A 56,569-nucleotide genomic window follows, 5' to 3' on the forward strand; every position below is an offset into this window, starting at 1 on the left:
ACCGGGCCCTGGTTGTAGGAAAAGACAGCCCCTTCCACCACAGGATCCGCCGTGGTTCTGCCCGCCTTGATGCCGTCGAGGTACAGTCCTGTTTCGGCATCCAGGAGGCTGGAGTTGAGCCAGTCAATCAGGGCCTGGGAGCGCTCGCGTTCACCGCTGCGGGCGAAGTGCAGCGCGGCCGGGCCGGTGGCCGGTGTGTTCTTGAAGGTCCGGCGCCGGTTCCAGTACAGCCCGCCGCCAAACTCCATGGTGTGGGCCGAGCGCAGGGCCTCCGTCAGTGCAGCCAGCATCCGGGGATGGCGCCGTGCCGTGGGCCGGCGGGGAGCTCCGCCGTCGTCGGACCGCCGCACCGGCCGGGAGGGAAGGAGGGCATCGAAGCGGGCCACAGCCAGGGCCAGCCAGGCCATGTCGTCGAAATACCAGTTGGTGGCACGCAACCCGTTCCGCAGCCGAATGGTGCGGATGAGCTGGTGGGCCTGCCCGACGGCGTCGGGAGCTCCGCGCAGCGCTGCGTCAACCAGCGCATCCACGTAGTGGGCCTGCCACCAGTAATGCCAGGGCCCGGGCCGCAGGCGCCGCGGGGCCGGGCTTTCGACGGCGGCCAGTCTGGTTCCCGGAAGCCCCAGCAGCGGGCGGGTGAAGGCGGCAGCAACAGACGCCCCCGCATCATCGGCGCGGGCTTGGATCTCGTGCAGCGGTTGCTCGGACAGCATGCGAACCACCCTAGACCCGTGAGGTCTGCTGTCACAGTTAAAGCGGCAGCGGCTGGCCGCGGGAATCTGCGCGAAGATGCGATGTGTGCCTGATCACAGTAGGCTCAAGTGGCGCCGCCGCAGGGGCAGGTGCAAACTTTGACGCAGGAGTACGGATGGACATTTCAGGGGCATCGGCAGTTGTTACCGGGGGCGCTTCCGGGCTGGGACGGGCTACGGCCCGCAGGTTGTACGACGCCGGAGCGTCAGTGATCCTGGTGGATCTGCCCTCCTCGGGCGGCCTGGCGTACGCTGCTGAGCTGGGCGACAACGCCCACTTTGTTCCCGGTGATGTTACTGATCCCGAACAGATGGCAGCAGCAGTGGAAGCCGCTATGAATGCCGGACCGCTGCGTGTGGCTGTCAACTGTGCAGGCATCGCGACCCCTGGCAAGGTGCTGGGCCGCAACGGTGTACTGCCGCTGGAGGACTTTGCCCGCGTGATCCAGGTGAACCTCATCGGAACGTTCAACGTCAGCAGGCTCGCCGCTCAGGCCATGGCGGAGACTGAACCGGTGGAGACCGGCGGCACCTCCGAGCGCGGCGTCATCATCAACACCGCGTCCGTCGCAGCTTTCGACGGACAGATTGGCCAGCCGGCCTATTCCGCTTCCAAGGGCGGGGTTGCAGCCATGACGCTGCCGCTCGCCCGTGAGCTTGCCCGCCACCTGATCCGCGTGGTCACGATTGCTCCCGGGATCTTTGAGACCCCCATGATGGCGGGACTGCCGCAGGAAGCCCAGGACTCCCTGGGGCAGCAGGTGCCCCATCCGTCCCGTTTGGGCCGGCCGGACGAGTACGCCGCACTGGCTGCGCACATTATCGAAAACCAGATGCTCAACGGCGAAACCATCCGCCTGGACGGCGCCATTCGGATGGGACCGCGCTGATTTTGTTGGCTGCAGATGAAGGAAGACAGCCCGGTGCTGCGGGGCTCCCGGATGCCGATTTTTATGCGTTCGAGGACCTGCTGAGCCAGCGCGAACAGGAAAAGCTTGCCGAGCTGCGCACCTTTCTGGCGGCCGAGGTGGCTCCGTATGCCGGGCAGTGGTGGCAGGACGCGTACTTCCCTGCCGAGCTGTTGCCCAAGCTGGCGGCGCTGGAACTGTCCACCCCGGTACAGCAGGGCTACAGCCCGCTGTTTGCGGGGTTGGTCATCGCGGAGATGACCCGGACGGATACGTCAATCGCCACGTTCTTCATGGTTCACCATGATTTGTTCGTGGAGGCACTGCACGCCTTCGGTTCCGCAGAGCAAAAGGACCGGCTGCTGGCCGATGCGATGGCACTTCGCATCACCGGAGCCTTTGCCCTGACCGAACCGGAGCACGGCTCCGACGTTGCCGGCGGGATGGAAACCACGGCGGTCCGGGACGGGGACGCCTGGCTCCTCAACGGCAGCAAACGCTGGATCGGCAACGGAACTTTCTGTAACTACATGCTGTTGTGGGCACGGGAACCCGGAACCGGCAAGGTGCGGGGCTTCCTGCTGGATGCTTCGCTCCCGGGTGTCCACCGCACCCGGATCGAGAACAAGACGGCGCTGCGGACCGTGCAGAACGCGGACATTACCCTGACGAATGTCCGGGTCAGCGAAGATGACCGGCTTGCGGGAATCGACAGCTTTGAGGACATCAAACACCTCCTGCGCGGCTCACGGATCATGGTGGGCTGGCAGGCGGTGGGGGCGCAGCTCGCTGCCGTAGACGTTTCCCGGGCGTATGCCGTGGAACGCCAACAGTTTGGCCGCCCGCTGGCATCGTTCCAGCTGGTGACCGAACAACTGGTGCGCATGCTGGGAAACACCGTGGCCAGCACCGGGATGCTGGCCCGGGTGTCCGAGTTGGAACGGGGCGGGTATCCCTCAGCGGCGGGCCGGAGCGGTCCGGGGGCCGGTCAGGGGGGAGCGGACCAGCGCGGATCCGACGGCGGCATGGCGCAGGCCGCTCTGGCCAAGTCCTATGCCAGTGCCAAGATGCGCGAGACCGTGGCGCTGGGGCGCAGCATCCTGGGCGGCAACGGCATTGTGACCGACCACCGGATGGCAAAGATCTTCGCCGATGCCGAAGCCATCTACACCTATGAGGGAACCTACGAGATCAACTCCCTCATTGTGGGCCGGGACATTACCGGTATTTCGGCACTGCGCTAAGGCGGGCTGGCTCTTCCATGGGGCTGGCTCTGCCATGGCCGGGCAGGGATCGGGCCGTCGATGAACCAGCCCGATCCGCCGGGGACGCGGTCTGCGCGGCAGCCGTCCCCGGCGGAGACCCGCCTCCCCGGGAGACCCGCCTCCCCGGGAGACCCGCATCCCCTGGAACCCCGGGCGTCAGCGGCGGAACTGAGCCAGCGGGTTGTCCAGCCGGCCGGAGAACTGCAGCCCGCCGGAGGGGTCGCTGAGATCCAGCATCTGCTGGTTGTTGCGCAGCTGGAGCCGGTTCAGGCAAGAGAGCGGAAAGTCCTCGGCGAAGAGGTCATGGGCCGCAAACTGGTCCGCCAGCTCCGGATGCGCATCCTGGTACTCCAGCACCACGGCGGCCACGGTTGCCCAGAAGTCGGCCTCGGAGAGCCGGCCGTCCTCCTCCAGCAGCGCAGCCAGGAACCGGAAGAAGCAGTCAAACACATCAGTGAAGATGGACAGGACCTTTTCATCCTGCGGGATCTGCACCCGCACCCGTGCACACTCCTCGGGCAGGGTCACCCGGTCACCCATCACCACAATTTCCTCGGCGATGTCCTTCATGATCATGCGTTGAACTGCCCCGTCCTTCAGCACCATGATCAGGTTTTCGCCGTGCGGCATGTACGCCAGGTCGTAGGCATGGAAGCAGTGCAGAAGCGGCACAAGGTATGCCCTGAGATATTGCTCCAGCCATGCCGAAGCACTGAGCCCGGACTGCTCAACCAGGGCAGAGACCAGGGGCCGTCCGGCGCCATCGGTATGCAGGAGGGACGCCATGGTGGCCAGCTGCTCGTCCGCACCGAGCCGGGGAAGGGGACTTTCCCTCCACAGCGCCGAGAGCATTTTGCGGTACGGGGATCCCTTGGGTGCCCCAACCTCAAAATAGCGGTTGGTATAACCGATCGCTGCGCTCTCCCGCAGGATGCCGAACCCGGCTGCCTGCAGCGTGGCGTCACTGCGGATCAGGCCGTCCAGCCAGTCGTTGATGGCGGGCGTGGCCAGCATGTATTCAGGGGAAAGTCCGCGCATGAAGCCCATGTTCACCACTGAAAGAGCAGTTTTTACATAGCAGCGGTCAGTGTTCGCGCGGTTGAAGAACGTGCGGATGGACTGCTGCGCCTGATAGACGTCATTCCCGCTGCCCAGATGGATCAGATGCCCCTGAGCAATCTCGGCAGCAAAGGTGACAGTCAGCTTCTTGGCCCACTGCCAGGGGTGCACCGGCATATACAGGTACGCGGCGGGGTCGGCTCCCTGCTGCGCCAGCCGGGCATCAAAGCCGGCGACGACGGCGGCGCCCAGTTCGCTCGTCAAATGTTCCCGGTAGCCCAGGCCGGGCAGGGAGGTGAACACGGCACGGTCGCGGCGGACGGCTATCCACTCCAGCTGCACGGGCGCACCAGCCTCCGGTGCGTAGGACAGATAGTCGTCCGAGCCGAAGCCCAGCCGCCCGTTGTTGGCTACAAAGCAGGGATGGCCCTCGGTCATTGACTGCTCCACGGTTTGGAAATCCGCAGCGGGATCCACCCCCGAGGTGACTCCTCTGGCGAGCAGTTCCGACGACGGTGCACCGGGGTGGTTCTTGAAGGCGTGCGATGCCAGGGTGCTGCTGATTTCTTCCAGATACACCGGGAGCATCTGCTCGTTGATTCCCAGAGTTGCGGAGAACTCCGTGATGAATACCAGTGCATCCAGCACGGTTTCACGGCCGAGGGCAACCCGGCGGATGCTCCCGGCCGGAATGGACCAATGGCCCAGGGCGAGTATCCGCGCGTCGAAACGGTACTCAGCACCGCCGTCGTCGGACAGCAGACGGTAGGTTCCGAAGCCCGGCTCGCCGGCGGGTGCCCCGGAGGCGGGCGTACCGACCGGCTCCGGGCGCAGGATCCGCTCGTGGGAGAACTCGGACAGGGCCTTGCGGATGAGGTGCCGGTTGGCGGCTGCCCAGCGTTCCGGTGTCAGGTGTTCGGTGGCTGCGGACCGGGCGCTGCCGGTGCCGGAAAGGGTGGAAGTCACAGGGGTGCTCCTGATGCTGTGGAGGGGAGAGGTAGGTTGTCTTGGCCGGCACGAAGGTCGGCGTGGGCGGCAGGGGGGCACCGGGGCGTTCAGCGTGCGGAGGTAATCCTCCCGGGTGCAGAAACTTAACAGGGCCTCCTTGTCCGGAAGCGAAATTCTGCGGGTAGCCACAAATCCCATCCGGGCGTTCAGCGCTGCGATTTTCGCGTTGCGGACGTCGGGTTCCACGACAATTCGCTGCGTGCCCTCATCGGCGAAGAGGAACTCGAGGACGGAGCGGAACACCTCGGTGGTGAAACCGCTGCGCGGGTGTACCGCCGGACCCACCAGAAGGTGCATTCCTGTGTCTGCGGGGTGTACCGCGTAGTGGGCGGCCAGCGGAGAATACGCCGGCTCATAGGACTCCATCAGGAACGCGGGCGCTCCGTCTTCCAGACCCAGCCACGCGTGGTGGTGGGGATCCTCGCTGATCCGGGTGTACTCGGCCAGCACTGCCTCCTGCGTCGCGTCCAGCATGCCCCAAAACCGGGCGTAGTCCCGGCGCATCCAGTCATGCAGCAGGGGCGCATCGCGGGCGGGGTCCACGGGAACGATCCGGAAACTCATGCCGTGGCCCCCTTGGCGGCGAAGGCATGGCCGGAAACGCCGGCGGCTTCGGGGACCGGAGCCTCGGGGGTGCCGTGACGCGGAACGCCGAACTCCTGGAAAGCGATGCTGCGCTCCACGGGATAGTGCTCCCGGCCCAGCATCTGCGCAATGATCACTGAATTGCGGTAGGCGGCCATGCCCAGGTCCGGACTGACGAACCCATGCGTGTGCAGCTCGGCATTTTGCACGAAGATCTCTCCGGGTACGGTGCTGATTCCGTAGTTTCGGTCAACATCAAACCGACCGGCGGCGTCCCGCCGGATACGGCCGCTGATGCCAGCCAGGAACTCCGGCTCCCGGTAGGTGTAGCCGGTGCCCAGCACGACGGCGTCGGTCTGTTGGAGGTGCTTCCGGTCCTGTTCTCCGTGGTGCAGCGTGAGGGTGTGGGTGTCAGTGTCCGGATGGTACTGAGCGTCGAGGAGTTCCATTCCGGTCAGTAACCGGGTCCGGGGTTCGCCGGTAAGGCTGAGGGTGTACAGGGCATCATATATCTCGTTGATGAGCTCAGAGTCGATCCCCTTGTAGAGGTTCTTCTGGGTTGCCACAAGCCGGTCGCGGGTGGCTTCCGGCAGGGCATGGAAATAGTCCACATAGTCCGGAGACGTCATTTCCAGGGTCAGCTTGGTGTACTCCAGCGGAAAGAAGCGGCCTGAGCGGGTGACCCAGTTCAACTCATAGCCGTGGGAGGGCATGTCCTGGAGCAGGTCCAAATAGATCTCCGCGGCGCTCTGGCCGCTGCCGACCACCGTGATGCTCGAGCGGGAGAGCAGTTCCGCTTTGCGGGCCACATAGTCGGCGTTGTGCAGCACCAGTCCACCTGCTCCGGTAATGCTGTGTGCCGCTTCGGGGACGTGCGGCTGCGTGCCGGTTCCCAGGATGAGGCGGCGTCCGCGGCGGACCCTGTGCCCCAGCGGGCCCACGGTGTGAACCGAGTAGGCGCCGTCGTCGTATTCCACATCGGTGACGCGCTCGCTGAAGTGCACGTTGGGCAGCGAGTCCGCCACCCACTGGCAGTAGGCGTTGAACTCAGCACGCAGCGGGTAGAAGTTTTCCCGGATGTAAAAGCGGTAGATGCGGCCGGTCTGTTTGAGGAAGTTGAGGAAGGAAAACGGTGATGTTGGATCCGCCAGCGTGACCAAATCCGCCATGAACGGCACCTGTAGGTGGGCGGTGTCCAGCATCATCCCCGGATGCCAGTCGAAGCCGGGGCGGGCGTCAACGAAAGTCAGGTCCAGGTCAGCGATCGGATCAGAAAGCGCAGCCAGCCCGAGGTTGAAGGGTCCGACTCCGATGCCGACGGCGTCATGGATGTGCGGCATGTCCGCTGCGGGGCTCATGCCGGCACCCCCGCCGTGTCGGCCAGATAGTCTCTTCCCGCCCTGCGGATGAGGCCGAGGATTTCCCTGATGTCCTCCAGCGTGGTCTCGGCATTGAGCAGCGTGAACTTGAGGTAGTGCCGGCCCGCCAGCTTAGTTCCGGCCACCACGGCCTCCCCTGATGCGAAGAGCGTCTTGCGGATGTGCCGGTTGACGGCATCAGCCCTTGCATCGTCCGTTCCTGCCGGGAGATAGCGGAACACCAGGGTGCTGAGCTGTGCAGGCGCTGCCAGGTCAAAATCCGGGTCGGCGGAAAGAATGCCGGAAGTATCCGCTGCAAGGTCAACGGCCTTGTCCAGGAGCAGGCCGATGCCGTCGGCGCCCATCAGCCGAAGGGTGAGCCACAGCTTCAGCGCATCAAAGCGCCGTGTGGTTTGCAGGCTTTTATCGACCTGGTTGGGAGTCATTTCCCGGGCGGCGCTTTCCGGATTGAGATAGTCAGCGTAGTAGGTCACGTGGCCGAGCATTGCCGCATCCCGGACCAGCAGGGCGCTGGAGGAGACGGGCTGAAAGAAGGTTTTGTGATAGTCAACGGTGACTGAATCGGCGGCGCCGATGCCGTCCAGCAGGTGACGGTGGCGAAGCGATGTGATGAGCCCGCCGCCGTAGGCGGCGTCCACGTGAAGCCAGGTGTCGTAGTCGCGGGCAAGTGCTGAGGCGGCCGGCAGCGGATCTATGCTGCCGAAGTCAGTGGTGCCGGCGGTGGCCACGATCGCCATGGGTGTTTCTCCGCGCGCAACGCTGTTGTCCAGGGCTGCCCGCAGTGCTTGGGGGTCCATCCGTTGGCGGGAGTCGCAGGCCACCGGCACCACGGCGTCGTATCCCAGCCCCAGCAGCGAGGCCGACTTGGCAATGCTGAAGTGGCTCGCCTCGGAGGTGAAAATGCGCAGGCCGTCCAGCAGTGCAGGCAACCGGCTGCCCTCGCGGCGCGGGTCCAGACGGAGCTTGGCCACCGCCTGGTTCCGCGCAATCAGCAACCCCTGCAGGTTGGATGCGGTTCCTCCGCTGGTAAATACTCCGTCCGCGCGGCCGCCCAGCTCCAGCCGGTCCGCCGTCCAGCGAATGAGCCGCTGCTCGATCAGCGTTGCCCCGGCGCTCTGGTCCCACGTGTCCAGGGACGAATTCACCGCGGACAAAATTGCCTCACCAACCAGCGCAGGGATAACCACCGGGCAATTCAGGTGGGCTGCGTATTTGGTGTCGTGAAAATACACGGCGTCCTTCAAATACACGAGGGCCAGTTCTTCCAGTGCTGCCGCAGTGGACGGCAGCGGCGACTCCAGGTCGATTGCCTCGACGGCTGGTGCCAACTGGGCCGGGGTGGAACCGGTGAAAGGCCGGGTGGTGCCGGCAACTGTCGCAGCCACCAGGTTCACTCCTTGGAGGACGTCTTCCGCGTAGCGATTGGTGGTCTGCGCGTTGAACAGCAGGCCGGCGCTGGCCCTTTCCTGTTCGAATCGGAACGCAGGGTCGGTGCGTTCTTCAATGTGGTGCAGCAAGCTCACTGCGACTCCCTCGATTGTTTCGAATTGGTAACTCAGGTAACCCTTACTTAGGATGACCTTTACGTCAAACAAATGTGACGTAATTGTTTCCGGCGCGTCATTCCGGGGGAGTTGCCGGCGTCCGTTCCTGCCGAGGAGGCAGAGTGCTGGCCGGGTGGTGCTGAACAGAAAGCGTCAGTAGGCTTACTAATGAGGATCTGCCGGCGGTTCGGTTCAACCGGACGCAGGCAGCGACAAGCTGAAGGAGAGGCACGATTGATGGACGAGCAGAGCATTCCCGACCCCGAGCTGGGCGATGATCCCGTACTGGCCGATGATATTGCCGATGTTGTGACTCCGGACGAGGTGGCCGAGGTGCCGCTGAGCGACATGGTCGATGCAGACGACCTGTCCGCCACGGACGAGTTTGTGGACCCGGAGGCCCTGAGCTACCCGGGCGCTGCGGAGGATAACCCCGACCGCTGGCAGGAGGACCCGCTGCTGAGCGGAGAGGCCTCCGTAGACGACCCGGGAATGCTGTCTGACCAGACGCTGCGGGACGAAACCGCCGAAGAGCGGTACGAGGAAGGCGTCTCCCAGATCCCGCCCGAGGTTCCGACCATCGGAGAAGCGGCAGCCGACGTCGACTTTGATGATCCGGTGGCCACTGATGAGCAGGACGGCAGTGACGATCCGGCTCACCTCGGCGGAGATCCGCTGGCTGACTTCGATTCCGAGGAACGCGAACTCTAGCTGCAGAAATGCATTACTGGCAGCGGCCGGGCATGAGGGCCGCTGCCAGTGGTGTGCCAGGAATCAAGCCGTGTGAACGGGGCCGGTCAGTCTCTGCCGCTGAACCCGCCCCGCGAAGAGAAGACCGCCGAAGGGTCTAGCCTTTTCTCATGCCTTCTTTCCGAGCCCAGCTGAACATCACGGGGCTGAAGCCCGGAACGCAGCCAGAATCCGTGATGGACACTGCTGTTGCAGCCCTGGCCGCCAGCCACCACGTCGAAGCTCATCAGCTCGACATCGTTGCGGGGGTTCCGCGCATCACCCTGCGCTTCATGGTCCCCGACAACGAATTCTCGCTGGAGAACGCCCAGGCACTGCACGCAGCAAACAACATGCGCCATGCCGTGGAGACCGTTGCCGACGCAGAACGGCTGCGGGTTCTGCGGCGGCAGCGGGGCCGCTGGATTCCTCTCTGAGGGGTTTGTCCGGCGGCTAGAAGTGCAACACCAGCCGGCCGCGCACTCCGCCGGCTTCCAGCCTGCGGTGGGCTTCCTCCGCCTTTTCCGCCGGGATTCGATCGGCAACCCGAAGAGTCAGCGTTCCGTCCTCGGCGAGGCGGCGCAGAGCTTCGAGCTTCTGGCCGGAATGGTATTCATCCCGAACCGCAATCGGATGAACAGTGATGCCCCGCCCCGGGTCTTCCTGCCACCACCGGTACGTGGCAAAACCTCCGTTGTCCTTGACCGCCGGCGCAGCTTTTTCGTTCATCACGGCCGCATCGGCGAGGGCGTCCACGCCCTCGGGGAAGAGCTCCCGGATCCGCTCCGCAACGTCGTCGCCGCGCTCCACGATGTAGTCCGGTCCCAGCCCGGAGACCAGTGAGCGGTCCTTTTCCGCGGCATCGGCTACAACCACCAACCCGGCATGTTTGGCCAGCTGCACCAGGTAGTTTCCCAGCGTTCCCGCTGCTCCGGTCACGGCAAGTGACTGGCCGGGCTGGAGGCCAAGCTTTTCCAGCGTCTGGACGGCGGTCAGGCCGTTCATGGGCAGAGTTGAGGCTTCGGCTAAGTCCATGCCCGCCGGGATATGGCCGAGAGAGTCCGCCGGAGCCACCAAGTATTCCTGATACGCTCCCCCATGCTCGCCGAGGGGCAGCGCAATGGCCATGACTCTGTCTCCCACCTGCCACCCGCCGGAACCGTCCGTCTCGTCAATGATCCCGGCCGCGTCCATGCCCGGCACTGCCGGGAGCTTGCCGGCTCCCTTGCTCTGTCCGCCTGCCCGCAGGACGGTGTCGGTCGGGCTGACAGCAGCAGCCTGGACCCTGATGCGCACCTCGCCCGGTCCTGCATGGGGATCGGCAACGTCCAGGACGGTCAGTGCTTCGGGTCCGCCGAACTTTTCCACTCCGATGATCTTCATACTCGGCGGCAACCACCGCAGCTGCCGCGGTATTCCACTCACGAATCCGAGGAAGTGACGCCGGACCGTGGAACTACAGGACGACTGGCAGTGGTTCCGGACGAAGCCGCCCTTCCGCCTGCCGTTCCCTGCGCCGCCGTTCATGATCGACCTGGTGCCGGCGGGAGCCAGCCGAGACCAGGACCAGGAAAGCGGCCACGGCTGCTCCCACGCCAATGCTCATGGAGTCCGGAGATCCCGTCAGCCGCTCAAAAGCGATACACGACAATCCCCAGACGATGGCGAGAGCCAGCGACAAATGGCCTCGATCGGTCATGCAAATCACGGTGATGCCCACCATGACCGTGATGATGCTGACCAAAGCCCAAACGGTAGCGCCCCAGCCGGCGAGATCTGCTTCCGCTCGCGTCAGGGTGAAGGCAAGCGCCGCAACGAGGGAGAGAACGCCCGCGGCCAGCGATACCCTCAGGGGCGCGTCAGCCAGGATTCCTTCCACAACGGACGACGGCGGGTGGATGTTCATGCTGTGCACCGCCACCAGGCCCACTGCTATTTGCGCTGCGGCAACGGGCAGGAGGAGACCGGCGTTCACCGCGGAGACTGCCAGCAGCCAAGCGAAGGCGACGATCTGGGATGCCAGGATGAGCCAGCCGAAGCGTTCCTGCCGAGGATTCTCGCGCTGCCGGGGAAGCCACTGGTAGAGCGCATATCCCAGCCACGATGCTGTAACCGGCAACCACATCCACCACGCTGCGGCGGCCGGCGCGAGGTGCGACGCCGCGGAGCCAAGCACGGAGTCCGGACTGCGTTCAACCAGGAAGCCGTCGGACCGTGCAAGGACGAGAACGGTCGCTGCGGCGGCAGCTGCTGCCAGGGATACGGCGACCCGGCGAATGAGGCCAAGGGGGAGCCTGTTTTCTTCTCGGAGCATTTCTTCTCGGAGCAGCCGGGATTCCGGCTCCATACTGACACCGGACTTTGCCTCGCCGGGCGCAGGGCCAGCCAGTTCGAGGCGTTGGGCATCAGATGGTTTCGACGGCGGAATCATCAGGGTCCTTCCCCTGCCGGAGTATCCGAAGTTGGCCTCCCCGGACGTTTTTCCCACCCTATCCATTGACAAAGCAAAAAGGCTACGTTAAGTCCGGCTGAGCCTTGGGAGCGAACGCCAGCGAGAGACGGCTGCGGTACTGAACGGGCTGCCTCGTCAAAGGGTCAACAAACTCCACGGATCGGGCAAGCAACTGAAGGGGCCGGTCGTAGTCATCCGGCGCCTGCGGCAGCAGCTCGGGGTAGAAGGAATCATTGAGGATGCCGATTCCCTGAGATGCCATATGCACCCGCAGCTGGTGTGTCTTGCCCGTGTGCGGCTGGAGGCGGTAGCGGCCAACGCCGTCGTGCGCCTCCAGGAGTTCGATGCGCGTTTCGGCATTGGGTTCCCCCTCCACTTCCTGCGCCAGCAGGTAGGTGCGCGACTTGATCATGCGGCTTCGCACAACTCGGGGCAGTTCAAGGTCGTCGCGGACCGGAGCGACGGCCTCATATTCCTTGCTGATCCGACGCTTTTCAAACAGGGTCTGATACTTTCCACGGGTTTCCGGATTGGTTGAAAACAGGAGCACCCCTGCAGTCATCCGGTCCAGGCGGTGCATGGGAATGAGGTCCGGAATGTCCAGCTGCACGCGAAGGCGAACCAGCGCTGACTCGGCCACGTACATGCCTCCGGGCGTGGTGGGCAGAAAGTGGGGTTTGTCGACCACCAGCAGGTTCTCGTCCTGGTGCAGGACGTTGATTTCCACCGGGAGCCGCTGTTCGGGCGGCAGTTCCCGGTAATACCAAATGAAGGTGTGCTCGTGCAGTGGAGTCTCTTGGGTCAGCGGAATACCGCCCAAACCCACAACCTCGCCGCGGGCAAACCGGTCGGCAATGCCATCCGGGTCGACATGGCCAAACCGGGACAAAACGTAGTCCATGGCCGTCTTCCAGGGACCGTCATCCGGCAGCCGCAGGCGGGTGGCATTCACGCCGTTGCGTACGGGAAGGGGAGATTGCATCACCCTTCCAGAGTACCGAGGCGTGGAATCGTTCCATGACGCTGGGCGCCGGGGGACCGGGACAAGCAGCTGGGGTCATCGGCTGGGAGGGCCGGAAAGCCGGGGGCGGGCACAGTCAGGAGGGGCCGGCAACCGGGTCGGAATGCTGGGTTACGTGCGGTTCTTGGCCCGCAGTCTCGGTCAACGCCAGGAGGAACCGTGTCACGACGTCCGCTTCTCCGGGCGAAAGCGACGAGGCGACGTCCATCATGCGTTCGTGGAGTCGGCTCAGGGTCGTCTGCATATCAAGGTGCGATTTATCCGTTGGAACCAGCTTCAGCGCCCGCCGGTCAGTGGGGTGTATTTGCCGCTCGACGTGCCCGCTGCGGACGAGGCGGTCGATGAGTGCCGTGGTTGACGCCGTTGAGATCGAAAGCAGGCGGCTCAGCTCCGTGGGGCCAAGGGCGTTTCTATGGTGGGAAGCATGCATCACGTAATGCAGCGCCTGCATATCTTTTTCGTTGATGTCCAGCTGGTGCCGGATCCGCGGCCGCATCTCCTGTTCAGCGATGCGGTATCCCCGCAGTGCTTCAAGCACGGCCCTTGCGGGCTCGCTGTTCGGGTCGCCGGGGTACCAGTAGCCATTTGCACCCAACTCTGTGGTGGAAGACATGCGCACAGCCTAACGGCGGCAAACGCAGGTTTCGGCTGCGACTGGCTTTATGTGGCAGGCGCGGAGGAGGAGGCCGCTGCCGCCGGCTGGCAGTGCGGGCAGTAGTACAGGTCCCGCAGCTCCAGTGCGTTGTCGCCGACAAGTTCGTGGGCCACCTTTGTTCCGCAGCGGAGGCAGCCGCGGGTTTCCCTGTTATAGACCCAGAGAGGATCTCCGCCCATGTTTCCGGTGGTGATCCTGCGGCTTCGCGTTTTGTTGGCTTCGAGCAGCCGCTTGGACAGATCGATGATCCTCGGCAGATTCCGCACCTCCCCGACGGGAGTCAACGGATGTACTCCGGCGAGGAAACAAATCTCGCAGCGGTAGACGTTGCCGATGCCGGCGAGGTTGCGCTGATCCAGTAACGCCAGTCCGATAGGCCGCTCCGGGACGGACTCAATCCGCCGCAGTGCCTCTGCTGCGTCCCAGTCCGGTCCCAGGAGATCGGGACCAAGGTAGCCGACGGCGTCGTTCTCCTCCGAGCGCGGTAGGACACGAAGGAAACCAAGATCGAAGCCGACCACCTGTTTTTGAGCCGTCTCCAGGACACAGCGCGCCTTGAACGCCGGACGGCGCCATCGCTGGCCACGCTCGTAAACGTGCCAGAGGCCCTCCATTTTGAGGTGGGAATGCAGGATCCAGCCACTGTCAGCATCGTCCAGCCGGATCAGCAGGTGCTTGCCGCGCGCGACGACGTCGGTAACTGTGCGGCCCGTGAAATCGGTGGTGGCGAACTTGGGTACGCGGATGTCACATTTGGTCAGGGTTTGGCCGGCCAGCGCGGTGTTGAGTTCGCGGGCTGCCCGCCAGACTGTATCGCCTTCAGGCATGCTGTCCTCCGTGTCCGTTGACGTTAGACACGGTAACGCAGCCCTTTCGGCGTGGTGTAGAAACCTGCTTTGGTCAGGGCACGGGCAGCTTCCGTGTCGAGGACGTCCTGGCCGTTGACCTTCTCGATGGCCATCTTTTCCGCAGCACCCCGGCGAATAATGTCGACCAGAGCTGCGGCGGAAAGCTCCAGTGCCGCCGGATCCTCCGTGAAGGTCAACAGGGTTTTCCCTCCCCGCTCTGCATACAGGGTTAGGTTCCCGTCGACCAGCACCACGAGCGCTCCGGCCTTTCGTCCGGGCCGGTGGCCGCCGTCGAGGGTTGGCCACGGAAGGGCCGCACCAAACGGGTTTGCCGGATCGGTTGCCGCCAGCGCCACCGCTGACGGTTCAGGTTTGCGCAGCTGGGAGTCTTCCGAGAAGGACCGCAGCCGATCCACGGTGGCAGGAACGGCAAACTGCGCAGCTCCGAGTTGTTCAATAAAGTACCCGCGGCGGCAGCGGCCCATTTCTTCAAGCCGGGCGAGCACGCGGTACAACAGGGCGAAACCGCCCGGTGTGCCCTCGCTGGCAACCGATCCCCGGGTGACAACGCCGTAGCGGTCCAGCAGCAGTTCGGCTGTGGCATGGGCGGAGATGGTGGTGTCTTGTTCCACCGCGGGCAGCATGCTCCAGCGCCCGGCGACGAGCGGAGGAGAGTTGCGCAGCGCGGAGGGCTGGTTGCCGGCAGCCAGGCGCATGGAGCTTCCGGTGAGGGAGGCTCCCGGAGCACGGCCCAGCCTGCCCAGCCGGGCAGTGCGTGCACGGGGTGTCGCGGCGCGTTGTTTGTGTGCCGTTTTTCCTCCGGAGAGCAGGGACCGGACCGGGGTGAAAGTGTCGTTGCTGATCCTTCCCGCCCACACCAGATCCCACAGGGCGCTGATCACGTTGGCGTCAGAGGACTCTGCCCCGTTAGCGGCCAGGCCGTCGACCAGCTGCCGGAAGAAGTACGCTCCGCCGCCGGACAGCAGATCCAACAGTTGCTGCTGTTGGTCCGAGGGGACAAAATCCGGTGCGGGATTCAGCGTCAGTGGAGCGTTTTCGGCCAAATGCAGGGAAATCCAGCCGTCGTTCCCGGGCAGGGATCCGGTCCCGGACCAGAGGACCTCACCGGTGGCGGTAAGTTCGTCCAGCATGGAGGGGACGTAATTCCGGATCCGTGATCCGAGAATGAGGGGTTCCCAGGCAGATGCGGGAATGGGGACGCCGGAGAGCTGGTCGATCACGGTGGCAACCCCGTCGAGCCCGCGCAGGGAAGAGCCCACATTCTGCCAGGCAGGAAGGAAGCGGGCATAGGTCGCCGGATCCACCGGTTCCACTTCTGAACGCAGTGCGGCGAGGGAGCGCCGGCGCAGGCGGCGCAGCACCTCGACGTCGCACCATTCAGTGCCGGCTGGAGTACCGGGAACCGTGATGACACTGCCGGGGGTTTGGTCCACTCCGGCCGCAGCGTCCAAAATCAAGGTTTCGGCCGGGCGGAACTCGCCTTCGATAACGCGCCCTTCACCGGCAAGGCGCTGCAGAGTGGCGGTGACGACGGCGACGCCCAGTCCCAGCCGCGCTGCAGCTTCAGCTGCGGTAAAGGGGCCGTGGGTACGCGCGTAGCGGCCAATCAGGTCACCCAGGGGATCAGCCACCGGTTCGATGAAGGCCAGCGGGACGCCCATCGGCAACGGCACGCCCAGGGCATCGCGCAGACGGGCGGCATCCTCGATGGCGGCATAGCGCTGCTGCCCGGCCACGCCGACTTTCAGTGCCCGGTTGGACCGGACCAGCTGCTCCAGCAGGTCGAGGGCATTGTGCACCCCGCCGCCGATGTCATTCGATGTGATCTCGGTCTGGTCCGCTTCATTGGGCTGCAGTCGGGCAGCAACTTCGGGAACGGTCAAAGGCCCCAGCAGCCGAAGCAAATCGGCGACACCTTCGACACCCCGGACCCGGCGATCCTCGGCCAGCCGCTGCAGTTCCCGTTCAGTCTGGGCGATGATCCGCGCGTCCAGCAGTTCGCGCAGTTCGGCCCTGCCGAGCAACTCATTGAGCAGGGTCGGATCCAGCGACAGTGCGGCAGCACGCCGCTCCGCCAGCGGAGAGTCACCCTCGTACAGGAAAGCACCGACGTAGCCGAAGAGCAGCGACCGGGCAAAGGGTGACGGCGAGGGCGTGGTGGTTTCCACCAGCCTGATCTCCCGGCGCTCGATTCCGGCGGCAATGTCTTTCAAAGCAGGCAGGTCGTAAACGTCCTGAAGGCATTCACGCACGGTTTCCAGCACGATGGGAAACGTCGGGTATTTCTTGGCGACGTCCAGCAACTGTGCGGACCGCTGCCGCTGCTGCCACAGCGGTGTCCGTTTTCCGGGATTCTGCCGCGGCAGCAGCAGGGCGCGCGCCGCACATTCACGGAAACGAGAGGCGAACAATGCCGATCCGCCCACTTCTGCGGTCACGATCGAGTCGAGCTCATCCGGGTCGAAGATGAACAGCTCTGCCCCCGGCGGTTCATCCTCCATCAGGGGCACCCGCAGCACGATGCCGTCGTCGGAGGCCATCGCCGAGCCGTCCAGGCCGTAGCGCTGATGAAGCCTGGCGCCGACGGCGAGGGCCCAGGGCGCATGGACGGGCATGCCGTACGGGCTGTGCAGGACCACCCGCCAGTCGCCGAGCTCATCGTGAAAACGCTCCACCACCAGCGACCTGTCATTGGGCACCACATCGGTGGCCTGCTGCTGTTCCCGCAGGTAGGTCATCAGGTTGCCCGCAGCCCAGTCATCGAGCCCGACGGCGGCCAGCCGTTTGGCGGCGGTCTCGTCATCGGCGCCGGACATTTCACGGACAAAGCCGCCCAGTGCCCGGCCCAGCTCCACCGGCCGGCCGAGGGAATCTCCCCGCCAGAACGGCAGCTTTCCGGGCTGCCCGAACGCAGGGGAAACGAGCACCCGGTCATGGGTGATGTCTTCAATCCGCCAGCTGGTGGCTCCCAGGGCAAAAACATCTCCCACCCGGGATTCGTAGACCATCTCCTCATCGAGTTCCCCGACGCGGCGGCTGTTCTTGCCTTCGGAATCGCCCACCAAATACACGCCGAACAGTCCGCGGTCCGGAATGGTGCCGCCTGAGGTCACGGCCAATCGCTGCGCGCCGGGTCTCCCCGTGATGGTGCCTTCGGTGCGGTCCCAGACGATGCGCGGCCGCAGTTCCGCAAACTCGTCGGATGGATAGCGTCCCGCCAGCAGGTCCAAGGTGGCGTCAAAGGCTGAGCGCGGCAGGCCGGCGAAAGGCGCGGACCGGCGGACGACGTCGAACCATTCCTCCACGTCAATGGAGCCGAGTGCGGACGCGGCCACCGTTTGCTGGGCAAGGATGTCCAGAGGGTTGGCAGGGATGTACAGGGGTTCGATCTGTCCGGCCAGCATCCGCTCGGCGACAACCGCCGTGTTCAGCAGGTCTCCGCGGTGTTTGGGGAACATGACGCCTTGGGACGTCTCGCCCACCTGGTGTCCTGCCCGTCCCACCCGCTGCAGGCCACTGGCCACTGACGGCGGCGATTCAACCTGGATGACCAGGTCCACGGCACCCATGTCGATGCCCAGTTCCAGGGAGCTGGTGGCCACGACGCAGCGTAGCCGTCCGGATTTCAGGTCATCCTCAATCAGCGCCCGCTGGTCCTTGGACACTGAGCCGTGGTGGGCGCGGGCGAGAACCGGGTTGTCATCATCAACGGCAACCTGGTCCGGCTGGCGGTAGCGGATGGATACGCCAGCCTGAGCCATGAGTTGGGCGGGCGGACGTGCTGTGGGGAGGTCCGAAGACCCGGTGGGCCCAGCGGCCGGTTCAAACCCAGCGGCCGCTTCAGACCCAGCCACAGTTTCGAACGCGGCGGGAGCATCAGCGTTGGAGCCGGCACCCTCTGTGCCCGTTGCTGCTGCAGACAGCGACAGGGCCGATGCTTCCAGCCGGTAGGCGTGAATTTCGTTGAGCCGTGCGGTCAGCCGTTCCGCCAACCGGCGGGAATTGGCGAACACTATGGTGGAGCGGTTCGTCTCGATGAGGTCGACGATTCTCTCTTCGACGTGCGGCCAGATGCTTGCCTGCGGCGCGTACCCGCCCTCGATGGTGTCTTCCACGGCCGGCGCGCCGCCCAGATCGGACATGTCCTCCACGGGAACCGTCACGGTGATGTCCCAGGACTTCTTGGCTGCCGGAGCCACCACCTGCACGGGAGCGTTACCTCCCAGGAACCGCGCAACCGTCTCATGCGGCTCCACTGTTGCGGACAATCCGATCCGCTGGACCGGTTTGGGGAGCATGGCATCCAACCGGGCCAAAGTGACTGCCAAATGTGCACCGCGCTTGGTGCCGGCAACCGCGTGCACCTCGTCGACAATGACGGTGTCCACCTCGGCCAGGGTTTCGCGTGCGCGGGACGTCAGCATAAGGAACAGCGATTCCGGCGTGGTGATGAGGATGTCCGGCGGCCTGGTGAGCAGGGTTCGGCGTTCGTTTTGGGGTGTGTCTCCCGACCGGACTCCGACGGTGATGGATGGTGCCGGGAGTCCCAGCCGCTTGGCTGTCTGGGTAATGCCGATCAATGGGGAGCGCAGGTTTCGCTCCACATCCACACCGAGGGCCTTCAGCGGCGATATGTACAGAACCTTGGTTTTGCGTTTCGGTACAGCATTCCGTTTACGTGCGGACGCTTTGGCGCCGTGCTCAGCCAATGGGGCGGCAAGGACTGGTTCGGTGGCGGGGACATGAGCTGCGGCTGTGCCCGCTGAAGATTCACCGCCCGCAGCCGAGGCAATAAAACTGTCCAGCGCCCACAGGAAGGCGGCCAAGGTTTTGCCCGAACCTGTGGGTGCCACTACCAGGGCGTTGGCACCCTTGGAGATGGCGTCCCAAGCTCCGGTTTGTGCGGCTGTCGGCGCATCAAAAGCACCCTCGAACCACTCTCTGGTGGCGGGGGTGAACTTCTGCAGAACCGAAGCTCCGGATGTCATGTGAACCATTGTTCCGCACGGGCCTGACACTTTCGTCTTCCGCGGTGCAGTTTGGCTGCAGGCCGAATTCGCTCAGCTTGCGGAGCGGCGGGAGGGAACATCCGGCACCGATGAACGGAAGTACACGTTGCGCAGAGGCACCCGGTCAGGATCCACGTATGCCGGCGGAACGAACCAGGGAACGCCGGCTCTTACCCTGATCTTCCAATTCTCTTTGTGTACCTCATGATGGTGGTGGGAACACAAGAGGACGCCGTTGTCCGTTGATGTTGGACCACCGCGGTTCCAATAGCGGATGTGGTGGGCTTCGGTCCACGGGCCGGGAATGCTGCAGCCGGGAAAAGCGCATCCTCCGTCCCGGGCATGGAGAGCTCTGCGCATATGCGGCGGGAATAGCCTTTGCGCCCGTCCAACATCCAGGATCCGGCCTTCACCCGAGAGCACAACGGGCAGCATCTCCGCGTCGCAAGCGAGTTCTCTGACGGTGGCCGCAGCCACCGGGCCGGTGAAGGCAAAGGACCCTGGATTGAGTGTTTCCGGATCCTTTGCCTGCGGCGGAGTCTTCTTCCCCTCCGGGATGTTCATGGAATCCAAACCCTTGACGACTGATCCGTATTTGAAGTCCTTCAACAGGGACGGCGCATCAATAGTCACCATGACCTGAGGGCGCAGCCCGCCGCTGGAAGGAACGCCGCCCGTGGCCAAAGCGGCCTTGGCCACAGCGATCAGACCGCTAAGAAGCCGCTGGGGACGGGTCCGCCGATCCAACCGAGATGAAGTCCCGGCATCAGGCGCACTACCGTCGGCATGCTCAGCCAACCGCGGGCCGGCATACTCAGCCAACTCCGGGCCGGCTTGTTCGGACCCGCGGCCGCCCGTGGCTATCGCCGCCGCTGGCGCCGCATCCGACGCCCTGGGTCCGGCAACTGCATTCATCACGGTCAGGAGCGTTTCGTGCTGTTCAGCGGTGCAGTAGATGCTGAGATGGTTCAGCCCGTTCTTTTTTCGACCGGGGAACACCCCTTGGAAGCGGCGCAACTCATCATCGGAGGGTTCGGTTCCGTCCTGGTCTCCCAGCAATACCCACCGGCGCGCAGTTCGGGCGAGAAAGTCAGCGTCGTGCCGGCTCCCCAGGGATGCCAGGTCCGACTCCATGGCTTCGGCGGTTTCGGTGCCGCTTCGCTGCCTCACCTGATCCACTGCCTCGGCAATGATGAGGGCGGACACGGACGAGATTTGACCGGCCGCAGCGGCTCCGGCAAGAACAGGCAGAGCGGCCGGAACGGGGTGCCCGCTGTTGCCGGAAGCCGGCAGTAGAACGGAAGCCAGTTTCAGACGCCGCTGTGCTTCGCCCCGGCTGATCCGTAACCGGCAGCGCATGTAGTCAGCAGTGGTGCGGAACTCGCCACGGACTTTGCCGGCCGCCTGCTGAGCAGGTGAAACCGCCTCGGACCAGGTGTTGTTCCAGGCTCCAGCTCCTTCGGCATATGCAGCAACTGGTGGGTCCTCTTCTGTGAATGGTGCAGCAGGTGCACCAGCCGGACCCGTCGAGCCGAAGATTTCGGCAACCCGGTGGTTCTCCAAGGCCCCGGCACAGACGATCTGCAGGTAGTCCACGGACCGCGCCAGGGCTTCCACTTCGGCCGCGAATTGTGCCGTCTGGCCGATACTCATGAGGCCTCCCGCCTGGACAGACCCGCGGCAGAGAGCACTCAACGCCTGTGCGGCATCCGTCAGTGACAGCAGGAACCCGGGTGGGCGGACGCAGTGAACAGAATCGTCGGCGTCAGCCCCTGATGCTTCCCCGGAGCCAGCCGCTGCTTCCGGCCGAAGGATCGTTTCCATAAGACCAATTTTCCGGTGCCCGGGCTGCCCGGTGAGAAAAGAAGCCATGGATGTGGACAAACAATCCGGCGGCGTCGCCTGTGGAGGACGAGTGTCCGCCGTCGCCGCCTACCGCTTTTGCAGAGCTCCGATGCTCAGCAGCTCCACGTTGGGGTTCTCGCAGGCAAGAATCTCATGGGGGATCTCCAGCGATTGGAGGTCTTCCGGAGGGTAGACGAGCAGTTTCGTTGCCTGATGGGGTTCGCAGTCCTCGCCATAGTTCTCGGCACGGGTTTCCTTCAGGTCAGCGACAACCGACTGCCCTGGTTCCAGAACAAACACCCCGCCGGGGTTGCCGTTTTCACCCGAGCGAACGGCTGCCGCTCCAATCTGCTCATTTGAGGTGTCGTCAACATAGGAGACTCCGGGGAAGCCTGCCGCTGATGCACAGGGAGCGGACGAGACATTCGTCAGGACCAGTGTGCGGTAGACGCTGCCTGCTGCTCCTCCGCCGATGTTGTCCTCGACCTCACCGGCCAGATCGGCGGCAGCGCAGGTCTTGGGCCCGGTTGGTGATGCGGCTTCAGCGGAGTTGCCGGCTGTGGGTGCCGGAGCGCTGGAACCCGGGGACGCACTACCGGCTTCGCCCGTGGATGTTCCGGTGCTCGGCGATACCTCCGGGCTTTCGGAGGCAGCAGACGGCGACGGCGAGGCAGACGACGCGGTTTCCTCGCCGTCGGACGCGCAGCCGCTGACTACAAGAGCTGCGCCCAGTACGGCAGCAGTCAGCGGCCATAACTTTGTAGACGAGAAGGGCTTTCTTGCTGACAACAATTTCCGCGACCGGGTATTCATAGGATCACCTTCTCCGCAAGGAGGGTACGGCGTCAATTAGGCTCCTCAGGCGCGCTGATAATGACGCCGCAAACGTTACGCATTTCCTCATTGCCGCAGCTCGCCAATTTGCCGCAGCGCGCCGGGCATCCGCGAGCGGGCCGAGCTGCCGCAAGAAAATAGCGGGCAGTGATATTCGTGACGGCAGCGGTTATTCGTGGTGATAGGGTCGCCCGCCGGCGATCTCCTGGGCGCGGTACACCTGTTCCGCAAGGATCAGGCGGACCAGCTGGTGGGGGAAGACCAGAGGAGACAACGACCAGATGAAATCAGCGCGGTCGTGCACGCTCTGGTCCACACCGTAGGCGCCGCCGATAATCAACGTGACGTTGCGGGAATTATCCAGGGGCTTTTGCAGGGTCTTTGCGAGCGCAGGAGAGGTAATGGCCTTGCCACGTTCATCCAGCAAGATGACATAGTCGCTGCCCAGCTTGGCCAGCAGACGCTCAGATTCCTCTTTGCGGGCGGCATCTCCCTCCCGCGCGGAATGCGGAATGGAAACCCAGGTCAAATCAAAGGGTTTTTTCAGTCGCTTTTCATAGCGGCGGATCCCGTCCACCACCCAGTCTTCGTGCTTTCGGCCAACCATCAAAACGCGCAATGCCATGTCTCCATTGAATACCCCGGGCCGCGGGAGGGGAAAACGGGTGGCAGTACTCACCTGTCCCGGGCTTAGACTGCCCGCATGACAAACACGAGCGGAACGCGGGCAATAGTCCTGGGCGGCGGGGGAGTGGCCGGCATCGCCTGGCAGATCGGCGTCCTGACCACCCTGCTGGAGCACGGTATTGAACTCAACGACGCCGACCTGGTGGTGGGAACGTCAGCCGGCTCCGTCGTCGGCGCTTCCCTGCGGTTCGGGGTCCTGCGGGAGGCGCTCGCAGCCCAGCTGCATCAAAATGAACCGAAAGAAGGCCCGGCAGGGCAGGGCGAGTTGCCGCACTTCAGTGTTGAGGAGTTTATCAACATGATGGGTTCGGCCGCCCGCGGACCGGGCGGGGAGCAGGAAGCCCGTGCCCGGATCGGCAAGGCCGCGCTCGCTGCCGGCCAGGGACTTTCCGAAACCCGGTGGGTGGACACTATTCGGTCGCTTCTGCCGGCACCGTCGTGGCCCTCCGGCCTGCTGAAAGTGACAACAGTGAATGCGAACGACGGCGCCTTCCATGTTTTCGATCAATCGTCAGGCGCGGACCTGGCCCGGGCTGTCGCCGCAAGCTGCAGCGTACCCGGTGCCTGGCCGCCGGTGCTGATTGACGGCATTCCCTACATGGACGGCGGGATGCGCTCCGCCTCGAACGCGGACCTGGCCACCGGGTATGACAAGGTACTGGTTCTCTCCTGCGCGCCGGAAGCGCCGGACAGCCCCTTCGGCCCCACCCTTCCCCAAGTACTGAGAGCTTTATCGGAGGGAACTGAAACGTTCCTGATTGAAGCGGATGAGGCCAGCCTGTCAGCTTTCGGAACCAATGTGCTGCTCTCGTCCACCCGCCGTCCGTCTGTGCTGGCCGGCCAGGAACAGGGCGCCGCAGTGGTGGATGCAGTGAAGGTGTTCTGGGGTGTCTGAGTGCCGGTATCCGGGATTTGTCCGGCGAGGATCGGCACACGGCTTCACCCGATGCTGTAATGGAAAAGGCGCACGGCCTTCCCCCAACGGAAAATGGTGACATGTCCAGCGATACTAATTCTGCAGGAGCAACAGACCTCATCGATGCCGCGCAGGCAGCGCAGGACGAGACCGGAAAGGACTACTCCGGCCTTTTGCAGGACATGCTTCTGGAAACAAGCGACGTCGAAGGGTTTCTTGCCGATCTGACCCGCCTCACCGTCGACACCCTGGCCGCGCCCGGGCAGGAGCTGTTTTCCGGTGTGACCCTCCTGCGGCCGGGCAGCGCCGGCACGGTGGCCAGTGACAGCGAGGAGTCTCGCCGCATGGATGAGGTCCAGTACCGGTTCGGCACCGGTCCGTGCCTGGAAGCAGCCCGTACCAACCGCACCGTTGTGGTGCGCGACATCACCACGGACCCGAGATGGGACGAGTACGCCAAAGCAATTGCCGGGTATGGCCTGAAATCGATTCTGGGTGTTCCGATTCCCCTGGACGGAGACGCGCAGTGCGGCCTGAATGTGTATGCCCGGGAACCGGATGCCTTCACCGACGAAATGATCCGCGCGGCTGAAGAATTTGCCCGCGGCGCCTCGAAATCCCTGCGGCTCGCCGTGCGCATTTCCCAGCTGGGTGAAAGCAGGGAAAACCTCAAGGCAGCCATGGGTTCACGCACCACCATCGACCTGGCAGTGGGAATCATCATGGCCCAAAACCGGTGCAGCCAGGAGGCCGCAATCGGCATCCTCAAAGCGGCGTCGAGCGCACGGAACGTGAAACTGCGGGACATTGCCGCCTCCGTTGTTGCGTCAGTGGGCGAGAAGGAGCCCAAGACCCACTTCGTCGACTAGCAGCGGTCCACAGCCCGACGACGACGGCGGCGGCCGCCGCCTCTGTCCCCGTCCGGCGCGCGGGGGGACACTGAAAAGATGGAACTTTCAGACAGGGATCTCAACGCAACGCCACCGGAATCCGGGAATCAGACCGATGCCGGGGCCCGGCCGGGCGATGCGCTGCCGGGACTGGTAATCCACGGCTTCGGCCCGGACAGTGGAACCTGGCTTGCCGGTGTGCTCCGAAGTGCAGGGAACTCACGCCGGGCGCTGGGCCCCGAACGGAGACTCGAGGTAGTGGTCCAGGGGTTTGGAGTGCGGCTCCTTCGCTCAGGCCTGGGAGACCAGAGCGCCCTCGACGGGGCCCTCTCGGAAGACATTCACGTTTTGGCCTGCCGGAACAGCATGACCCATGCCAGTATCCAGGCCGATGAACTGCACCGGGGCGTGGAAACCGTGGATGCCGCCGTCGCGCATTTGGCGCGCAGGCAGTGGGAAGGCTGGGCGTACGTCCGGCTGTAATCAGGAAGGTCTCGTGTTCCCCGGGGCGGCGGCAGCCCGGCCTCCCCGGGTGGCCACGCTCAACCCAACGGACACCGTGTCGCCGTCGTCTATCCGTTCCTTGAGACGAACGTCCTTCCGCAGCGGCAGGGCATACCCGCCGCTGCGCGGAAGCAGCGAAGTCTCCCAAACGGTGGTCCCGATCCGGACACAGACAGGAATGGCGCCCCACCCATAGGTGGCTGCGGCAGCTTGGGCGCGCACGTAGTCAGCCGCGTCTTCAGGCAGCAGCAGCCAGTAGAACGGCGCCGGCCCGCGCCACTCGAACACCTCAGCACAAAATGTTGTGTCCACACTGTCGAAGGTAGTTTGCCCGGGTGGCGCAGGCAACGGAATAGCCGGAGGGAAAGCCCAGCCCGGCAACCTATAATTTCGATATGCCAAATCCACGCCTCAAGGGCGCCATCCATAAACAGTTGACCTCCCCGCATCAGCAAGGAGCACGGCTGTGAGCGGGGGGCTAGTCGCCCTGCTGGACGACGTCGCCGCCCTGGCACGCATCGCCGCAGCCTCTGTTGACGACATCGCTGCCGGAGCCGCGAAGGCAGGAGCCAAGGCTGCCGGCGTCGTTATTGATGACGCCGCAGTGACACCGCAGTACGTGTCCGGCGCCGATCCGTCCCGCGAACTGCCGATGATCAAGAAGATCTTCTGGGGATCGCTCCGGAACAAGCTGCTGATCATCCTTCCCGCACTGCTGCTCATCAGCGCGTTCATTCCCGGCGTGATCCCGTTCATCCTCATGCTGGGCGGCACGTACCTCTGCTACGAGGGTGCCGAGAAGGTCTGGCACAAATTCTTCGGCCACCACGAGGCCGCCAAAGAGGCACCGGCGGTAGAGCGGGGGCCCGACGCCGAATCCAAGGTCATCAAGGGCGCCATCACCACCGACTTCATCCTGTCCTGCGAGATCATGGTCATCTCCATGAACGAGGTGGGCGACGCATCCATCTGGGTCCGGGCGGCGATCCTGGTCCTCGTAGCCATCGCCATCACAGTGCTCGTCTACGGAGCCGTTGGGCTGATCGTCAAGATGGACGACATTGGCCTGCACCTGACCAAAAAAGAGTCCGCCGGCTCCAAACGCTTCGGCGCCCTTCTGGTGAAGGGGATGCCCGCCGTGCTGGCTGCCATCACCTTCATTGGAACGATCGCCATGCTCTGGGTAGGCGGCCACATCATGCTGGTTGGTGTCCATGATCTTGGTTGGCACGCACCGTATGACCTGGTCCACGCCCTGGAGCACCCCGTGGCCGGGCTTGCGGTTGTGGGCGGTTCCCTGGCCTGGCTTGTGAACACGCTCTGCTCGGCCGTCATCGGACTGGTCTGGGGCCTGGTGGTCATGGCTGTCCTGCACCCTCTGATGAAGGTGCTGCCGTTCGGCAAGAAGAAGGACGGGCACGAAACCGGTGACACTCGGGCAGCAGTTGCCGGGCACCGGCCGGAGAAGCCGGACACCGATTCCACCGAGTAGACGCAGCGGGTCTCCCGGACAAAACAAAAGACCCCGTTTCCCTTGATGTACAGGGGAAGCGGGGTCTTTCCCATGTGGCGGTGACGGTGGGATGTGAACGCACTACGGGTGGTCCGGGCCGCTCAATGTCAGGGCCCGGAAAACTGCCGGGCCTTGGCTGACCCGCGACGGGATTTCAGCGGAATGAAGACCGCGTAGAACGCAGTCCAGCAGATCCAGAATATGGTCGAGATGTTCCGTTCAGAGAGTCCGGAGAACCGGCGGCGACCCACAGCGGCAATCCCGGAGACCGCGACTGTCACCAGAAGGAACCGGATCATACGGCCGGGAACACTCCAGGCAAGAAACCTCACGAGCGAGGTCCGCTGCAGCCCGGCTGCCCGCGCGTAGAGCTTGTAAGGGACTCCGCGGGTGGGGCCCCGCAGCAAAGAGGCGGCCCCGGACTCGGCAATCTCCTGCTCCACGTCAGTGATCATTGCATCCGTGACCGCAGGAACTTTCACCAACGCCTTACGCGAAGTGTCCGCGGCCACCTTGCGGCCCCACCAGTAGGTCACTGCCCCTCCGGCCATTGCGCCGCCGAGGGCTGAGACCGTGGTGCCGAGCGCGCGTTTCGGTCGGCGCAGCCCCACCCGGGATGTCCACACATCGGGGACCACAAAGAAGAATGTCGCCTCTGCGAAGCCCCAGGAGCCGGCAATTCCGTGGTCCCTAAGGGCGCTCCTGCCTGCTGATGTGTGCCGAGCTCCCATGCACACACTGTAATGAATGGTGAAGCCGAACCATGGGATTGTTTGCGCGTTGCTGCCGGTTCCGCTGCCCGGCCCGCATTAGCCTATGAGCTACGCACAGGGCCAAATGAACGGAAACTGCACTTGAGACAAGGAACGGACAGGCGGGAAATTCCGCAGCGCAGCAGCCGATGGGCGGCTAAATCTGCAGATATTCTTGCTGCGGCAAAACTCACTCCCAATCAGATCTCAGTCGGTTCAGTGTTGTTTGCCGCAGCGGGCGCCGCGGCACTTATTTGGTCGGCGCAGGTCGACGACACCATAATTCGTGCTGTCCTTCTGGCCGCGGCTGCTGCCTGCATACCGCTGCGTTTGTTGTTGAACATGCTCGATGGAATGCTGGCCGTAGAAAAGGGTATGAGCTCACCGGTGGGCGATATCTACAATGAACTGCCTGATCGGATCTCCGATGTGCTGTTCCTGGGGGCAGCGGGCATTGCCACCGCCGGGCTGGTGACCGCCGACCGAGTCGATTTCGGGGTGATGCTGGGATTCCTTGCGGCGATACTCGCCGTATTCACGGCCTACATCCGCTGCCTCGGAGCAGCCCTCGGCACGGGAAACTTCTTCGACGGGCCCTTGGCCAAACCGCAACGCATGTGGCTGCTGATGATCGGCGTCCTCGTGAGCATCGCCGAACCATGGCTCCCCTGGTCGGAAGGGTGGGCGCTGTTCGGCACGCTGGCACTCATCGTGTTGGGCTCCCTGCTCACGTGCACTCGCCGGTTGCAGCGTGTCAGCGCTGCACTGCGTGCCCGCAGCAATGACCTGCCGTCATGAACGTCGGAAATGCCGCCCGGCGCAGCCTCGCGAAACTTATCAGCGCCTTCGCCGGTGCGCGCGCGGTGACGGCAGCCGGAGAATCTGAACTGGATCTCCCCGGGCAGGCCATCTATTACGCGAACCATTCGAGCCATCTGGACTTCCTCACTATTTGGGCCGCACTGCCGGCAGAGCTTCGGCAGCGCGCCCGCCCGGTCGCTGCCAAGGATTATTGGGGGTCCGGGGTGCGTAAGGCTTTTGCCGAACAGATCTTCAACGCCTATTTGGTCGAACGCCACGGCTCCAGCAGCCGCCGCCAGCGCACGTCGGACTCGGGGGTCAGCCCCAAGGGCCAAGTGGAGGGCATGGCTGAGGTGCTGGCCGCGGGGGACTCGCTGATTATCTTCCCTGAAGGCACCCGCGGCGACGGCGATACGATCGCCGCGTTTCACGGCGGACTGTACAAACTTGCCCGTCTCCACCCTGAGGTGCCCGTGGTCCCCGTTACGCTTGCCAACCTCGGACGGATCCTCCCCAAAGGAGAGAGAATCCCGGTGCCGCACCTCTCGACTGTCATCTTCTGCGAGCCACTCCATCTGGATCCCGATGAGGACAGGCAGGCGTTCCTGACCCGCGCCCGGCAGGTTCTCGTGGACGGCCTGGCTAAGCAACAAGGCCCGCAACCTTCAGAGACCCCCAGACAGGACGACGGCGTTTCGGGCCCGCGTAACCAGGCCGGACAGGACGACCTGTGAGCGATTGGGAACTGGGTCTGCTGGACTCGTCGTCACTGAAACTCCTTGGCGGCGTCGTCGTTGTTCTAGCCTTGGCCACCGTGATCGCATGGCTTCTGGGCCGCCGATTGGGCCCCACGAGCACCATTGTGAACCTGAAGCAGCGCATCAACGCCTGGTGGTTGATGGTCGCACTGATAGGCGCTGTCCTGGCAGCCGGTGAGACGGTGACGATTGCGCTGTTTCTGCTGCTGTCACTTCTGGCACTGCGCGAGTTCATCACCATTTCTCCGACCGGCCGTGGAGACCACAAAGTGCTCGTGTGGCTCGTGTTCATCATTCCCGCGGTGCACTACTGGTTCTTGTGGGAGCACTGGTACGGCATGTTCAGTGTGTTCATCCCGGTGTACGCCTTCCTCTTCCTGCCGGCCCGCAATGCACTCGCCGGGCAGACTGCCGGGTTCCTGCAGCGAACCGCGGCCATTCAGTGGGCGCTGATGGTATGCGTCTACGCCCTCAGTTACGCCCCGGCGCTCCTGCAGCTTCCGTTAGCCATGGAGGCAGGCCGGGATGCGGCCGAAGGATCGGCGCCCGGGACCGGTGGGGCCACCGGCGCGCATCTGCTGCTGTTCCTGCTGATCGTGGTGCAGGGCTCCGATGTGCTGCAGTATGTGTGGGGCAAGACGCTCGGAAAGCACCCGATCACACCGAGCGTGAGTCCCAACAAGACGTGGGAAGGGTTCATCGGGGGAGTGCTTTCGGCCACCGCCCTGGGGGCTGCTCTTTGGTGGATCACACCGTTCACCCCGCTGATGGCCGCGCTCCTGGCCTTCATCTCCTGCGTGATGGGGTTCGCCGGAGGATTGGTGATGTCCGCCATCAAACGAGACCGTGGCATCAAGGACTTCGGTTCCACCATCCCCGGTCACGGCGGCATCATGGACCGCCTGGATTCGCTCTGCTTCGCGGCACCGGTCTTCTTCCACGCCGTACGGTTCTTCTACACCTGACATCTGTTACTGATGCACTACCGCTGGACTTATTCTCGACAAGGAAAAAGACCCCGCTTCCCTTTGTTTACAAGGGAATCGGGGTCTTTCTCATCTGGCGGTGACGGTGGGATTTGAACCCACGTTGGCTTTCACCAAACAACATTTCGAGTGTTGCACCTTCGGCCGCTCGGACACGTCACCATCGCGTCAACCTTACCGGGTCGGAGGCCAATGCCCCAAAACGGCCGGGTTCGCAGTCCGAGCGGTCACCGAAACTAGAGGTCGACGACGTCGTTCTTGCCGATGTTGGGGGTGTCGCCGGTGACGGCGCTCTTGGCAATCTTGAACATGGTGGCCACCCGGGGTTCGTCCGAGGCCCAGTACTCGGCGGTATCGGTATCCACCTTGATCAGTGCAATCGAAGGATCTTCGCGGCCTTCATCGAACCAGGCGCTGACCGAGGACTTCCACAGCTCTTCGATCTTGCCCTCATCCTTGGTGATGGTTGCCGTTCCGCTGATGGACAGGTAGCCCTTGGAATCATGCACCGAAACGTTCACGTTCGGATTGGCCCGGATCTCGTCCGCCTTGGGCGAGGGGTCCTGGGTGAAGAACCACAGGTTGCCGTCGGAATCCGTTTCCTGCAGCTGAAGCGGCCGGCTGACCAGCTTCCCGCTCAGGTCCTCGGTGGTCAGCTGTGCAATATCGGCGTGCTCGAGAATCTTGACGACTGTATCCAGTCCGTCCTGGTCTGAACTCATAACTGAACTCCTTGGGATATCGGGTTCTGAGTTAGTAAGCCTACGTATGAATCCCGAGGCTGTCAGCCTGATCGCCGAGAGCCGAAAAAGTCCTTGAGCAAGTTGGCGCACTCCGCCTCGCGGACCTCCGGGAAGACCTCCACCCAATGGTTCAGACGGCGTTCGCGAAGGATATCGAACACCGATCCGGCAGCCCCGGCCTTTTCATCCCACGCACCGAACACCACCTTCGGGATCCGGGCCAGGACAATCGCTCCGGCGCACATCGCGCACGGCTCCAGGGTGACCACCAGGGTGCAGCCCTCCAGCCGCCATTCCCCGACGGCGGCAGCGGCCTCGCGGATGGCCACCACTTCGGCATGGGCGGTCGGATCGCCCGTGGCTTCGCGTTCATTGCGGCCGGTGCCGATCACGGTTCCGTCAGGACCGACGACGACGGCGCCGATCGGCACGTCCTGCGTCGACAGGGCGCCGCGCGCCTCCGTCAGGGCAAGATCCATCCAGGACTCGTGCTGTTCGGTGGGCGGCATCATGGTCCTATCTTCCCGCAGGTTGCGGCCGGGCCCGGAAAGCGGTCGGGTCCCCGCACCGCAGGGGAGGGATCGGCTGCGAGTGGTATTTTTGAAGCATGCGCGTACTTGTAGTGGATCACCCCCTAGTTGCCCACAAACTCACCGTTCTCCGCGACAAGGACACCCCTTCACCGGTGTTCCGCCAGCTCACGGAAGAACTCGTCACCCTCCTGGCCTACGAAGCCACCCGCAACGTCCGCGTTGAGCCCGTTCAGATCGAGACTCCGGTCACTTCCGCCGTCGGCACCGGCCTGGTTAAGCCGACTCCGCTGGTGGTGCCCATCCTGCGGGCAGGCCTCGGAATGCTGGAAGGTATGACCCGCCTGGTCCCCACAGCTGAGGTCGGCTTCCTGGGCATGGCCCGCAATGAAGAAACCCTCGAAGCCATCACGTACGCTGAGCGGCTGCCGGATGACCTCACCGGGCGCCAGGTATTTGTCCTGGATCCCATGCTGGCCACCGGCGGAACCCTCCGCGAAGCCATCAAGTTCCTGTTCAAGCGCGGAGCTGCAGACATCACGTGCATCTGCCTGCTGGCCGCACCGGAAGGCCTTGAGGTGCTGCAGACGGAACTGGCCGACGCCAATGTGACCATTGTGCTGGCCTCCATCGATGAGCGCTTAGATGAGAAGTCCTACATTGTGCCGGGCCTGGGCGATGCCGGGGACCGGTTATACGGCGTCGTGGACTAACCACCCGTTCCGTGAGGCACCGTAACTAGTCAAGAGAGTCGTCCAGTATTTGGACACCTGCCGAATTGCTTGACTCGCACCCGTTTATAAGATCACTTATGGACGGGTGCGTTTTTTTCCCCAAAATGCCCCTGCGGAGGCCGCACGGTACCCAAATGGCGCGCCCTCGAAAGGATGCACCACACCACCGGTCAAAGGGAAGAAACAGTGAAGTAGGTCACATTTAGGCCCAAACGTTCCACATGGTGAGACAAGTGCCGCAATGTTACTTGCGCTACACCCTTTGTTACATGCAATAATCCGTAATGTGAACATCCACACGGCAGCACCTGTCGCAGTCCTTCCCTTCGGCTCAGCCGTTGAGAAGCCGTGCTGTTGTCGAATGCACGCCTGACTGACCCACCCCCCTCTTTCAGGCACCACTCAGGCCCAATGACGGGCGAAACTGCGCCATCTCGACTTGGGCACACCCCCAGCATTCGAGCGTGATGACGGTAATTCACATTGAGGTTGCAACATGTCAGTAGCATCAGGGTACGTACACATCTCACTGCGCAATGCGCAGAACCGGGCCGGCGCAGCGCGGCAGGGCGCCATCGGGGACTTCCCCCGACAGTACGGGGCTCAGGGGTACGCACCGCAGCAGTACGGGGCCCAGGGGTTCGGCAGGCCGGAGACCCGCCTGCAGTCCGTTACTTCCACGAATGAGGCTTCGCCCATGACGGCACCCACCGCGGTTGTAACTCCTAACGGGATTCCGGGTCCACAGTCTGTCAGCAATGACACCGTTGCCCGCGGCTTCGTTATTTATGTGGGCCTGGACGAGGGTGCGGCTGCAGCCAATGGAACGTCGCTGACTAAGCTCGCCCAGGAAGTCCGCGCCTACATTCAGACGCTGTGCCCGGGCGCCCAGAGCCACGCTGCGGTAGCTTTGGCGCCGGCGGAAGCGGCCGGCTCCGATATCGACGTCGTTCGCCAAGCCCTGGGTGATCCCACGGTGCAGCGCCGCCCCCGCCCCGAAGCTGCCCAGCCGGTCCAGACTCAGAGCGCACCCCGGCCCTCCGGCGTCCTGATCGACCTCTCCCGCCGGGAAGTGCACTTGGACGGCGACACCTTGAACCTGACTTTCAAGGAATTTGAGCTCCTCAATTACTTGGTGGAGAACGCCACCCGCACCGTTGGCCGTGAAGAACTGCTGGCCGGGCTGTGGCGCAACGCCGAAGAAGTGCCGAACGAGCGCACCATCGACGTTCACATCCGCCGGCTCCGCTCCAAGCTGGGCCGGCTGGCTAACACGGTGCGGACGGTCCGCGGCCAGGGCTACCGCTTCTACGAGCACCCCGAGGTTGTTGTCTGGGCTGCGCCCGAATACAGCATCTGATGCTCAGGCGGTGCCGGGACCGGATATCCGATCCCGGCACCGCCGATAGACTGGGCCAATGAGCGGCCACCACCTGAAAAAGTTGATGCTCCTGCGGCACGCGAAGGCGGACTGGCCCCGGGACGTCTCCGACCACGAACGCCCCCTGTCCGGCAGGGGGCACCGCGATGCACCGCTGGCCGGACGCTGGATGGTGGAACACAACTCCATCCCGGACTTCATCCTCTGCTCCTCGGCGCTGCGGACCCGGCAGACCTGCACCTGGATCTGCGAGGAACTCGGCGACAAGGGCCCAACACCCAAGCTCGAGGACGGGCTTTACAGTGCGCCGGCCACGCAGATCCTCAGCATCATCAACAACGTGCCGGAGACCGTGACCAGCCTGCTGGTCATCTCGCACCTGCCCGGCGTGCAGGACCTGGCCATGCGGCTGGCCTCGGTCGAGTCCAATGAAGACGCCGTCATGGAGATGGCCACGCGCTATCCCACGTCCGGCCTGACCGTGATGCAAACGGACAAGCCGTGGGCCGAACTCGACGGACGCGACGCCAGGGTCACGGACTTCGTAGTCCGCAGGGCATAACCGCCGCCGGGACTACACTGCTATTTCCGGCTGCAGCGTCTTCAGCGTCCACATCTTGTGCTTTCGCGCCGCGAGGGTGGACAGCACGATTCCCAGCACGGTGTAGCCTGCCAGCCCGAGAGCCACTATGCCTGCCTGGCCCGGGTCGCTGCCGTACAGCAGCTGCCGCAGTCCGCTGACCACATGTCCCATGGGCAGGATCTCATGCGCAAAATGCAGGGGGGTGGGAATGGTCTCCCAGGGGAACGTTCCGCCCGAGGAAACCAGCTGGAGCACCAGCAGGACCAGGACGACAAACTTCCCCACCGATCCGAGCAGCGCCACAATGCCCTGAATCAGGGCCGAGAATGCTGCAGCGGCGAGCAGCAGCAAGCCCCAGGCGAGCATCGGGTGGGCGGGGGAGAGTCCCAGTCCGAAACGGACCACGGCATACAGCACGGTGGATTGCGCGACGGCGACGGCCAGGAACGGAAGCCAGCCGCCCAGGGCGATCTTGAAGGCAGGCGCATTGGAGGCCAGTGCGCGCCGGCTGATCGGGCGCATCGCCTGAACGAGCATGAAGACGCCGACCCACAGCGCCAACGCGAGGAAGAATGGGGCAATGCCGGCGCCGTAGCTGTCCGCTTCGTTCTGCGCGACGGTGTTGACGCTGACCGGATCGGCGATGACGCGTGCAGCATTGGCACGCTGCTGGTCGTCGGGGTTGGGAACGCTGCCGGCGCCTTCCGCGAGTCCGGAAGACAGTTCCGCGGAACCGCCGGCGAGGGTCGTCAGTCCGTCGCGCAGGGTGGCGGCCCCTTCGGCCGCCGAATCTGCGCCGGCGGAGACCTGGCCGGTTCCGGCGAGGGCATCCTGCTGGCCGGCTGCCAGCTCCGCAGAACCGGTGGACAGCGACGCCGTGCCCTCCGCCAGGGCGCCCGCTCCGGCAGCGGCATCGGAGATACCCCCGGTCAGGGACGGAATACCGGCAGCAAGCTGCCCTGCGCCGTCGGCCACTTGGCGCGAACCGTCCGCGAGTGCTTGAACTGAGGCTGCGGCCGCGTCGAGTTGGGCGGCGATGTCAGGGGACGACGTGCTGCCGCCTTCCGCAGCGGCGGCGAGCACCTGATCCGCTTGATCCTGGGTAAGGACCCCGTTGGCCACAAGTTCCGCCGTGGAGGCCTGGACCCGGGCGGCAGCGGCGTCCTGGGCCGCCTTCACTGAGGCAACGGCGCTCTGGAATTCGGAATTGAGGGCGGCATTTCCGGCCGCAACCTGTTCGGCGCCGCTGGCCAGCGTTTGTGTCTGCTCCGGGAGGGTGGCTGCACCGGCGTTCAGCCGGGACAGGCCGGCCGACAGCTCGCCGGCGCCGGCATTGAGATCAGCGGTGCCCGCGGCGAGGGATTGTGAGCCGGTGACGAGCTGCTGCTGTCCGGCGTACAGCTCCGCCGTTCCGCTGCGCAGCGTCTCCAAACCCGTGGCCAGCTCCGTGGCTCCGGTCTCGGCCTGTGCTGCTCCGGCGGACACTTCGGCTGCACCGTTAGCGGCATCCGATAACTGGGTGAGGATGGTACTGAAGCCCGTCAGCAGCTGATTGGCGGTTTCCTCGCCGACTTCGGCTGCCACGGTGTCGTGGACGGAGCCGGTGAGCTTGTCCACGATGCTGCCGAGCAGATAGTTGTTGGCGTCGTTGGTGGTGACGTTCAGGACCCCTTGGCGTGCGGCGTCGAAATCCGACGGCGACGCCAGGGAAGCCGAGAAGTCTGCCGGAATTTTCAGGGCGAAGGAATAGGTGCCATCGGCCACGCCTGCATCCGCAGCGTCCGGGTCCTCCACCTGCTCCCAGTCAAACGTGCCGTCCTCAAGCAGGGATTCGGCAACGGTGTTTCCCACCTCCAGCCGCTCGCCGTCGTCGGTCTGTGCGCCCTCGTCCTCCATCACCAGGGCGGCGGAAATACCGTCGAGGTTTCCATAGGGGTCCCAGTTGGCGTAAAGATATACGGCGCCGTAGAGCAGTGGAACCAGCGTGAGGGCAATGAGGGTCAGCTTGGGAAGCAAGCCCCCGGTCATTCGCTTGAGCTCGGAGAGAGCCAGCCGCAGCGTGGTCACGCGGTTACCTCCGTTTCGGCAGGGCCGGGGGCGGCCGGGGCCGGGTTGTCGGAGGGGTCAGGAGTGCCTGCCTCGGCAGCGATCACTGCAGGGGAAGGTGCGGTTAATGCAGCGTTCCCCGCCCGTGCCGTTGGCCCGTTCCAGCCGGGAGGAAACTGTGCGACGGCGGCAATCACTGTCAGGTTTCGCCCGGCAGTTCGCCGTCCCTGCCTGGATGCGGTATCCGCCGCGGCGGCTGCCACGGCATCCTCCAGTGCCGGCAGCCAGGCCCCGGGGTCGCCCTGATGCCGGTCCGGGGAATCCAGGACCAGTTGGTCGATCCGGGAGTCGGCCAGCGCCAGGGCGGTCAGCAGCCGGATCCGGTCCGAAGCGGGTACCTGCTCCATCCACAGGCCGCTGGAATTACTGAATCCCAGGTCCTCGAGCCAGCGGGCGGGGGAGGTTTTGGGCCGCTCGGCACGGGGAATCAGGGCAAGATCTTCCGCCACCAGATCCTTTACCCGCAGATGCAGTTCGGGTTCATTGACCTCGGGGGAGTCCACCAGCGCGCTGCGGCGGCGCAGGTGTCCCACGTGCCTGTCGCCGTTCCAGTGCAGTGAGCCGCTGGTTGGTTTCATTCGGCCGCAGAGCGTCAGGGCCAGCGCGGTCCGTGAGGAGGCATCGTCGGCCTGGACCAGAAGGACCTCTCCGGGGGCCGCCACCAGAGAGGTGGGAGCAAGGAGATCACTGTGGCGGCCTTGAACGTACAGGGTTTCTGCGGTCAGCATGGTGCGGCTTCTGGTCGGGGGAGCCGCGGGGGTGCCCGGTCGGCTACCGAACATCCTAATCAAACTGACCAGTCAGTACAAAAAACGTGACCTAGCCTCTCAATGGCGGGCTACAGGCCGTACTTTTCCAGCAGCCGCAGCCAAATCTCGCTGATCGTGGGGTAGGCAGGCACTGCGTGCCACAGCCGGTCCAGGGGCACTTCGCCGGTGACGGCAATAGTGGCTGAATGCAGGAGTTCGGACACATCCGGGCCGGCGAAGGTCACACCGACCAGAACCCTGCGGTCTTCATCAACCACCATCTGCGCCCAGCCCCGGTAGTTGTCAGAGTGCAGTGCGGAGCCGGCCACGGACAGCTCCAGTGAGGTTTCGGAGGCGTTGATACCGTCCGCCCGCGCCTGTTCCAGGGTTCGGCCGACCATGGCAAGCTCCGGATCCGTGAAGACCACCTGGGGAACAGCAGTATGGTCGGCGGTGGCCGCCGCCCGGCTCCAGGGGGCCGGAGCCTCGGAGGGAGGCAGTTCTCCCCGGGCCCGCGCGGCGATGGCAGTGCCGGCGGCCCGGGCCTCGTACTTGCCCTGATGGGTGAGCAGCACCTTGCCCGCGGCATCCCCCACCACGTAAAGCCAGTCGGTTCCGTCCACCAGCCCGGAGTCATCCGTTTCCGGGCTGACCGATTCCGGCCGCACCGCATCCAGCCCCAGATCTTCAAGCCCCAGGTTCGCCAGTGCCGGCGTCCGGCCGGTGGCTACGAGCAGCCGGTCGGCAGTGAGCACGGAGCCGTCATCCAGTCCCAGCTCCACTCCGCCGTCTACACCCGGACGCACATAATCCGTCCCGGTGTGGGTGCGGATGTCCACGCCGTCTTCCGCCAGCCCGGCCTTCACGAGCTCCCGTGCGGGTTCCGGATACTTCTCCAGGACGTCGTGCCGCGCCACCAGGGTCACTTGCGAACCCAGCCGCGCCCATGCCTGGGACAGCTCGGTGCCTGCCACGCCGCCGCCGAGCACGATCAGCCGGGGCGGCACCTCCTGCGCCGAAGTGGCTTCCCGGGTCCCCCAGTACTCGATGTCATCCAGGCCCTTGAGCGGAGGAGGAGCCGGCACGGACCCGGTGGCCAGCACCACCGCGTGGCGGGCGGAAATGGTGACGGAACCGCCGTCGTCGTACTCCACCCGCACCTGCCTCGGACCCGTGAGCCGACCCCGTCCGCGCACCAGGCCAATCCCCGTATCGCGGACCCAGTCCTCCTGCCCGGAATCATCCCAGTGCGAGGTGAAACTGTCTCGGCGTTCCAGCACCGACCGCGCCTCGAGGGTGCCGGTCACCGCCTCGCGGGAACCCGCGACGGATCGCGCGGCGTGCAGCGCAGTGCCCGGACGCAGGAGGGCTTTGGAAGGCATGCAGGCCCAGTAGGAGCACTCTCCGCCAATGAGGGAAGGCTCCACGAGGATGGCTTCCAGACCGCCCTGGACCACCCGGCCGGCCGCATTCTCACCCACCGCGCCGCCGCCAAGGACGACGACGTCGGTCACCAGCTGCTGCGGGCGCTGTGTTCCGGGGGTGTGCTCCTGATCAGTCATGCAAAGAGCTTGGCATGTGCCGCCTACGGGCGGAACCCCGGGATCGTTCCGCCCCTCGGCACGCTGGCGCCGCTGCTGCCTCCGGCGTACCTAGGCTGGAAGGAAGGACCGCTGCGCACTGCGCAGAGACCGCCGTGATCCATGCCGCCGGACCGTCAGGCCGGGGCGCGTTGACGAGTTAGCAGGAGTGCCCATGACAACCGTACAGATTCCCGATTACACCACCGACGCGTTTTTCGGCCTGGAAGACAAATGGCTTGAGACTGCTCCCGGCGAGGTCACCCACTATCACGAGCTTGGTGAAGGGACCCCGATCCTGTTCCTGCACGGTTCCGGCACCGGAGTCACCGCCGCTGCCAACTGGTGGCTGAACCTGCCGGAGATCTCCGAGCTGGGCCGCTGCATTGCCATCGACTCGATCGGTTACGGCCAGTCCATCGTGGCGCCGGGCACGGAATACGGCATCAAGGAATGGGTCCGCCACACGGTGCGTGTCCTCGATGCCCTCGGCATCGACAAAACCTGGATCGTGGGCAATTCCATCGGCGGCTGGGTCGCCATGCAGTTCGCCATCGATTTCCCGGAGCGCCTGCTGGGCATTGTGTCCATGGGCACCGGCGGGGCCAAGAAGACTGCGGCGCTGTCCGGTCACGCCAAGCCTGAGCTCTCCGAAGCCGGTATCCGCCGCACGCTGGAACAGTTTGTGGTCGACAAGTCACTGGTCACGGAGGAGCTGGTTTCCCTGCGGTACCAGGCGGCCCTGAACGACACCGCTTCGGACCGGCTGGTGGAGGTCGTCACCGCCCGCGACCGCGACCGTGACGCCCTTCCGCTGGACTTCGACGTGCTGGCCAAGCTCGACATCCCCGTACTGCTCATTCACGGGATGCAGGACGTTGTTATCCCGCCGTCACGGACCTGGGAACTGCTGAACGTCATCCCCACGGCGGACGCCCACATCTTCAGCCAGTGCGGTCACTGGTCCCAGGTGGAGCGGGCCGAGGAATTCAACACTGTGATTAAGCAGTACCTCGCGGCGCAGGGCGTCGGCGCCAAGTAGGACAGGCAGCAGAACAGCCTGAACGACGACGGCGGCCGGCTTCCCGAGGGAGGCCGGCCGCCGTCGTTGGTGGGCAGTTCTACACAGTGCAGTTCTACACGGTGCGGATCTGCTCAGCGCGATTCTGTTTAGCGCAGTGTGGCGGGCTGCGGATTGAAGGACATGGAGGCCAGAATGGCGTCCAGGGTGGCCGGCCCGTCCTGGGTCAGGCATGCTCCGGCAACAAAGCGGTCCGGGCGCAGGAACACCATCGGCGTGGGGCGGTCGTCAAACCATTTCTTCATCCGGCCGGTGGAATCACCAAGCACGAGAACGTCCTCACCCATGCTCTTTTCCGCCCATTCGCGCTGCGTTTCCGGCAGGATGCAGACGAGGTTGGCGCCGAGGGTGCGGAGTTTTTCCAGCGATGCTTCCGGCAGCACATCCTTGGGGCTGTTGCCCCAGACGATCACGGACCACCAGTTGCCGACGGCGTCATCGAGCAGGACGTCGTGGCCGTGCCGGAAGTTCACGCGCGGTTGGGGGAACTGTACGCCCACCGGAGAGACCCGGCTGTTGGCAGTGCGGACCGGAATCAGGTTCCCGCCGATCCGCGCTGCAGCGCGGCCCGGGGCCCTGGTTCCCGGGTCCGCCAGGACGCCCTGCGTGTAGCGCGGCATCGGCTTGAACTTCATGTCCGAGAAGTAGCTCTTGACGGAGGGAAAGAGGTTCAGCACCGAAGAAGCGGCGTCACGTCCCGCCGCCAGCAGCGGGTTGGTGATCTTGATGATGTTGCCGAAAGTCAGGGAGAGATCGACCATGGCCTTTGCGTGCTCACGGCGTTCCGAAGTGTAGGTGTCCAGCAGTTCATCGCCGGCCTGTCCGGAGAGGACCGACGCCAGCTTCCAGCCGAGGTTCGTGGCGTCACGCATTCCTGAGTTCCATCCCTGGCCCATCCACACCGGCATCAGGTGGGCCGCGTCCCCGGCCACCAGCTGGCGTCCCCTGCGGAAGGTCCCGGCCACCCGCCCGTGGTGAGTGAAAACCCTGCGGCGGATGAAGGACAGCTGTGAGGGATCCGGGACATGGTCCTTCAGGAGCGCGTTGACGTAGTCCGGATCGGTGACCTGGTCCTCCGTCTCATGGTCATGGAGCATGAATTCCCAGCGGCGCACGGCATGCGGCAGGCCAATCGAGACATAGGGTCGCTTCGGATCCGCGCCCAGGAAGACGTTCGGGGTGCCCAGGGGATCGTTGTTAACGTCCACGACCAGCCAGCGGGTGGCGGGAGACTCGCCGTCGAACGTGGTGCGCAGGCGCTTGCGGGTGGGGGACTTGCCGCCCTCACAGCCCACCAGGTACTGCGCGGTGAACATGTGCTCCCGGACCTCGCCGTCCGGTCCGGATACCAGGGCTGTGGCGGTGACGCCGTCGGCCGTCTCCAGCACCTCTTCAACGCGGTGGCCAAACAACACCTGGACGTTGTCGAAACGGGCCAGGCCTTCAAACAGGGCGCGGTCCACGGCGGGCTGGATAAACCCGTGTTTCCGGCCCCACCCGAACTCATCTGTTTGCGGGTTGTTGACCAGGATGACCTTCCCTGACCCGTTGACCAGGCGCATGATGTGCTGCGGCGTGGTGTGCGGCAGGACGGAATCCACCAGGCCAACGGTCTGGATGGTGCGGAGCGACTCATCATCCAGGCCAACTCCCCGGGGAAAGTCGATGAGCGTGTCCATCGCTTCCAGCACCGTCACCCGGCGGCCGTACATGCCCAGGATGTTTGCCAGCATCAGTCCGGCGGGGCCGGCTCCGATGATGAGGACTTCACTGTCCCTGGGTGCGGTGTCCTGCGGTGTGTTCACGGGTAGCCCTTTCAAAGCGTCAAAAGTCTTCGTGTAAATAACGCTCGCTCATACGCATTATTTACACAGAACTAGATCCACATCACACCATCTGGGTGTGACGTAGGTCAATGTGGCGTGCTGAAGGGTGGAACGGGTTTAGGCGAGGAGTCCGGTGATTCTTGAGGCGGCGGCCTGCAGCAGGGGAACTGCCGTCTCGCCGAGGTTGCTTCGTGCGGAAATGACATTCAGGCAGGCAGGAACGCCGGATATGGCGGCGTCGAGGGGAACTGCCAGGCCGTGCATGTTGGGTTCAACCTCGCCGTACGTGCCGGCAAAACCTTCGCGGCGGACCCGGGCTACGGACTCGGGTTCGCCCGGAACTTCAGGGTCGGCCGCGAGCAGGGCGTGCCCGGCCGCACCAATGGTCAGAGAGTGTGAGCTGCCTTCCGAAAAGGTCACGTGGTAGGCGCCGTCCGCCGGGGAGATCACGGCGAGCGCAACGGCCTCCTGCCCCTGCCGGACGATGAGCGAAACCGTCGCGCCCAGCTGATCGGCCAGTTCCCGCAGCAGCGGCCTCGCGGCGGCAACGAGGGAGGAATGCGCGGCGGAGGACAGGGTCAGCAGTCCTGCAGCGCCGCGGTAGCGGCCGTCAGGGCCCCGGTGAACCAGGCGTGCGTCCTCCAGGGTGTTCAAAAGGCGGTAGGCAACCGTGCGGTGGATTCCGGCGTGCTCGGCGACATCCGCCACGGCCATGCCGTCCGGTGCGGCCGCCACGGCGCGCAGCACGTCCAACCCCCGGGCGAGGGTCTGGGATCCTGCGGTGCGGGACTGTGCAGTGCCGGACTCAGGGGTGCGGGGCTTGGCGGTGCGTGCCGCTTCGGTCTGGTGTTGGGCCACGGTGACGATCTTTCCACAGGAACACCGAAGGCAGGGTCCGCGGGAAGCGGAACCCTGCCTCGTCTGTTGGTGCTGGTCTGCTGCTTGCCTGGCTGCTTACTTGGCGCCGGCAAGCTGAACGGCGACATCCACGATCATGTCTTCCTGGCCGCCCACGTACCCCGCCTTGCCGATTTCCTCCAGGATCCGGTACGCCGGAACACCGTAGCGGTCAGCTGCGCGCTCGGCATGGATCAGGAAGGAGGAGTACACACCGGCATAGCCCTGCATGATGGAGGCGCGGTCCATGACCGGCATACGGGTGATGAACGGCTTCACGACGTCCTCGGCCGCAGCCATCAGCGCCTGGGTGTCCACGCCAGTGGCGATGTCCAGGCGGTCGAACGCGGCTGCAAGGACCTCTGTGGGGGAGTTGCCGGCGCCGGCGCCCAGGGCCACCAGCGTGCCGTCGATCTGCTTTGCTCCGGCACGCACGGCGAACACCGAGTTTGCCACGCCGAAGCTCATGTTCTGGTGGCCGTGGAAGCCAACCTGCGCGTCATCGCCCAGTTCGGACACGAGGGCTTCCACGCGGTCGGACACGTCCTCCAGGATCAAGGCACCAGCGGAGTCCACCACGTAGACGCACTGGCAGCCGGCGTCGGCCATGATCCGGGCCTGCTTCGCCAGATTCTCCGGGGTGGTGCGGTGCGAGAGCATCAGGAAGCCCACTGTCTCCATGCCCAGCTTGCGGGCGTGCTGGAAGTGCTGGATCGAGATGTCGGCCTCGGTGCAGTGGGTGGCAATGCGCGCCACTGATGCACCGGCGTCGTGCGCCTGGTTCAGGTCATGGATGGTGCCCAGCCCCGGCAGCATGAGGACGGCAATCCGGGCCCGCTTCGCCTCGTCCACTGCTGCTTTGATGAGGTCCAGTTCCGGTGTCAGGGAGAACCCGTAGTTGAAGGAGGAACCGCCCAGCCCGTCACCGTGGGTGACTTCAATGACGTCAACGCGGGCGTCGTCCAGGGCCCGGACCACGTCGCGGACGTGGCGTTCCGTGAACTTGTGGCTCATGGCATGGGAGCCGTCGCGCAGGGTGGTGTCGGTGAGGCGGACGCTGAAGGGCGCAGTCGTGGTGCTCAAGGGATGCTCCTAGTTGCTCTGGGTGCCGGCGGCGGCCAGCTCGGCGGAACGCTCGTCCATGCGCTGTGCGAGCAGGTCGGCGGTACGGGTGGCGGCGGCGGTGATGATGTCCAGGTTCCCGGCATATTCCGGCAGGTAGTCGGCGGCGCCGGCCACCTGGACCCAGATGCCTACGCGGCCGTTGCCGCCCCAGTCCTCGCGGGCGGCGTCGAACTGCGGAGCCACGCGCAGCTCATAGCCGGGCACGTAGTCGCGGATCCTGGCTGCGGCTTCCTCGATGGCTGCCCGGATGCGGTCCTGGGTTTCGCCCGGCTCGGCGGCTTCTGCCGGGATGGAGCAGTAAATGGTGTTGCGCATCATCATGGGCGGTTCCACCGGGTTGATGATGATGATGGCCTTGCCGCGCTTGGCGCCGCCGACCGCTTCCAGGGCCTTCGCCGTGGTTTCGGTGAACTCGTCCACGTTGGCGCGGGTGCCCGGGCCGGCGGACTTCGAGGCGATGGAGGCGACGATTTCCGCGTACTCCACCGGAACAATCGAAGACACTGCGGCAACAATCGGCGTGGTGGCCTGGCCGGCGCAGGTAATCATGTTCACGTTCATGACGTCGGTCAGCGAATCCAGGTTTACCACCGGGGCCAGGTACGGCCCGACGGCGGCCGGGGTCAGGTCGATGGCGCGGATGCCGGCTGCCTCGTACTTCGGGGCGTTGGCTTCGTGGGCCTTGGCGGACGTGCACTCGAACACGAAGTCCGGCAGTTCATCCTGGGCCAGAAGCCAGTCCACGCCCTCGGCGGAGGTGGTCAGTCCCAGGCGGGCGGCACGGGCCAGGCCGTCGGAAGCCGGATCCACCCCGATCATGTACTTGACCTCTACGTTTTTGCTGCGGCGCATGATCTTGAACATGAGGTCGGTGCCGATATTGCCGGAGCCGACGATCGCGGCGGTCTTCTTCTTGGGCGTTTGTGTCACGGGAGCTGTTCCTTTGCGGAAGAGGGCGGCTGCTTCACAAGCAGCGGGGCCGGCGCGGAAGGGCGCCGGCAGCCCGAAATCAGATGAACGTTCTATGAAGCGGTGATCTGTAAAGCAGAGTCAGATAAACCGGATGGTGAGGGACCCCAGGTCCCCGAAGTGGGCCGTGGCTGATTCGCCGGCAACAACGGGAAGTGCCTTGGTGAAGGAACCGGGCAGGATCAGCTGTCCGGCTTCCAGGGCCACGCCCTGCTCGCCCAGGACGTTGGCCAGCCAGGCCAGCGGGGCCACCGGGTCACCCATGACGGCGTCACCGGTTCCGGTTTCGCGGACCTCGCCGTCGATGAGCAGTGAGCAGGTGACCGAGGTCAGGTCCTCGACGGAGACGGGCAGTGCTGTGGTGCCCACCGCAATCGCGCCGCAGGAAGCATTGTCCGCCACGGTGTCCAGGAGTTTGATGTCCCAGTCGGCGATGCGGGAGTCGATGATCTCGATGGCGGGGTAAACGGCGCCGATAGCGGCGCGGGCCTGCTCCAGGGTGACACCCGGACCCTGCAGGGTTTCCTTCAGCACAAACCCGAACTCGGGCTCCACCTTCGGCGAGATGAAGTCGCCGGCGGGCACGGCGTCGTCGTCGTGGTGCACCATGTCGGCGAAGAAATAGCCGAAGTCCGGCGAATCCACACCGAGCTGGCGCTGCATTGCCGGGGACGTCAGTCCCACTTTGCGTCCGGCCAGAATCCGGCCGCCGGCAAGGTGCCGCTCCAGCTGGCGGCTCTGGATCAGGTAGGCGTCATCGAGCGTCAGGTCCAGCACCCGGTCCCGCAAAGGAGCCACGGGAACCAGCGTCCGGGTGGCTTCGAAAAGCTCATCGGCCAGGCGGATCATTTGCTCGCTGCGGGTGGCATCAGTGGACGGGTTAGACGTCCAATCCGCCGCGCCGGCCTCTGCTGCCGCCGTCACGGGACCAGCACCGCCGTGGTGACACCGAAGCCGGCAATGTATTCCTTGATCGGCTTGTAGAACTCATAGGTCACTTCATACTCGCCGCAGGCCCGCAGCGCGGAGTAAGCGGCAACCCAGGTGCGCACCTCGTGGGAGGAATGGCCGGCGACGGCGTCCATTTCCGCGGGGACATAGGCGTCGAAACGGGAAACGTCGCCGGACCGGCAAACGTCCAGGAAGGCGCGGTCCCATTCCGGATTGAGGTCCATGATGTCGGCCTCGCCGCGGGCAAAGGCCTTGGCGGTGTCGATGGTGCGCTGCTGGCGGGCGGCCCGGGCTTCAGGGGTGGGGTGGCGTCCGTCGGTGAGGAAAGCACGCTGCTCTTCGGTGGCCGTGGCGATCTGCGGAACGGGTGGATCATGGGACAGCCCGCCGGAACCAATGAACAGGACTTTCTTGTCGCTGTTCTTGAAGTAGTTGCCCACTGCGGTGCCGAACTCGCGGATCCGGCTCATCTTGGAGAAGGGCGGGGCCACCGAGTTGATGAACACGGGAATGACAGGAACTTCGCTCAGGTCGCCGTAGATGATTTCCATGGGCTGGACGGCGCCGTGATCGACTTCCATCTTCCGTGAAATGGCGGTCTCGATGTCCTGGTCGATGACATACTGCGCCAGTTCATGGGCGATGTCCGTCGGGACGTTCAGGGGACCGTCCCAGGAATCGTAGTCGCCGGTGCCGTGTGCTTCGTAGCCGATGCAGAAAGGCGGCATCAGATCGTAGAAAAAGCCGTTGTAGTGGTCCGGACCAAAGTTCACGATCAGGTCCGGCTTGAACTCAGCGGCGAACGCCCGTACCTGGTCGAAGGCCGCCTCAACGGCGGCTTTAACCTCGGCCGGCGGATCGGTGTGTTCGAGCAACGGGCTGTGTGACATGCACACGAGGGCCTGCTTCATGGCATTACTCCTTTGGATCGTCCTGCATTCATTGCACACCCGGCGGCGCGAGTCCTCCGCACGCCTGTTCCGTCCTGCGGTACGCGGGGCTTACTTGCCCAATGAGCGTTCCTTGAGCACATAGGTAAACGTGGAGTGCACGAGGTCCTTGCCGGCTGCGTCACGAACCGTCACCTCGGCTACGGCCACGGATCCGCCGCCGCGCAGGATGCGTGCGGTGGCAACGGCGGGGGAGGCCTTGGAGTTGGACATGAAGTTCAGGCTGGACTGCACGGCCAGGGGAAACTGGCCGGACCCGGCGTAGGCCTGCATGGCCAGGAGAGTTCCGGTGATGTCGGCAGCACCGAACAGCGCGGCCGCGGAGAACATTCCGTTGGCCTGGGCCAGCGGATCGGTCAGCGGCATGCTCATGCTGATCGATTCACCGTCAACGGCGTGCGGTTCCAGGCCGAGGGTGACGGCGATGTCGTCGAAACCGCGCGCGGCGGTGAACTTCTCCATAAAGGCGGTGAAATCTTCGAGGGTAGCGGGCAGCGCCATGGGGGAATCCTTTGAACGTGTTGGGGGTCTGTATCTTCCTGCAACCCTAACGACGGCGGCACCCGGCTCTTGAAGCCGGGTGCCGCCAGGCAGAACAGGAGCAGGTGCCCGGTTATCCGACCGAAGCCAAATCGGCGTCGTCGCGGGCGGTCTGTTCACGGGCCGACCTGCCGCGTGTTTCCTTGGAAAGGATCACTGACGCGGCGCCCACCGCAATGAGGGCGATGAAGTACCAGGCAATGTTGTCCGTGCCGCGGCCATTGTCCAGATCGATCAGCCAGGTGGCCAGCAGTGGAGCCGTGCCGGCACCCAGCACCGAACCCAGCTGGAAGGTCAGCGAAACGCCGGTGTAACGGTCCTGGGTGTCGAACTTCTCCGCCAGGAAGGCGCCGATCGGGCCGTACATCGAAGCCTGGATGATGGGGTTGCCCACCATGAACGCCAGCGCAATCAGCCAGAAGCTGCCCGAGTTGAACATCGCAAACATGGGGAACACCAGAGCCACGGAAATGCCCGCTCCGGCGAGCATCACCGGGCGGCGGCCGAACTTGTCGGACAGCCAGGCAAAGAACGGAATCGCAAAAATGTGCACGAAGGAGGACGCCGTGAGCATCATCAGTGCCGTCTGCCGGTCCACGGCGCCGGTGCCAACTACGTAGGGGACCATGAAGACGCCGAGCAGCGCCTGCATGAAGAGCGGGCCGGCGGCAGCGAGAATGCCGTAGAGCGAGGACAGGGGGTACTTCTTCAGAACCCGCAGGATCGGCACGCCTGTGTGCACCGTTCCCGCCGCACGTGCCTCCACGAAGTCGGGGGACTCGGTGACGCGGTAACGCAGGTAGAGGCCGATAACCACCAGGGCGGCGGAGAGGAGGAAGGGAATGCGCCAGCCCCAGCTGAGAAAGTCGTCCTCGGGCAGGCCCGCGAAAAGGCCCAGGATCAGGGTCGCCAGCACCGAGCCGGTGGGACCGCCGGTGACGGCGATGGAGGCGGCAAAGCCGCGGTTCTTCTCCTTGACGTGTTCGGCGGCCATCAGCGTGGCACCGGCCCACTCGCCGCCGACGGCGAGTCCCTGGACCACGCGGAGGAAGACCAGGAGCAGCGGCGCGGCTACGCCGATGGCGGCATACGTGGGCATGAGCCCGATGGCGACGGACACCAGACCCATCATCATCAGGGTGATGAACAGCATGTTCTTGCGGCCGTACTTGTCACCGAAATGGCCGAAGAGCACCCCGCCGATGGGCCGTGAAATGTATCCGGCCAGCAGGATCACGAAGGACAGGATGGTGCCCAGCGTGGGATCCATGTCTGCAGAGAAGAACAATTTGGGAAAAACCAGGCCAGCGGCAGCGGCATAGAGAAGGAAGTCGTAGTATTCGACAGTCGAGCCCAGGAAGCTGGAGACGAGCGCGCGGCGCGAGTCCTTCCCGGTGGTGTGGTGTCCTGCCGCGGGCGGGGACGGAGGCAGGGCGGCGGATGGTGATGGCATGGGGTCTCCCGGAAGAAATGTGCAGATAACTCCTATGAGCCTGATGGGCGTGACGGGCATCACCCCAGTGGCCGTGCCGCGGTGTGGAACACGCGACGGTGAGATTTCGCTCCTCCGGGACCCGGATTGCGCGGCCCCGCGGGGCCTAAACCCTATTTGACAAAGGTCTTTGTCCTAGTGTTCGGAACGCTGGTTGGTGTCCGGACTGTAACCGGGGTGAGATGGAACCAACGCAATTGTGCCGACCGGCGCCTGCCGCCGACCCGTCAGAAGGAATGATCCACATGAGCACCGAGGACTCCTGCCCGTCGAAGGCCAATCCGGCCATTGGTCGGCTGCCGCGCCCGGCTTCCATGAACACCAATGTCGATGTGTCCACGCTGGTGGACACCGACGGCGGAATGATTGACCGTTCCATCTACACCGACCGGGGCATTTACGGCCAGGAGATGCGCCGCGTGTTTGCCCGCAGCTGGCTGTTCCTGGCCCATGAGAGCCAGTTCAAGAAGCCCGGCGACTTCTTCACCACGTTCATGGGCGAGGACCCGGTGATTGTCACCATGGACAAAACCAAGACCATCCGCGCCTACCTGAACTCCTGCCGGCACCGCGGAGTCCGCCTGTGCCGGGCCGACGCCGGCGCCACCAAGATGTTTACCTGCACGTACCACGGCTGGTCCTTTGACCTGGCCGGTGCCCTGCAGTCCGTGCCCAATGAGCAGGCCTACCCGGAGAATTTCGACCGGAAGGACTGGAGTCTCATCGACGTGCCCAGCCTGGCCACGTACAAGGGACTCATTTTCGGAAACTGGGACCCCAACGCCGAACCCCTTGAAGAGAGCCTGGGGGACATGCGGTATTACATGGATGCCATGCTTGACCGTGATCCCGAAGGCACCGAGGTCATGGGCGGGGTCATGAAGTGGGAGCTGGAGGGCAACTGGAAGCTCGCCGCTGAGCAGTTCGCCACGGACTGGTACCACGTGAACATGTCCCACGCTTCGGCGCTGATGGTCATGTCACCCACCGGGCGCGGCCCCAAGGCCGAAATCGCCGCCACCCCGGGCCGGCAGTTCGTGGCGCCCAACGGCCACGGTGCAGGGTTCCCCACCCATCCGAAATCCCGTTTCGACGCCGGCCCCGTCCACGAGTACTACGACTACCCGGCACTGCGCGAGCGGCTGGGCGATGCCGCCGTGGAGGGTCCCATGACCACCGGGCACGCCACGGTGTTCCCGAACTTCTCCTACCTTCCGGTCAATGGATCCATCCGTGTCTGGCACCCCAAGGGACCGGACAAGATTGAGGTCTGGGCCTGGATCCTTGTGGACAAGTCCATGCCGGATGAGGTCAAGGACGCGCAGCGGCTGTACAACCTGCGCACCTTTGGGCCCTCGGGCATCTTCGAGGCCGACGACGGCGAGAACTGGTCCGAGGTCCAGGCCATCTCGCACGGCTTCGTGACCAACAGCGTGCCGCTGAACTTCCAGATGGGCATTGGCAGCGAACGGAACGACGGCGTGTACCCCGGCCAGACCTCCGAGCTGTACTCCGATGCCGCCGGGCGCTCGTTCTACAAGCACTGGGCCGGTCTGATGAATACGCCGGCCTGGCATGAACAGGGCGCGCAGGGCCAACAGGGCCAGCAGCCGGGGCAGTAACAGCCATTTTTGAGTTAGGACTTTTATCATGAGCGAAGCAATCAACCTGGGCAGCATCGACGACATCGACGAGGGTGAAGCGAAGGTGGTTTCCGGAGCCGAAAACGGCACAGGGGAGGACATCGCTGTTTTCCACGCCGAGGACGGCAATTTTTACGCCCTCGATGACAACTGCACCCACGAAACCGCGTCCCTGGCGGACGGCTGGATTGAGGGAACCGAGGTGGAATGCCCGGTGCACTCCGCGAAGTTCTGCCTGAAGTCCGGAGCAGCGCTGTGCATGCCGGCGACGATTGCCGCGCGAACCCACAAAGTAGTTGTCGAAGACGGTGAGGTGCTGCTCTACCCGAACACCTCAGCAGTGCCGGCGTCTGCCTGACCACCCGCGCTACGGCCTGAACCGGCCACCGCTGCACCGAGCTGTACCGATCTGCAAGGAAGAACATTCATGGCGCTTGAATCAGTCATCGTCGTAGGCGGCGGGATGGCGGGCTTCACCACGGTCAAGGACCTGCGAGCCCGCGGTTTCGAAGGAACGCTGACGATCGTCGATCCGGAGGGGCTGCCGTACGACAGGCCTCCGCTCAGCAAGGATTACCTCCTCGGCACCCGTACCGGCGAGCAGATCCAGCTGGCGGATGAGGCCTGGTTCGAGGAACAGGACGTCCAGGTGATCACCGGCAAAGCCGTGGCCCTGCGCCCGGACGAGGGCATGGTGCTTCTGGAAAGCGGACGGGAGCTGTCCGCTGACAAGATTGTGCTGGCCACCGGCGGCGCGGCCCGGCGGCTGGCCATCCCCGGCGGCGACCTCGAGTCGGTCCTTGAACTGCGCAACCGTGCGGATGCGGACAATTTGCGCAGCCTGCTGCGGCCCGGAGTGCACCTGGCCATCATCGGGGCAGGACTGATCGGCGCAGAAACGGCGTCATCGGCGCTGGCATTCGACGCCGAGGTGACGCTGATCGATCCCGTAGAGCCGCCCCTGGTTCCCGCCGTCGGGCTTGCCCTTGCCGAGCGGCTGCATCACATGCACGGTGCCCGCGGCATCAAGGTGGTCACCGGCGTCCCGCTGGCCATCAGCGCCGGGGAAACCGGACACCGCATCGAGATGGACAACGGCGAAACGATCACCGCAGACCTGGTTCTGGTGGGGATCGGCATCGTGCCGGAAACCGCGCTGGCAGCGTCGGCCGGGCTGGAAATTGATAACGGGACGCTGGTCGACGACCACCAGCGCACCAGCCACCCCAACGTCTATGCGGTGGGCGACTCCTCCCGCACCCGGCTTCCGGACGGTACGCTCCTGCGCCGGGCCGAGCACTGGGAACATGCCATGCACACCGGATCCACCGCTGCCGCGGCCCTGCTGGGGCAGGACCTGCCCGTCCACGGCGCTTCCTGGTTCTGGTCCGACCGCCACGGCGTGCACGTTGAAGGCGCCGGATCAATGCTCGGTGACGGGACCATTGTGGTGCGCGAGAAAGACGGAGTCCCAGTGGCGAGCTTCCGGTTGGCCGACGACGGCACCATGGCCGGCTGCGCCGCGATCGACGGCGGATTGACCGTCCGCGCTGCCCGCCGCATCATCGACCGCGGCATCCGGGTTGATCCTGCCCTCCTCGCGGATCCTGCCGTCGACCTCAAAAAACTTGCCCGCTGATCCTTTTGACGAAACGTGAGCTGACACGATGACCGAGACCATGGCCCCGGCTGCGGGCACCGACATTCCACCGACGGACGGCCAGCTGGTCGACTCCGAGCTGGCGTACCGCGTCCAGCAGTTCTACTTCCGGGAAGCTGAGCTGCTCGACGACGGCCGCTTCGCGGACTGGCTGGAAGTGTTCGACGACGATCTGTTCTACTGGGCGCCGCTGCGGACCAACAGGCTGCGCCGCCAGGCCGCCCTCTCCGTGGGAGCCCAGGGGGAAGCCGCCTACTTCGACGAAACCAAGGAGTCGCTGGCCTGGCGAATCCGCCGCTACGACTCGGGGATGGCCTGGGCCGAAGACCCGCCCTCGCGCACCCGGCACCTGATTTCGAACGTCACCGTCCACCACCAATCGGACGGAACGCTCAGCGCCCGGTGCGCCTTCCTGGTGTACCGCAACCGCCTTCAGACGGAAACCGACATTTACGCCGGAGGACGCACCGACATCCTGCGGATCCAGCCCGACGGCGGCTTCAAGGTGGCGCGCCGGGAAATCATGTTCGACGCCAACGTGCTGCAGGCCAAAAACCTCAGCACGTTCTTCTAAGACACCCTCCAGGCCCGGTGGCCAGCCAACTCCGGAAACATCTCTCCGGGGTTCTGTTCCGCTGCGCGTCAAACCAGCACCTTCCACATCTCAGTATGAGAGGTACACATGTTTGCAACACAGCAGGCCGGCTGGCTGCAGGGTGACGTAGCCCTGGTCACCGGCGGCGGCTCCGGAATTGGACAGGCGGTGGCCGAGCGCTATCTTGCCGAAGGGGCCTCCGTTGCCATCTTTGGGCGCGACGCCGACAAACTGAAATCGGTGGTGGAAGCATCCTCCGCCCCTGAACGGATGCTCGCCCTTCCCGGCGACGTGCGCAGCAGCGAAGATCTGCAGGACGCCGTCGCGCAGACGGTGGCCCGGTTCGGAAAACTGGACATCCTGGTGCCCAACGCCGGGATCTGGGACTACAACCGGTCCATCACGCGCCTGAACGGGCAGCAGCTCACAGACACATTCAACGAACTGTTTTCCATCAATGTCCTGGGATACCTGCTGACCGTGCAGGCTGCGTGGCAGGAACTGGTCAAGACCCGCGGGAACGTGGTCATGACGCTGTCCAATGCTTCCTTCCACACCGCCGGCGGCGGACCCGTCTACACAGCGTCCAAATTTGCCGGCCGGGGACTCGTCAACCAGCTGGCCTACGAACTGGCGCCGAAGGTCCGCGTCAACGGTGTGGCCGTGGGTGCCATGAACACCGATCTCCGCGGCCCGGCCTCCATCGGACTGAATGAACGAACCATCTCGGACTCGTTCGCCCGGTCGGAGATCACCGGCAACAACCCGCTGATACCCCTGCATGACGCCTCCGTGGAGCCGCAGGACTTCACCGGCTCCTACGTGCTGCTGGCATCACGCCAAAACGCCGGCAACATCACCGGCGCCATTGTTCCCGTTGACGGCGGCATCGCCGTGCGCGGGTTCGGAGACCGCGCAGCGGGAGGCGACCAGCTGTGAGCCAGGACATTAACCTCAATCCGGTAACGGCAGTGCACCGCGTTGCAGCTTATGCCCCGGAGTCGACGGCCCTGGTCTACGAGGACCGGGAGATCAGTTATTCGTCACTGCTGGCGGAAGCCGGACAGCTCGCTGCCGCCCTGCGTGACAGGGGGGTGGCCGAGGGGGACCGGGTCGCTTACCTGGGACTCAACAGCCGAACCTTCGTCAGCACCATGCTGGCCGCCTGGTGGGTCGGCGGAGTTTTTGAACCGTTCAATTTCCGGCTCGCTCCGCGTGAAGTGAGTGTTCTGATCCAGCGTTCCACCCCGAAGGTGCTCATTGTTGAGCCGTGCCATCAGGACGTCGTGGAAATCCTGTCCGGATACGACGGTTTCCAAGCCGACGATCTGGCACTGGTGCTGGTGGACAACGATCCGGCTGTTCCCCCGGCGCGCGAATACTCGCCGATCTGGACTCTGCTGAGCGATTTCCTTGGCACCGGGGAAGGGCCTGCCCCGGAGGTTACCCCGCGGGTGCAGGAAGATCTGGCTATTCTAATGTTCACCTCAGGCACCACCGGCGTGCCCAAGGGCGTGCAGCTGTCTTTCGGAAACCTGTGGTGGAACTCCGTCAATGTCGATTCCCTGGTGGATACCCGCCGCGGGGACGTCAATCTGGCCGTCGCCCCGCTGTTCCACATTGGCGGGCTGAACGCCCTCACCCTCCGCGTCCTGGCGCGGGGAGGAACCACGGTAATCCGCCGGACCTTCGATCCCCGGCAAACGCTGCGGGACATCGAGCAGCACGGTGTTGCACAGGCGTTCCTGGTGCCTGCACAGCTTTCAGCCATGCAGCAGGCGGAGAACTTCGAAGAAGCCGATATTTCAAGCCTGCGAGCTCTCATCTGTGCGGGGGCACCGGTTCCGCCGGTGCTGCTGAAGCAGTATGAAGGCAAAGGGGTCCGTGTCCAGCAGGCCTGGGGACTCACGGAAACAGCCCCGTTCGCCACATATCTCCCGGCGGAACTGACCTATGACAAAGCCGGATCCTGCGGCATCCCCATGCCGTACACCGAAGTGCGGATTGTCGATCCCACCACCGGCAGCGACGTTGCGGAGCGCGGCAGCACCGGTGAGATGTGGGTGAAGGGACCAAACGTCACGCCGGGATACTGGAATGACGGTCCTGCCACGGAAGCGGCCTTCAACGACGGATGGTTCCGCAGCGGAGATATCGGCTACCAGGACGAAGACGGCTTCTTTTACATTGTCGACCGGCTCAAGGACATGATCGTGACCGGCGGAGAGAACGTCTATCCCGCCGAGGTGGAGCGCGCCCTCATGGAGTTTCCCGGTGTCCTGGATGTCGCCGTCGTCGGCGTCGAAGACAGCAAATGGGGAGAATCCGTTGTTGCCGTCATGAGCTGCGTGGACGGAATTGTTCCGGACATCGAAGAGGTGCGTGCGTTCACCGGAACGTATCTGGCCCGGTACAAACTGCCCAAAAAGCTGGTGCTGACGGGTTCCGTTCCCCGTAACGGTGCAGGAAAACTGAACAAGATAGCCATCCGCGAGATGGCATCAGAGGAGAACTGACGATGTCTGCCGACGAAGTTGACCTTTTGAAGTGGCCTGCCAGCCTGCCTGCGACCTGGGCTGCCGTCCCGGTCCAGCCTGCAGGGGGTTTTGCCGAAGCCTTTGCCGTCACGGAGGCCGGGGAGCCCCGCGGTGTGGTGCACGTTGACTTCGTGGTCCGCGGAGAGCTTGATGCGGCCTATCCCGCGTCGGTGCGCGACCGTGTTCTGCAGCCTTCGGCAGACGCCGCCGCGGAAGCGCTGCAGCTCGTCTCGGAACAGGTGATGGCCGCAGATCCGCAGTGCCGCCGCCTGGTCATCGCCACCGCAGAAGGCGATGTGGCAGAGATTGCCCGCGGGGAACGGGCCGGGTACCGCTACGTTGTGGACGTGGATTTGCCGGACCGGTCGGTGTCGCTGATGGCCGCCGAACCGGCCTGGGTGCTGGAAGAATCCCGTCGGATCGACGACGTCCCCACCCGCTGACACGGCCGCCGTCGTGCCGGCCGTGTCAGCAGATGCGCCTAGGGCGCCAGGTGCGCCAAGCGCCTGGCGCCCTAGGCGCTTTGAACGAGCTGGCGGCGCGTCTGGTGCTGCTGGCCGCTGACCGCGGCCACGGCGCGCGACGCCGCGTAGCAAACCTTGCGCAGTGACGTTGCCTGGGACTCCGGCACAAACTTGCCCACCGGCCCGGAGACGGAGAGCGCGGCCACCGGGCGCCCATTGGTCCCGAAGACAGGAGCTGCGATGCAGTTGAGGCCGGTGAGGATCTCCTCGCGGTCATAGGCGAGGTTGGTGCGCCGCACCTCCAGCAGCTCGGTCCGGAGCCGGGCCGGGCTGGTGATGGTGGACGGAGTCCAGCTGAGCATTCCCGATGCCATGGCCTGCTCGGCGGCGTCGGGGTTGTAGGCCAGCAGGACCTTTCCCACTGCCGTGCAGTAGCCGGGAGCCCGTCCGCCGATGCGGGAAGGGCTGCGGACCTGAAGATGGCCGTACAACTTGTTCAGGTAAACAACGTCGGTTCCCTGCAGGACCGCCAGATGCACCGTCTGCTTGCTCAGTACGTAGAGATCCGCCAGGAAGGGCGTCAAAGCGTCCCGCATCCTGCCCTGCAGGGCATCCTCCTGCGTGGCGCCCAGATCCTGGATCATCTTGCCCAGCCGGTAATTGTTGCCTGCGCGCTCCACCGCCCCGTTTTCCTGCAGTGTGGCCAGAAGCCGGAAGGCAGTGGATTTGGACAGCGAGGACCGGCGTGCCAGTTCGCTGACTCCAACGCCGATATACGCGTCATCACCGAAGGCACTGAGCAGTGACATGGCTTTGTCGACGGCCGTCCGCGAATCTCGGGCAGGTGGCATGCTGCGGGTCATCGGTTCCTCCGGCGCTGGAAGTGGTTGTTGAACCGTGTGGACAGGGACAACGTGCCGGCCTGTGCAACAACCGGCATATTCAGTGTTGCCCGCCACAGATAGGTGTGTCAAACATGACAAATTGTCACTTATATGTGACAGACTGGCCGCCATGCAGACCAACGAGCTGGTATCCCGGAATATTCGGCGCTTCAGGCTCGAGCGTGATCTCTCCCTCGGCGAGCTCGCTGCCCGGGCGGGGATCTCCAAGCAGACACTGTCCAAGGTCGAAGCCGGAGTGGGCAACCCTACGGTGGAAACCCTTGAACGCATCGGCCAGGGCCTGGGAGTGGGCATGCTCAGGCTCCTCACCGAGTGGGGGACACAGGTGCATCTGTCGACGGCGGCCGGAGCATCCTGGCGTGCGGCGCAGGCAGGGCAGGCCCGGCACCTGGACCGTGTCTACGGGTCCGGATACGTACGGACCCAGCTTCTGCGTATTGAAGAAGGAACCGAACTGCGCGTGGTTGAACCTGGCGGGACGGGAACACTTCATCAGTTGTACGTCATCAGCGGAGTCCTGGAGGCGGGTCCGGAAGCGGACCTGCGGATCCTTGGTGCCGGAGATTTCCTGCGTTTCCCCGGAGACGTCCGGCACGGTTACCGCACTGTGGGCGGCCCGTCGGTTTCCCATCTGACCACAACGGCACCATCCGTTCCGCAGTTTGCCCGCCAGGATATTGAGCGTGCCGAAGGGCTGCGCGCCAGCCCGTAACCTTCTCGGGGCTGCTGCTTTCAAAAGAGCGTCGAGGTAGGGAATTCCGGGCAGCAAAAAACCCGGCCTCACCAGTATTTCTTCTGGTTAGGCCG

General features: G+C 64.5%; 52 protein-coding genes, 1 tRNA gene and 1 pseudogene (1 of these 54 only partly in view). 23 read left to right on the top strand and 31 right to left on the bottom strand.

Annotated elements, in window-relative coordinates; genetic code table 11:
- On the bottom strand, positions 1-713 hold the 5' portion of the coding sequence (locus CXR03_RS16340; RefSeq protein ID WP_104104808.1) for a glycoside hydrolase family 76 protein. 412 nt of this gene lie to the left of the window's left edge; only the first 713 of its 1,125 coding nucleotides appear in the window; its start codon is at positions 711-713; its stop codon lies beyond the left edge, outside the window.
- A gap of 155 nt (positions 714-868) precedes the next feature.
- On the opposite strand from CXR03_RS16340, the gene CXR03_RS16345 reads away from it, so the two are divergent.
- Both CXR03_RS16345 and CXR03_RS16350 read left to right on the top strand, forming a co-directional pair.
- A complete protein-coding gene (locus CXR03_RS16345) occupies positions 869-1,642 on the top strand; it encodes a 3-hydroxyacyl-CoA dehydrogenase (RefSeq protein WP_104104809.1) in 774 nt (257 codons plus the stop codon).
- 5 nt (positions 1,643-1,647) lie between these two features.
- Positions 1,648-2,904, top strand: a complete 1,257-nt coding sequence (locus CXR03_RS16350; protein WP_104104905.1) for an acyl-CoA dehydrogenase family protein — start codon at positions 1,648-1,650, stop codon at positions 2,902-2,904.
- A 177-nt stretch (positions 2,905-3,081) separates the two neighbouring features.
- Here the strand turns inward: CXR03_RS16350 and CXR03_RS16355 are convergent, their stop codons facing one another.
- The 4 genes and pseudogenes from CXR03_RS16355 to CXR03_RS16365 all read right to left on the bottom strand — a co-directional run bounded on the left by CXR03_RS16355 (position 3,082) and on the right by CXR03_RS16365 (position 8,461).
- Positions 3,082-4,950: an IucA/IucC family siderophore biosynthesis protein gene (locus CXR03_RS16355; protein ID WP_258073727.1), complete on the bottom strand. Its 1,869-nt coding sequence runs from the start codon at positions 4,948-4,950 to the stop codon at positions 3,082-3,084.
- A 162-nt stretch (positions 4,951-5,112) separates the two neighbouring features.
- A pseudogene (locus CXR03_RS18755) lies at positions 5,113-5,556 on the bottom strand (GNAT family N-acetyltransferase); the annotation flags it as partial.
- Entirely contained in the window at positions 5,553-6,935 is a 1,383-nt protein-coding gene (locus CXR03_RS16360) for a lysine N(6)-hydroxylase/L-ornithine N(5)-oxygenase family protein (protein WP_219816271.1), read from the bottom strand. The pseudogene CXR03_RS18755 and the gene CXR03_RS16360, both read right to left, overlap by 4 nt.
- Positions 6,932-8,461 (bottom strand): aspartate aminotransferase family protein, encoded by a 1,530-nt coding sequence (locus CXR03_RS16365; protein WP_308470591.1) that lies wholly within the window; start codon positions 8,459-8,461, stop codon positions 6,932-6,934. The genes CXR03_RS16360 and CXR03_RS16365 overlap by 4 nt, the downstream gene beginning before the upstream one ends.
- Positions 8,462-8,737: 276 nt before the next feature.
- On the opposite strand from CXR03_RS16365, the gene CXR03_RS16370 reads away from it, so the two are divergent.
- Positions 8,738-9,211, top strand: coding sequence for a hypothetical protein (locus tag CXR03_RS16370; protein ID WP_104104813.1), 474 nt, complete (start codon positions 8,738-8,740; stop codon positions 9,209-9,211).
- 149 nt (positions 9,212-9,360) lie between these two features.
- The gene (locus CXR03_RS16375; protein ID WP_104104814.1) at positions 9,361-9,666 is read left to right on the top strand and encodes a hypothetical protein; all 306 of its coding nucleotides are present in this window, start codon (positions 9,361-9,363) and stop codon (positions 9,664-9,666) included.
- Between the two features lie 16 nt (positions 9,667-9,682).
- On the opposite strand, the gene CXR03_RS16380 is transcribed toward CXR03_RS16375, so the two are convergent.
- The 9 genes from CXR03_RS16380 to CXR03_RS16420 all read right to left on the bottom strand — a co-directional run bounded on the left by CXR03_RS16380 (position 9,683) and on the right by CXR03_RS16420 (position 22,539).
- Complete coding sequence (locus CXR03_RS16380; protein WP_104104815.1) at positions 9,683-10,612, bottom strand: NADP-dependent oxidoreductase; 930 nt, start codon at positions 10,610-10,612, stop codon at positions 9,683-9,685.
- Positions 10,613-10,685: 73 nt separating this feature from the next.
- Complete coding sequence (locus CXR03_RS16385) at positions 10,686-11,732, bottom strand: hypothetical protein (protein WP_219816272.1); 1,047 nt, start codon at positions 11,730-11,732, stop codon at positions 10,686-10,688.
- 10 nt (positions 11,733-11,742) lie between these two features.
- On the bottom strand, positions 11,743-12,663 hold the full coding sequence (locus CXR03_RS16390; protein WP_104104817.1) for an RluA family pseudouridine synthase: 921 nt from the start codon (positions 12,661-12,663) through the stop codon (positions 11,743-11,745).
- Between the two features lie 115 nt (positions 12,664-12,778).
- Positions 12,779-13,315 carry a MarR family winged helix-turn-helix transcriptional regulator gene (locus CXR03_RS16395; protein WP_104104818.1) on the bottom strand — a complete coding sequence of 179 codons (537 nt, stop codon included), beginning with the start codon at positions 13,313-13,315 and terminating at the stop codon, positions 12,779-12,781.
- 47 nt (positions 13,316-13,362) lie between these two features.
- Positions 13,363-14,184: an Fpg/Nei family DNA glycosylase gene (locus tag CXR03_RS16400; RefSeq protein ID WP_104104819.1), complete on the bottom strand. Its 822-nt coding sequence runs from the start codon at positions 14,182-14,184 to the stop codon at positions 13,363-13,365.
- 23 nt (positions 14,185-14,207) lie between these two features.
- A complete protein-coding gene (locus CXR03_RS16405; protein ID WP_258073717.1) occupies positions 14,208-19,214 on the bottom strand; it encodes a crosslink repair DNA glycosylase YcaQ family protein in 5,007 nt (1,668 codons plus the stop codon).
- Positions 19,215-19,286: 72 nt separating this feature from the next.
- Positions 19,287-20,888 carry an HNH endonuclease signature motif containing protein gene (locus CXR03_RS16410; RefSeq protein WP_181034662.1) on the bottom strand — a complete coding sequence of 534 codons (1,602 nt, stop codon included), beginning with the start codon at positions 20,886-20,888 and terminating at the stop codon, positions 19,287-19,289.
- Between the two features lie 279 nt (positions 20,889-21,167).
- Complete coding sequence (locus tag CXR03_RS16415; protein WP_104104822.1) at positions 21,168-21,893, bottom strand: DUF4232 domain-containing protein; 726 nt, start codon at positions 21,891-21,893, stop codon at positions 21,168-21,170.
- A 190-nt stretch (positions 21,894-22,083) separates the two neighbouring features.
- Positions 22,084-22,539, bottom strand: coding sequence for a 23S rRNA (pseudouridine(1915)-N(3))-methyltransferase RlmH (locus CXR03_RS16420; protein WP_104055784.1), 456 nt, complete (start codon positions 22,537-22,539; stop codon positions 22,084-22,086).
- Positions 22,540-22,617: 78 nt separating this feature from the next.
- Here CXR03_RS16420 and CXR03_RS16425 point away from each other — a divergent pair, with 78 nt between their 5' ends.
- From CXR03_RS16425 to CXR03_RS16435, 3 genes are all read left to right on the top strand, one after another.
- Complete coding sequence (locus CXR03_RS16425; protein WP_104104823.1) at positions 22,618-23,496, top strand: patatin-like phospholipase family protein; 879 nt, start codon at positions 22,618-22,620, stop codon at positions 23,494-23,496.
- Positions 23,497-23,597: 101 nt separating this feature from the next.
- Positions 23,598-24,386: a GAF and ANTAR domain-containing protein gene (locus CXR03_RS16430; RefSeq protein WP_104104824.1), complete on the top strand. Its 789-nt coding sequence runs from the start codon at positions 23,598-23,600 to the stop codon at positions 24,384-24,386.
- 78 nt (positions 24,387-24,464) lie between these two features.
- A complete protein-coding gene (locus CXR03_RS16435; protein WP_104104825.1) occupies positions 24,465-24,890 on the top strand; it encodes a hypothetical protein in 426 nt (141 codons plus the stop codon).
- Here CXR03_RS16435 and CXR03_RS16440 read toward each other — a convergent pair whose 3' ends face one another.
- A complete protein-coding gene (locus CXR03_RS16440; RefSeq protein ID WP_104104826.1) occupies positions 24,891-25,223 on the bottom strand; it encodes a DUF1905 domain-containing protein in 333 nt (110 codons plus the stop codon).
- A 154-nt stretch (positions 25,224-25,377) separates the two neighbouring features.
- On the opposite strand from CXR03_RS16440, the gene CXR03_RS16445 reads away from it, so the two are divergent.
- Complete coding sequence (locus CXR03_RS16445; protein WP_104104827.1) at positions 25,378-26,403, top strand: DUF808 domain-containing protein; 1,026 nt, start codon at positions 25,378-25,380, stop codon at positions 26,401-26,403.
- Positions 26,404-26,531: 128 nt separating this feature from the next.
- Here CXR03_RS16445 and CXR03_RS16450 read toward each other — a convergent pair whose 3' ends face one another.
- Positions 26,532-27,155 (bottom strand): hypothetical protein, encoded by a 624-nt coding sequence (locus tag CXR03_RS16450; protein WP_146070545.1) that lies wholly within the window; start codon positions 27,153-27,155, stop codon positions 26,532-26,534.
- A gap of 12 nt (positions 27,156-27,167) precedes the next feature.
- On the opposite strand from CXR03_RS16450, the gene CXR03_RS16455 reads away from it, so the two are divergent.
- Genes CXR03_RS16455 through CXR03_RS16465 form a run of 3 tightly spaced genes read left to right on the top strand, consistent with a single transcriptional unit; the run spans position 27,168 to position 29,700 of the window.
- Positions 27,168-27,974 (top strand): CDP-alcohol phosphatidyltransferase family protein, encoded by an 807-nt coding sequence (locus tag CXR03_RS16455; RefSeq protein ID WP_258073718.1) that lies wholly within the window; start codon positions 27,168-27,170, stop codon positions 27,972-27,974.
- Entirely contained in the window at positions 27,971-28,711 is a 741-nt protein-coding gene (locus tag CXR03_RS16460; RefSeq protein ID WP_104104830.1) for a 1-acyl-sn-glycerol-3-phosphate acyltransferase, read from the top strand. The genes CXR03_RS16455 and CXR03_RS16460 overlap by 4 nt, the downstream gene beginning before the upstream one ends.
- The gene (locus CXR03_RS16465) at positions 28,708-29,700 is read left to right on the top strand and encodes a phosphatidate cytidylyltransferase (protein WP_219816273.1); all 993 of its coding nucleotides are present in this window, start codon (positions 28,708-28,710) and stop codon (positions 29,698-29,700) included. Before CXR03_RS16460 ends, CXR03_RS16465 begins: the two co-directional genes overlap by 4 nt.
- Before the next feature lie 95 nt (positions 29,701-29,795).
- On the opposite strand, the gene CXR03_RS16470 is transcribed toward CXR03_RS16465, so the two are convergent.
- The 3 genes from CXR03_RS16470 to tadA all read right to left on the bottom strand — a co-directional run bounded on the left by CXR03_RS16470 (position 29,796) and on the right by tadA (position 30,973).
- Positions 29,796-29,883: transfer RNA gene (locus tag CXR03_RS16470), tRNA-Ser, on the bottom strand.
- Positions 29,884-29,957: 74 nt separating this feature from the next.
- Entirely contained in the window at positions 29,958-30,443 is a 486-nt protein-coding gene (locus tag CXR03_RS16475) for a pyridoxamine 5'-phosphate oxidase family protein (protein WP_104104831.1), read from the bottom strand.
- A gap of 62 nt (positions 30,444-30,505) precedes the next feature.
- Entirely contained in the window at positions 30,506-30,973 is a 468-nt protein-coding gene (tadA, locus tag CXR03_RS16480; RefSeq protein ID WP_104104832.1) for a tRNA adenosine(34) deaminase TadA, read from the bottom strand.
- A 98-nt stretch (positions 30,974-31,071) separates the two neighbouring features.
- On the opposite strand from tadA, the gene upp reads away from it, so the two are divergent.
- The 3 genes from upp (at position 31,072) to CXR03_RS16495 (ending at position 33,671) form a co-directional block, all read left to right on the top strand.
- Positions 31,072-31,707 (top strand): uracil phosphoribosyltransferase, encoded by a 636-nt coding sequence (gene upp / locus CXR03_RS16485; RefSeq protein ID WP_104104833.1) that lies wholly within the window; start codon positions 31,072-31,074, stop codon positions 31,705-31,707.
- A 517-nt stretch (positions 31,708-32,224) separates the two neighbouring features.
- The gene (locus CXR03_RS16490) at positions 32,225-33,088 is read left to right on the top strand and encodes a winged helix-turn-helix domain-containing protein (RefSeq protein WP_104104834.1); all 864 of its coding nucleotides are present in this window, start codon (positions 32,225-32,227) and stop codon (positions 33,086-33,088) included.
- Positions 33,089-33,146: 58 nt separating this feature from the next.
- Positions 33,147-33,671: a histidine phosphatase family protein gene (locus CXR03_RS16495; protein ID WP_104104835.1), complete on the top strand. Its 525-nt coding sequence runs from the start codon at positions 33,147-33,149 to the stop codon at positions 33,669-33,671.
- 12 nt (positions 33,672-33,683) lie between these two features.
- On the opposite strand, the gene CXR03_RS16500 is transcribed toward CXR03_RS16495, so the two are convergent.
- The 3 genes from CXR03_RS16500 to CXR03_RS16510 all read right to left on the bottom strand — a co-directional run bounded on the left by CXR03_RS16500 (position 33,684) and on the right by CXR03_RS16510 (position 38,109).
- Entirely contained in the window at positions 33,684-35,759 is a 2,076-nt protein-coding gene (locus CXR03_RS16500) for a YhgE/Pip family protein (RefSeq protein WP_104104836.1), read from the bottom strand.
- Positions 35,756-36,526 (bottom strand): ABC transporter ATP-binding protein, encoded by a 771-nt coding sequence (locus CXR03_RS16505; RefSeq protein WP_104104837.1) that lies wholly within the window; start codon positions 36,524-36,526, stop codon positions 35,756-35,758. Before CXR03_RS16505 ends, CXR03_RS16500 begins: the two co-directional genes overlap by 4 nt.
- A 110-nt stretch (positions 36,527-36,636) precedes the next feature.
- Positions 36,637-38,109: an NAD(P)/FAD-dependent oxidoreductase gene (locus CXR03_RS16510; protein WP_104104838.1), complete on the bottom strand. Its 1,473-nt coding sequence runs from the start codon at positions 38,107-38,109 to the stop codon at positions 36,637-36,639.
- Positions 38,110-38,302: 193 nt separating this feature from the next.
- Here CXR03_RS16510 and CXR03_RS16515 point away from each other — a divergent pair, with 193 nt between their 5' ends.
- Positions 38,303-39,169 (top strand): alpha/beta fold hydrolase, encoded by an 867-nt coding sequence (locus CXR03_RS16515; protein ID WP_104104839.1) that lies wholly within the window; start codon positions 38,303-38,305, stop codon positions 39,167-39,169.
- A 128-nt stretch (positions 39,170-39,297) separates the two neighbouring features.
- Here CXR03_RS16515 and CXR03_RS16520 read toward each other — a convergent pair whose 3' ends face one another.
- From CXR03_RS16520 to CXR03_RS16555, 8 genes are all read right to left on the bottom strand, one after another.
- On the bottom strand, positions 39,298-41,013 hold the full coding sequence (locus CXR03_RS16520; RefSeq protein ID WP_258073719.1) for a bifunctional 3-(3-hydroxy-phenyl)propionate/3-hydroxycinnamic acid hydroxylase: 1,716 nt from the start codon (positions 41,011-41,013) through the stop codon (positions 39,298-39,300).
- A 138-nt stretch (positions 41,014-41,151) separates the two neighbouring features.
- On the bottom strand, positions 41,152-41,892 hold the full coding sequence (locus CXR03_RS16525; RefSeq protein ID WP_104104840.1) for an IclR family transcriptional regulator: 741 nt from the start codon (positions 41,890-41,892) through the stop codon (positions 41,152-41,154).
- Between the two features lie 96 nt (positions 41,893-41,988).
- Entirely contained in the window at positions 41,989-43,014 is a 1,026-nt protein-coding gene (gene dmpG / locus CXR03_RS16530) for a 4-hydroxy-2-oxovalerate aldolase (RefSeq protein ID WP_104104841.1), read from the bottom strand.
- 9 nt (positions 43,015-43,023) lie between these two features.
- Positions 43,024-43,986, bottom strand: coding sequence for an acetaldehyde dehydrogenase (acetylating) (locus tag CXR03_RS16535; protein WP_104055822.1), 963 nt, complete (start codon positions 43,984-43,986; stop codon positions 43,024-43,026).
- Positions 43,987-44,106: 120 nt separating this feature from the next.
- The gene (locus tag CXR03_RS16540) at positions 44,107-44,949 is read right to left on the bottom strand and encodes a 2-keto-4-pentenoate hydratase (protein ID WP_258073720.1); all 843 of its coding nucleotides are present in this window, start codon (positions 44,947-44,949) and stop codon (positions 44,107-44,109) included.
- Positions 44,946-45,887, bottom strand: a complete 942-nt coding sequence (locus CXR03_RS16545) for a 3-carboxyethylcatechol 2,3-dioxygenase (RefSeq protein ID WP_104104842.1) — start codon at positions 45,885-45,887, stop codon at positions 44,946-44,948. The genes CXR03_RS16540 and CXR03_RS16545 overlap by 4 nt, the downstream gene beginning before the upstream one ends.
- A gap of 90 nt (positions 45,888-45,977) precedes the next feature.
- Complete coding sequence (locus CXR03_RS16550; RefSeq protein WP_104055826.1) at positions 45,978-46,427, bottom strand: PaaI family thioesterase; 450 nt, start codon at positions 46,425-46,427, stop codon at positions 45,978-45,980.
- A 112-nt stretch (positions 46,428-46,539) separates the two neighbouring features.
- On the bottom strand, positions 46,540-47,919 hold the full coding sequence (locus CXR03_RS16555; RefSeq protein WP_104104843.1) for an MFS transporter: 1,380 nt from the start codon (positions 47,917-47,919) through the stop codon (positions 46,540-46,542).
- 284 nt (positions 47,920-48,203) lie between these two features.
- Here CXR03_RS16555 and CXR03_RS16560 point away from each other — a divergent pair, with 284 nt between their 5' ends.
- The 7 genes from CXR03_RS16560 (at position 48,204) to CXR03_RS16590 (ending at position 54,836) form a co-directional block, all read left to right on the top strand.
- Entirely contained in the window at positions 48,204-49,580 is a 1,377-nt protein-coding gene (locus tag CXR03_RS16560) for an aromatic ring-hydroxylating dioxygenase subunit alpha (protein WP_104104909.1), read from the top strand.
- Between the two features lie 28 nt (positions 49,581-49,608).
- Positions 49,609-49,959, top strand: a complete 351-nt coding sequence (locus tag CXR03_RS16565; protein ID WP_104104844.1) for a bifunctional 3-phenylpropionate/cinnamic acid dioxygenase ferredoxin subunit — start codon at positions 49,609-49,611, stop codon at positions 49,957-49,959.
- Positions 49,960-50,028: 69 nt separating this feature from the next.
- Positions 50,029-51,240, top strand: a complete 1,212-nt coding sequence (locus tag CXR03_RS16570; RefSeq protein ID WP_104104845.1) for an NAD(P)/FAD-dependent oxidoreductase — start codon at positions 50,029-50,031, stop codon at positions 51,238-51,240.
- 28 nt (positions 51,241-51,268) lie between these two features.
- Positions 51,269-51,835 carry a 3-phenylpropionate/cinnamic acid dioxygenase subunit beta gene (locus tag CXR03_RS16575; RefSeq protein ID WP_237685784.1) on the top strand — a complete coding sequence of 189 codons (567 nt, stop codon included), beginning with the start codon at positions 51,269-51,271 and terminating at the stop codon, positions 51,833-51,835.
- 108 nt (positions 51,836-51,943) lie between these two features.
- On the top strand, positions 51,944-52,795 hold the full coding sequence (locus CXR03_RS16580) for an SDR family NAD(P)-dependent oxidoreductase (RefSeq protein ID WP_104055835.1): 852 nt from the start codon (positions 51,944-51,946) through the stop codon (positions 52,793-52,795).
- On the top strand, positions 52,792-54,372 hold the full coding sequence (locus tag CXR03_RS16585; RefSeq protein WP_104104846.1) for a long-chain fatty acid--CoA ligase: 1,581 nt from the start codon (positions 52,792-52,794) through the stop codon (positions 54,370-54,372). The genes CXR03_RS16580 and CXR03_RS16585 overlap by 4 nt, the downstream gene beginning before the upstream one ends.
- Before the next feature lie 2 nt (positions 54,373-54,374).
- Entirely contained in the window at positions 54,375-54,836 is a 462-nt protein-coding gene (locus tag CXR03_RS16590) for a hypothetical protein (RefSeq protein WP_104104847.1), read from the top strand.
- A 71-nt stretch (positions 54,837-54,907) separates the two neighbouring features.
- Here CXR03_RS16590 and CXR03_RS16595 read toward each other — a convergent pair whose 3' ends face one another.
- Complete coding sequence (locus tag CXR03_RS16595; protein ID WP_258073721.1) at positions 54,908-55,708, bottom strand: IclR family transcriptional regulator; 801 nt, start codon at positions 55,706-55,708, stop codon at positions 54,908-54,910.
- Positions 55,709-55,871: 163 nt separating this feature from the next.
- On the opposite strand from CXR03_RS16595, the gene CXR03_RS16600 reads away from it, so the two are divergent.
- A complete protein-coding gene (locus tag CXR03_RS16600) occupies positions 55,872-56,474 on the top strand; it encodes a helix-turn-helix domain-containing protein (RefSeq protein WP_104104849.1) in 603 nt (200 codons plus the stop codon).
- The last annotated feature ends 95 nt before the right edge of the window (positions 56,475-56,569 follow it).

The organism is Arthrobacter sp. 08Y14 (genome assembly GCF_002929455.1).
Taxonomy (GTDB): Bacteria; Actinomycetota; Actinomycetes; order Actinomycetales; family Micrococcaceae; genus Arthrobacter_B; species Arthrobacter_B sunyaminii.

Bases quoted from the DNA above. Each gene is read 5' to 3' on its own strand.
- CXR03_RS16345 (WP_104104809.1), top strand. From the start codon at position 869: ATGGACATTTCAGGGGCATCGGCAGTTGTTACCGGGGGCGCTTCCGGG.
- CXR03_RS16360 (WP_219816271.1), bottom strand. From the start codon at position 6,935: ATGAGCCCCGCAGCGGACATGCCGCACATCCATGACGCCGTCGGCATC.
- CXR03_RS16370 (WP_104104813.1), top strand. From the start codon at position 8,738: ATGGACGAGCAGAGCATTCCCGACCCCGAGCTGGGCGATGATCCCGTA.
- CXR03_RS16375 (WP_104104814.1), top strand. From the start codon at position 9,361: ATGCCTTCTTTCCGAGCCCAGCTGAACATCACGGGGCTGAAGCCCGGA.
- CXR03_RS16380 (WP_104104815.1), bottom strand. From the start codon at position 10,612: ATGAAGATCATCGGAGTGGAAAAGTTCGGCGGACCCGAAGCACTGACC.
- CXR03_RS16390 (WP_104104817.1), bottom strand. From the start codon at position 12,663: ATGCAATCTCCCCTTCCCGTACGCAACGGCGTGAATGCCACCCGCCTG.
- CXR03_RS16395 (WP_104104818.1), bottom strand. From the start codon at position 13,315: ATGTCTTCCACCACAGAGTTGGGTGCAAATGGCTACTGGTACCCCGGC.
- CXR03_RS16400 (WP_104104819.1), bottom strand. From the start codon at position 14,184: ATGCCTGAAGGCGATACAGTCTGGCGGGCAGCCCGCGAACTCAACACC.
- CXR03_RS16405 (WP_258073717.1), bottom strand. From the start codon at position 19,214: ATGACATCCGGAGCTTCGGTTCTGCAGAAGTTCACCCCCGCCACCAGA.
- CXR03_RS16410 (WP_181034662.1), bottom strand. From the start codon at position 20,888: ATGAGTATCGGCCAGACGGCACAATTCGCGGCCGAAGTGGAAGCCCTG.
- CXR03_RS16415 (WP_104104822.1), bottom strand. From the start codon at position 21,893: ATGAATACCCGGTCGCGGAAATTGTTGTCAGCAAGAAAGCCCTTCTCG.
- CXR03_RS16420 (WP_104055784.1), bottom strand. From the start codon at position 22,539: ATGGCATTGCGCGTTTTGATGGTTGGCCGAAAGCACGAAGACTGGGTG.
- CXR03_RS16425 (WP_104104823.1), top strand. From the start codon at position 22,618: ATGACAAACACGAGCGGAACGCGGGCAATAGTCCTGGGCGGCGGGGGA.
- CXR03_RS16430 (WP_104104824.1), top strand. From the start codon at position 23,598: ATGTCCAGCGATACTAATTCTGCAGGAGCAACAGACCTCATCGATGCC.
- CXR03_RS16435 (WP_104104825.1), top strand. From the start codon at position 24,465: ATGGAACTTTCAGACAGGGATCTCAACGCAACGCCACCGGAATCCGGG.
- CXR03_RS16450 (WP_146070545.1), bottom strand. From the start codon at position 27,155: ATGGGAGCTCGGCACACATCAGCAGGCAGGAGCGCCCTTAGGGACCAC.
- CXR03_RS16455 (WP_258073718.1), top strand. From the start codon at position 27,168: ATGAATGGTGAAGCCGAACCATGGGATTGTTTGCGCGTTGCTGCCGGT.
- CXR03_RS16460 (WP_104104830.1), top strand. From the start codon at position 27,971: ATGAACGTCGGAAATGCCGCCCGGCGCAGCCTCGCGAAACTTATCAGC.
- CXR03_RS16475 (WP_104104831.1), bottom strand. From the start codon at position 30,443: ATGAGTTCAGACCAGGACGGACTGGATACAGTCGTCAAGATTCTCGAG.
- tadA (WP_104104832.1), bottom strand. From the start codon at position 30,973: ATGCCGCCCACCGAACAGCACGAGTCCTGGATGGATCTTGCCCTGACG.
- upp (WP_104104833.1), top strand. From the start codon at position 31,072: ATGCGCGTACTTGTAGTGGATCACCCCCTAGTTGCCCACAAACTCACC.
- CXR03_RS16490 (WP_104104834.1), top strand. From the start codon at position 32,225: ATGTCAGTAGCATCAGGGTACGTACACATCTCACTGCGCAATGCGCAG.
- CXR03_RS16495 (WP_104104835.1), top strand. From the start codon at position 33,147: ATGAGCGGCCACCACCTGAAAAAGTTGATGCTCCTGCGGCACGCGAAG.
- CXR03_RS16505 (WP_104104837.1), bottom strand. From the start codon at position 36,526: ATGCTGACCGCAGAAACCCTGTACGTTCAAGGCCGCCACAGTGATCTC.
- CXR03_RS16510 (WP_104104838.1), bottom strand. From the start codon at position 38,109: ATGACTGATCAGGAGCACACCCCCGGAACACAGCGCCCGCAGCAGCTG.
- CXR03_RS16515 (WP_104104839.1), top strand. From the start codon at position 38,303: ATGACAACCGTACAGATTCCCGATTACACCACCGACGCGTTTTTCGGC.
- CXR03_RS16545 (WP_104104842.1), bottom strand. From the start codon at position 45,887: ATGAAGCAGGCCCTCGTGTGCATGTCACACAGCCCGTTGCTCGAACAC.
- CXR03_RS16550 (WP_104055826.1), bottom strand. From the start codon at position 46,427: ATGGCGCTGCCCGCTACCCTCGAAGATTTCACCGCCTTTATGGAGAAG.
- CXR03_RS16555 (WP_104104843.1), bottom strand. From the start codon at position 47,919: ATGCCATCACCATCCGCCGCCCTGCCTCCGTCCCCGCCCGCGGCAGGA.
- CXR03_RS16560 (WP_104104909.1), top strand. From the start codon at position 48,204: ATGAGCACCGAGGACTCCTGCCCGTCGAAGGCCAATCCGGCCATTGGT.
- CXR03_RS16565 (WP_104104844.1), top strand. From the start codon at position 49,609: ATGAGCGAAGCAATCAACCTGGGCAGCATCGACGACATCGACGAGGGT.
- CXR03_RS16570 (WP_104104845.1), top strand. From the start codon at position 50,029: ATGGCGCTTGAATCAGTCATCGTCGTAGGCGGCGGGATGGCGGGCTTC.
- CXR03_RS16575 (WP_237685784.1), top strand. From the start codon at position 51,269: ATGACCGAGACCATGGCCCCGGCTGCGGGCACCGACATTCCACCGACG.
- CXR03_RS16580 (WP_104055835.1), top strand. From the start codon at position 51,944: ATGTTTGCAACACAGCAGGCCGGCTGGCTGCAGGGTGACGTAGCCCTG.
- CXR03_RS16590 (WP_104104847.1), top strand. From the start codon at position 54,375: ATGTCTGCCGACGAAGTTGACCTTTTGAAGTGGCCTGCCAGCCTGCCT.
- CXR03_RS16595 (WP_258073721.1), bottom strand. From the start codon at position 55,708: ATGCCACCTGCCCGAGATTCGCGGACGGCCGTCGACAAAGCCATGTCA.
- CXR03_RS16600 (WP_104104849.1), top strand. From the start codon at position 55,872: ATGCAGACCAACGAGCTGGTATCCCGGAATATTCGGCGCTTCAGGCTC.